Origin of the sequence: Aeromonas sp. s3 (genome assembly GCF_040907805.1) — a bacterium.
Taxonomy (GTDB): Bacteria; Pseudomonadota; Gammaproteobacteria; order Enterobacterales; family Aeromonadaceae; genus Aeromonas; species Aeromonas dhakensis.
Map to the genome: position 1 here is coordinate 54,960 of NZ_JBFOCQ010000027.1, position 55,614 is coordinate 110,573.

Consider the following 55,614-nt stretch of genomic DNA (forward strand, 5'->3'; position numbering starts at 1 on the left):
GCCAGGGATATTCGGCAGCCACCGGCCAGCCCACCAAGGGGAGAAAGGGGGCGGCAAACAGACCGGAGCAGAGGGAGACCAGCAGGACGCTGACGCGCCCCTCGGCCTGGTGCTTGGCCAGCGCATTCCAGAGCGCATGCAGCAGGGCTGCCAGCAGGATGGCGGCAAAGATGGTTGGGGTCACGACAGGGTTCCGATAGCAACAGGCCGCCTAGCATACCCGGTTTGCCCGGCCATGACAGAGAGCGGCCTCATAAGATGCCTGTTTTTCTCATCCGGCAGCCTGCTGCCGGCCTGGCCTCAGCGCAACCGGCGCTGCCAGTGAATGGCCAGCAGGATGAAGCTCACCCCGACCCAGAGGTTCCACGCCGGGATCTCGCCAAACAGCCAGACCCCCAGCAACACCACGAACATCAGGCCCGAGTACTCGGTCGCCGCGATGCGGTTGGCCTCCACCTGACGATAGGAATAGAAGCAGCTGGCGTGATAGAGCAGCTGCATGACGCCGCTGCCGCCGATCAGCACCAGCAGCCGCCAGTCCACCGGCTGCCACTGACCCACCGCCAGACCCGCGGTCAGCGGCATGGCCAGCAGGTTGGCCCAGAACAGGGTCGCCACCACCGAGATCCCGGCCGGCAACTTGCGTCCCGTGATGTTGAACAGCGCCAGGGTGAAGGCGGTCACCAGGGCGCCCAGCCCGGCCAGATGGAAATCCCCCGGCCGCAGCACGAACACCACCCCGAGCAGCCCCATGCCGCTCAGCAGCCAGACTCTGGGGTGGATCTTCTCCTTGAGCAGCCAGGCCGCCAGCGGCAGCGTCAGCAGCGGGGAGACATAGAAGATGGCGTTGGCCGTGGCCAGCGGCAGCTGGGTCAGAGCCAGCATCATGCCACCGCCGCCGAGCAGGCAGAGGTGGCCGCGCAGCAGGTGCCACTTCCAGGCACCCATCCCCCAGTCCGAGCGCGGCACCCGCAGCATGAAGGGCAGCAGCACCAGCAGGGTCAGCAGCTGGCGCAGGAACATGTATTGGAAGGGGCTGAAACCGGGGCCGATCAGCTTGACCAGCACGTCGGAGAAGGCCTGGGCCAGATTGCCCAGCACCAGGGTGATGATGGCGAAGGTTTGCAGGTCCAGTGCGAACCGCTTGCGCAACAACTCCATCAGCGACAACCGCTCGTGTGACGAACGCAAATAAAATGGCTCAACGGCTCAATCGCTGAATCTTGTTCTGTATTAATGGGGTAAAAGACCATTTTTAAAACCTATCCATCAACTGTTGCCGATTAATCACTCAGAGGGTACCCACTAACATGGCGCCAGGCACCCGTTTTCTTTACTACCTCAAGACATAATAATTTCATTGTTATGCCTAAAAGGCATTAAGAGGAGCTCATGCCGATATGGGGAATGTCATCTTCCAGATAGGGTTCACCCACGGCGGTGAAGCCGTGACGACCGTAGAAACCTTGCAGGTGTGCCTGGGCCCCGAGATAGATGCTGACCCCGGGCCACAGCCGCGCACACTCCTGCAACGCCTGCTGCATCAGCCGATGACCCAGACCATCGCCTCTCGCCTCGGGGGCAGTCACCACCCGACCGATCACCACCTGCTGCGCCTTGGCCACGCCGGGCGCCATCAGCCTGGCGTAGGCCACCAGAGCCCCATCCTGCCAGCCGAGCAGGTGCAGCACGTCGGGGCGCTTGTCAACGCCGTCCAGATCGAGAAAGACGCAGGTCTGCTCCACCACGAAGACCCGGGATCTCAGGGTGAGCAGTTCATAGAGTTCGTTGACGTCGAGTTGTTCGAAAGATTTGAGAGACCAGTTCATGGGGGTTCCTTGCTCATGATGAGAAGGGCAGCATAGCCAGCCGCACGCAGGCCGGCATTAACCTTTGTTAAGATCCTTCAGCCGTTTGCGAATGCGGCTCAGGCTGATGGGGGTGATGCCGAGATAGGCGGCGATCTGGTGATCGGGCACCCTGGCCTCCAGCGCGGGAAAACTGCGCAGAAAGTGCTGATAGCGGGCCTGCGGGCTCTCGGTCAGCAGCAGCAGCTCCTTCTCCTCCTTGATGCGCAGCTGCACCGCCAGCAGATGCTGATACCAGGCGGGCCAGCAGGAGAGCGTGCGCAGATCGGCCAGATTGAACAGCAAGAGCCGACAGGGCTCCAGCGCCTCCACGCTGTAGCGGGCCGGCTCGCCACTGAGCAAGTGGTGGAAGTCGAGGAACTCATCCCCCTCCCAGTAGAACTCCTTGATGTACTCGCGGCCGTCTGCCAGCACCACCTTGGCCCGCAGCAGCCCCTGCTCCACCATCACCAGCAGATCGGGTCGATCGCCGGCATGCCAGAGGCAGGCACGGGGGCTCAGGGTCAGCGGCCGGGCAAAAGAGAGGAGGCGCGTGGCCTCCTGCTCATCCGTGACCCGATCCCGGCAAAATGGGGGTCTGTCCATTCAGCTCGCCTCAGGCACGACGCTGGCGCACGGCTTCGAACAGACAGACGCCAGTCGCCACCGAGACGTTGAGGCTGGATACCGCCCCCGCCATCGGGATGCTCACCAGCTCGTCGCAGTGCTCGCGGGTGAGGCGACGCATACCCTTGCCCTCTGCGCCCATCACCAGCGCCATGGGGCCGGTCAGCTTGGCCTGATAGAGGTCGTGATCCGCCTCACCGGCGGTGCCGACCAGCCAGACGCCACGCTCCTGCAGCTCGCGCAGGCTGCGAGCCAGGTTGGTGACCTGAATGAGCGGCACCACTTCGGCGGCGCCACAGGCGACCTTGCGCACGATAGGGGTCAGCCCGGTGGCCTTGTCGCGCGGCACGATCACCGCATGCACCCCGGCCGCATCGGCGCTGCGCAGGCAGGCACCCAGGTTGTGCGGATCGGTCACCCCGTCCAGCACCAGTAGGAAGGGCTGAGTCTGTTGCTCGGCCAGCTTGTCCAGCAGGCTGGCCAGATCGTGCTCGGCCAACTTGGGCGCCTCCTTCAGCCGGGCCATGATGCCCTGGTGATTGTTGCCCTCCGCCTTGTCGTCGAGCGTCTTGCGGTTCACGCTCTGCACCTTGAGGCCGAGCGCATCCAGCTCCGCCAGCAGGGGCTGCAGCCGCTCATCGTCGCGGCCCTTGAGGGCCCACACTTCGATGAAACGCTCCGGCTCGCGCTCAAGAAGGGCGGCCACGGCGTGGATGCCGTAAATCAGTTCACTGCTCATGTTCAAGATCCGTGGTGTCGGGTCGCACCCAGTGCGCCCCAAAGAAAAATGGCCCTACCGGCAGCCTGACCACCATGATGCTGGCGTCGTCACCGGTCGCTAAATGATGGCGCATCATACCAGAGACTCCGGTCCCTAGGGAGTTCAGCCAAACGCCTTCGCCTGTGCCAAGCATCCCAATCCCTGTGGGATTGCTACTATGCGGGGGTTCGCCCGCCCTATGGGCTGCGGCGAGTGACTTCTTGCTGGCCCAAGAAGTCACCAAGAAGGCCTTCCCCCGCCAATCCGACCGCAGCGCGGTTTCCCTCGGGTCAAGCACAAGGTAGGACGGACCGCCGCAGATGGGGCATCCATGCCCAACTGCGGCTGCGCCATCATCCCTGATGGCGATCCTGACCTTGCGCCCTCCCCTCGGCGGATCACAGGGGGAGCCAATACCCTGCCCCTCTGATGCACTTGCTGATACCTGAAACTCACCGTATTGGCGCACTACGCACAAAGCCCCCTCATGCCAATTAATTTGTTGATCCTGCTCAGGAAATCATTACTCCCCTCTTTCCTCCCCGGCGGCACTCGCTACCATAGCCGTTTGGCAACCGTCTCGTCGGAGTCACCCATGAACCAGGCCAGCGAAACCACGCAGGTAAACAGCAGCAGACTGGAGGCTGAAATTCAGGGGCTGTTGCCTTGCCTGATGGAATGGATAAGCGAGTGGCGCGATCACTGAACATGATGACGGCCTTATATTCATTTCTGAGCGGTTCATGCCGCTGTGGCTTGGCCGCGCCGTCCATGAGCAACCCATGCACTGTTTTTTTACACAGTCGTAATGATGGCGCAAAAAAGGAAGTCAAGCGAATACGCTAGGCACTAGAAGCAAGAGGGTAATGTGATGATTTAATGATAATTTTTACTTGGCGGCGATAAAGATGTTACGGAGTTATATGGAATGCTCTGCTAACGGATTAGTACCGCCTTCCATCTAATCACTGTTAGAGCTATCAGGAGCATCAATGAAAGCCATCATCAGCAAGTGTGAAAGAGAAGATTTCAACTACCTATCGGAGGTTCTTGATAGCTACCTTTCTTTCACCGATGACAAAAGAAGAAAGGAATTGCTCGCCGTGAGCGACAGCCACGTTCAATCGCGAGCACAACTAATTGAATTGATGGATAAGCAAATCAAATACTACGGATCATCTGATATTGCTTATCTAAAAAGAGCTATTTTTGGAGATGATGGTGGTGTAGATGCGAAGGAAATCGTGGAAGATGTTTGCTCAAAGTTAAAAGTAAGTATTAAGCTTGGCGGATCAACTGAGTCTAGGTTAGAGCGTATGGTTAATGCCGTCGTTGAGAAAGAGCTACTTAGTAAAACTCCAGAAGAACTTGCCGCTGCCTTCAAAAGCATGGGGGTTGGTGACGTTGATAGAGACCTCATCCTTGAGCACCTTAAGAACAATGGCAAAGTGGCTGTACTCCCGATTCTTGTACAAGTTCTCGGTCCAAAAATTACTTTGGGAATCATTGAGACAATCATTGTTAGCCTGATCGCTCAGATCATCGGGCGTGAGGCTGCCAAACAACTTGTCAAGGAACTAATGAAGAGAAACCCTTGGATCAATGCTCTTGGCCCTGTTCTCTGGGCTCTATCAGGTGCATGGCTTGCGTTTGACTTGCAAGGACCTGCATACAGAAAAACTGTCCCAATCTGCCTGTATCTCGGCATTGTTGCTTTACGTGACGGGGAAGAAGATTCCAAGGGATAGCTCTAACAATTCATTCAAGCGTTAGGTATATTAGGAGAAAGCAATGAGTTTTTGGGAAAGTATTCTGGCCAGTATCGCGAAGAAGTTTGATTCGATATTAAATCGTCCGTTTGAGAACAAATTTACCTGGTCTCTATTCGCGCTCGGCAGCATGCTAGTTACTGGATCTTCTTTATATGGCTTTGTAACGAAGGGCAAAGCCGAGCTAAAAAGCCAAGACTACAATTTTGTCCTTGAGTTTGTATCTGGACCAGAAATAATCCCTACATTAATAGGGACCATTCTTGTAGGCTTCTCTATTGCTATTTTTTGGAAAACAAAGATTTCTAGCAAGCCCGAAAATGATAAGTCTGATTTCGACAAGATCGTCGAGTCGGGAATTGAGAAACATCCAGACTATATTATTGAGAAAGCATTCAAAAAAGAATTTAAATACCTAACTAAGGTTTCAACTATCAAGTTTATTCTTACGATGAATGACTCTTACAGTAAATTTCTTGATTACAAGAAAGCTCTCTCTCATTTGATCATTGAAAATGGACGGTTTTTATTTAAACACCCCAAAAGGCTTAACCTTATTAGTGGCTTAGCCGTAACAATATATTTTCTCTTTGCATTCATAACTTTAGGTTCAATTCAGCTAGTGATATTAGCTATTAAAGCTGAAAACTTGCTTGGAGTATCTGTTTTTTCTATTTTGGTCTTCTCTATGGCGGCCATCACAGTTACAAGTTTAAATACTTACGGTGAAACGGCAGCTGCTAGACGGCTAGTGCAAAATGCCTAACAAAGCGTTGCTACGGACAATTTGCTCGCTAGTGCTCCCCAATTTCCGCAGAACACGGCGTTAAGGGAGCACATGAAAAAGTTTCTGAAAAATGGGACACTCACCTGTCTGAGCGCCTCGTAGCGGCCAATAGAGTGGCATCGCACAGGGAGTATGCCCCTCACCACAGGCACGGAGCTTGGCCGAGCTCCGCCGAAGGGCTGAGCCCCTCCCCTTTTCTATGACCATAAAAAATCCGAACCCCGGTAACAGGGTTCGGATTTTTTTTCGTCGCTAGGACTATCAGGCGCTGGCGAAGATAACCCGGGGCCATCAGCCCCTTACGGCCTCAGCCCGGGTCGCTGGACCCAGGCCATGGCCGAAGGGCTTACCCCTTGGCCTTGTCGCGCGCTTTTTTGCTCGGTCGTCTGTTGCTGGGTTTGGCACGGCCGCCCTTGGCGGATTTGCCGTGGTCCTTGCCCTCTTTCTCTTTGCGTTTGTCGTGGCGCTCGGCGCTCTTGGCCTTCTCCTTCTTGATCTCGGCCATCTTGCGCACCGCCTGCTTGGCGTTCTTGCCGGTGATCTTGAGGGGCTCTTCCACCATCACGAAGTCGATCTTGCGATCGTCCAGGTTCACGCCCATCACCTTGACCCGCACCTTGTCACCCAGACGGTAGCGGCGGCGGAAGTTCTCGCCGATCAGCTGCTGGTGCAGCGGGTCGAACTGGTAGTAGTCGTTGGTGAGGGTGCTGACGTGCACCAGACCGTCGATGTGGATCTCGGCCAGACGCACAAAGAAGCCAAAGCCGGTGACGCTGGCGATGACGCCGTCAAACTCGTCACCCACGTGGTCCAGCATGTACTCGCACTTGAGCCAGTCGGCCACGTCGCGGGTGGCGTCATCGGCGCGGCGCTCGGTCATGGAGCAGTGCTCGCCCATGGGATCCACTTCTTCCAGCTGGTAGTGGTAGCCACCGCTCGGGGTCCACTTGTGACGCAGGTTGCCCTGCTGCTCCTTGGCGGTCTGATACTTGATCGCCCGGTGCAGGATGAGGTCGGGGTAACGACGGATCGGCGAGGTGAAGTGAGCGTAGGATTTCAGCGCCAGACCGAAGTGGCCGATGTTGTCGGCCTGATAGATGGCCTGACGCATGGAGCGCAGCAACATGGTGGAGAGCAGCTCTGCATCCGGGCGCCCTTCGAACTTGGCGGCCAGGTCGGCAAAGTCTTTCGGCTCGGGCTCGAGGCCCCCCTTGAGCTCCAGGCCCAGCTCGGCCAGGAAGTCACGGAAGCCGGTCAGGCGCTCTTCGCCCGGACGGTCGTGCACCCGGAACAGGGCAGCGGCCTCGTTCTTCTCGATGTAACGGGCAGCGGCCACGTTCGCCTGGATCATGCACTCTTCGATGATCTTGTGGGCGTCGTTGCGCACCAGCGGCACGATGCGGTCGATCTTGCGCTGGGCGTTGAAGATGAAGCGGGTCTCTTCGCTCTCGAACTCCACCGCACCGCGCTGATGGCGGGCATGCTTGAGCGCCTTGTAGAGGTTGTTGAGCTCCTCGATGTGGCCCACCAGCGGCTCGTACTGCTGGCGCAGCTTGGGATCGCCATCCAGGATCGCCGCCACCTTGGTGTAGGTCATGCGGGCGTGGGAGTTCATCACCGCTTCGTAGAACTTGTAGCCGGACATGCGGCCGGCGGCGGAGATGGTCATCTCGCACACCATGCAGAGTCGGTCAACCTGTGGGTTGAGTGAGCAGAGGCCGTTGGAGAGCACCTCTGGCAGCATGGGCACCACGAATTCGGGGAAGTAGACGGAGTTGCCGCGCTGGTAGGCCTCGGTGTCGAGGGCGGTGCCCGGCTTCACATAGGCTGAGACGTCGGCAATGGCGACCCACAGGCGCCAGCCGCCACCGCGCTTGGCTTCACAGAAGACGGCGTCATCGAAGTCGCGGGCATCTTCCCCGTCGATGGTGACCAGCGGCAGGGCACGCAGGTCGATGCGACCCTCTTTGGCCTTCTCCGGCACCTGTTCGCCGAGACCAGCAACCTCTTTGGTCACCTCCTCGGGCCAGGTGTGCGGGATGCCGTGGGTACGCAGGGCAATCTCGATCTCCATGCCGGGTGCCATGTTCTCACCCAGCACTTCCAGCACGGTGCCGACCGCATTGAAGCGGGCGGTGGCGCGCTGGTTGATGCGCACAACCACCACCTGGCTCTGGCGAGCCCCCTTGTTCTCCCCTTCCGGGATGATGATGTCCTGGCCGATGCGGCTGTCGTCGGGTACCACGAAACCGACGCCGTTCTCGACGAAATAGCGACCGACGATGTCCGCCTCGCGGGCCTTGAGCAAACGCACCAGACGCGCCTCCTGGCGACCCTTGCGGTCGATCTCGGTGGGCTGCACCAGGGCGTAGTCGCCGTGCATCAGGCGCTGCATCTCGCGGTTGTTCAGGAACAGATCCGGGCCACCACCCTCGGGACGCAGGAAACCGAAGCCATCCTTGTGGCCGAGCACATAGCCTTTGACCAGATTCAGGCGATCCGGCAGGGCGTAACACTGGTTGCGGGTGAAGACCAGTTGACCGTCGCGCTCCATGGCGCGCAGACGACGACGCAAGGCTTCCAGCGGCTCTTCTTCGGTCAGCTTGAGGACCTTGGCCAACTCTTCACGGGACATGGGCTTTTCATGGCCCTTGATGAGGTCGAGGATCAGCTCGCGACTGGCGATCGGATTCTCGTATTTTTCGGCCTCGCGTTCGAGGAAAGGATCTTTTTGAGACATAAGCAGGCCTTAGGGTAGGTGGTAACGGCGACATTATATCGGAGGGGGGGGCGAATGGCATCCATCGACTGCCTTTTGGCCAATCTCTCTGTCATACTATGCACAGTTTGCAGTCATGATGAGACATGGAACTCATGAGCAAGGATTCGTTCGCCCAGTCCGCCGCCTATCTCAAGCAGGCGGTTCCCCTGATGATCAAGTATCAAATCCCCACCACGCCGGATAATTACACCCTTTGGTATAACTATGTGGCGGCCAGCATGCCCGAGCTCAATCAGGCCATCGATCAGGCCATCAAGCTGCAGGGCACCTGCTCTCTCACCACCTGCGAACGTCTCTATCACCAGCACCTCGCCGCCCAGGATGAGCAGCAGATGGAGGCGATGAAGCTCAACCTGGCCGCCATGGCCAACGAGCTCGGCCACACCATGCAGGATGCCATCTCGGATACCGGCATGTTCCAGGAGATGCTCGACAAGAGTTTCGACCGGCTGAGCCTCATCGATGACGAGGGGCTGAGCCTGGAAGACACCATGGGGATCCTGCGGGATCTGGTGCGCGAATCGCGGGACGTGCGCATGTCGACCATGCACTTTCGCAACCAGCTCAGCAGCGCCGAGAAGGAGATCAAGGAGCTGCGCGAGGCGCTCAACGAGACCCGCAAGCTGGCCAACGAGGATGCCCTCACCAGCCTGCTCAACCGGCGCGCCTTCGATCTGGAGATAGACAGCCTGCTGCGCAGCAAGCAGCCCTTCTCGCTGATCCTCGCCGATATCGACCGCTTCAAGAGTTTCAACGACGAATATGGCCACCTGCTGGGAGACCAGGTGCTGCGCGCCTTCAGCAAGCGACTGCGGGAAACCTGCAAGGAGGGCGTCACCGCCTACCGCCTCGGCGGCGAGGAGTTTGCCCTGCTGCTCCCCATGCGCAACCTGGCGCTGAGCCGCCAGATGGCGGAGAGCCTGCGCCGGGCCATCGAGAAAATGTCGATCCTGGATCGCAAGTCGGGCCGGCGCATCGACCACATCACCGCCTCGTTTGGCGTTGGCGAGTACAATGGTCAGGAGACGGGCGACAGCCTGGTCGAGCGCACCGACAAGCTGCTCTACAAGGCCAAGGAGCTGGGCCGCAACCGGGTGATGCCGCTGCCATCCTGAACTCGCCAAACGCAAAAAGGCCGGTCACTGACCGGCCTTTTTCATGTTTGCCATCCCGGGTTCAGAGGCTTTTCAGCTTCTCTTCCGGCAGGGCCAGCTCGTCATTGCGGTTGACGCCGATACCGCGCTCCAGCACGTGGCGGGCGATGGCATGGGCCTCTTCCAGCGAGTGCATGCTGTAGGTACCGCACTGATATTCGTTCAGCTCGGGGATCTTGCCCTGCTCCTGCACGGTCAGCACGTCGCTCATGGCGGCCTGCCAGGCGGCGCCAACCCGTGCCTCGTCCGGTGCACCGATCAGGCTCATGTAGAAGCCGGTGCGGCAGCCCATGGGAGAGATGTCGATGATCTCCACCCCGTTGCCGTTCAGGTGGTCACGCATGAAACCGGCAAACAGGTGCTCGAGGGTGTGGATGCCGCGCTCGGAGAGGATCTCCTGGTTCGGCACGCAGAAGCGCAGGTCGAACACGGTAATGGTGTCCTTGTTCGGGGTCTGCATGGTCTTGGCCACACGTACCGCCGGCGCAGCCATGCGGGTGTGGTCAACGGTAAAACTGTCCAATAACGGCATTTCTGACTCCTGATTTGGTTACCAGAACCAGCCCCCGCTGGAGAGCTGATCCTTGCATTGTCGATACTGGGCGCCGTAGCGCTGGGCGCGAGCCTCCACCTTGCGGGATGTCTTCATCAGCCATCCCTTGCTGCGGTAGCTGCCACGCCGATAGCCACCCCACCCTTCGTGATAGTTGAGATACTGGCCATACGCATCCCACTTGGAGGTGCCGTTCAGCCGCTGGGCCTTGTGAGTGTACCAGCCCATGAAGTCGATGGCGTCGGCAAAGTCATCGCGATCGCTCCAGCTGTTGCCGGTCTCCCGCTGATAATCGGCCCAGGTTTCATCTTTGACCTGGGCATAGCCGTAGGCGGAGCTGGCCCGCCCGGTCGGGATGAAGAGGAAATACTGCATCGGCGGCTGGGCATCGTGCACGAAGGAGGACTCCTGATACATCATGGCCATCACCACCTGCACAGGCGTTCCCCACTTCTCGTTCATCTTGAGCGCCGCCTCGTGCCAGTCCGGCTTCTCGCGAAAGATCTGGCACAGGTTTTCCGGCTGGGCCGGCGGCCGGGTACTGCAGGCGGTCAGACCGGCCAGCAGGCCGGCCACCGCAACGAGGCGCATCCAGGGCATCAGCGGGCTCGAGTCTCCATTCGTTGGCTCATCACAAGGCTCGGCCATCCGTCAGATGGCGTCTTCGTTCTCTTCGCCGGTACGGATGCGGATGACCCGCTCCACCTCGCAGACGAAGATTTTGCCGTCACCAATCTTGCCGGTACGGGCGGTGTTCTGGATCGCTTCCAGGCAGGCATCGAGATCCTCGTCCTGCACTACCAGCTCCACCTTCACCTTGGGCAGGAAGTCGACCATGTACTCGGCGCCGCGATAGAGCTCGGTGTGGCCCTTCTGGCGGCCGAAGCCCTTGACCTCGGATACCGTCATGCCGTTGATGCCGATTTCGGCCAGGGCCTCGCGCACATCGTCCAGCTTGAACGGTTTGATGATGGCTTCAATCTTCTTCATGGTGACTCCTTACCAGTTCTGTTTGCCAAACCCGGACGTGATGGGGTAACGGCGATCCTTACCAAAGTTGCGGGCCGTGATGCGGGGCCCGACCGCCGCCTGACGGCGCTTGTATTCGTTGAGATCCACGAGGCGGATCACCTTGCGCACCACCGCCTCCTCGAAGCCTTCCGCCACCATGTCAGCCACGGAGGCATCTTCTTCCACATAGCGCTTGAGGATGGCATCCAGGATGTCATAGGGGGGCAGGCTGTCCTGATCCACCTGGTCCGGTGCCAATTCTGCCGAAGGAGGACGGTCGATAACCCGCAGCGGGATCACATAATCGACGGAATTGCGGTATTCGCACAGCTTGAAGACCAGCGTCTTGGGAACGTCCTTGAGCACGTCGAAACCGCCGGCCATGTCGCCGTACAGGGTGGCATAGCCCACCGCCATCTCGCTCTTGTTGCCGGTGGTCAGCACGATGCGACGACGCTTGTTGGAGAGCGCCATCAACAGCACACCACGGCAGCGAGCCTGCAGGTTCTCTTCGGTGGTGTCGCGGGCGGTCCCTTCAAACAGCGGCGCCAGCTGGGCCATAAAGCCTTCGAACATTGGCTCGATGGAAATGATGTTGAACTCCACCCCCATCCGTTCGGCCTGCTCCTTGGCATCTTCCACGCTCATCTGGGCGGTGTAGCGGAATGGCATCATCACCGCCTGCACCTTGTCGGCGCCGATGGCATCGGCCGCGATGGCCAAGGTCAGCGCCGAGTCGATGCCGCCGGAGAGGCCCAGCACGGCGCCGTGGAAGCCATTCTTGGTGACGTAGTCGCGCACCGCCAGTACCAGTGCCTGATAGGTCTCGGCCAAGGGTTCCAGTGGTGCGGCGGGTTCCCGCTCCTTCACCGGCTGACCATCGGCAAAGCGCACCAGCGCCAGCTCTTCGGCAAAGGGGGCCAGCTTGTGAGTCAGCTCGCCCTGGCTGTTGAACACCTTGGAGCAGCCGTCGAAGATCAGCTCGTCCTGACCGCATACCTGGTTGAGGTAGATGAGCGGCAGACCAGTCTGATCGCAGCGCTCGGCCATCAGCTCGCGGCGGATCCAGGGTTTTTCCTGATCGTAGGGCGAGGCATTGATGGTGAGCAGCAGCTCAGCGCCAGCGGCCTTGGCGGCCAGCGCCGGCCCCGGCTGCCAGAGGTCTTCGCAGATGAGCAAGCCCAGCTGATGACCACGGAAGGGGACCACGCAGGTCTCGGTTGCCGCGGTGAAGTAGCGCTTCTCGTCGAAGACCCCGTAGTTGGGCAGATCCTGCTTGAAGTAGCGTGCAACCAGTTGCCCCTGCTCATAGAGGGAAGCGGCGTTGTAGAGCGCTTCCCCTTCACGCCAGGGGTGACCCACCAGAATGGCGCAAGCCCCCTGCCATGCCGCGATGCGGGTCAGCGCGGCCTCCACCCGGACCATCAGGTCGGCGCGCAGCAGCAGATCTTCCGGCGGGTAGCCGGTCAGGGCCAGTTCGGAGCAGACCAGCAGATCGGCGCCTTGCCGGTCAGCTTCGGCGGCTGCCGCCAGCACCTTGTCACAGTTATCTTCGATGGCGCCTACCGTCAGATTCAACTGGGCAAGCATCAGAGAGAGGGCTTTTGCCATGGCGATGCATCTTGAATTCGAAAATGATGGGGAATGATAAAGAAAAGGCGCTGGCTGTGCCAGCGCCCAAGACTCAGGGGGTACAAGTCAGGTTCGCTGCATTGCTGACTCCGTTGTCCACCAGCAGGCCACAGGGCCCGGTGATCACCTGACCGCTGGCGGGCGGTGTCATGGCGATGCTCAACGACGCCGGCTTCAGCAGATAGGTGGTGTTGCCCTGGGCACTGTAGGAGAAACTCACCACCAGGCTGCTGTTTTGCGCCGCCGTGCAGACATAGGTGGCCGGCTGGTTGTTGGCCTGGGGCTTGTCGATGCGGCAGGTGGCCCCCGTGGTGGTGGTGGTCACGCTCAACCCGTTGAAGGTGTTCTTGTTGCATGAAACAGGATCCGTATTGTTACCGTTACCTTTTTCCAGACATTCGATCCGTCCCGATACCGTGATGGTCGGCACCGTCTGGGAACTGGTATCGATCTCCACCGGCATGCTGGCGCTCTTGGCTTCACTCTGATCCACTGGCGAGATGAGCGAGGCGGTGATCCCCGAGTTGCCTTGATAGGCGGTCACCTTGATCGACGCGCTCTGCAACACGTTGGAGGCATCCTTGGTGCTCTTCTTGGCCGACAGGTAGCCGCGACTGTAGCTGCCGAAGTAGTAGTTGTTGAGATCGACCACCGTCTTGACCGTCTCGTTGGTCACCCCTACATAGTCGGAGACACTGCCGGTCAGCTGGCCACTCAAGGGCACCAGACTCCACTCGGCCAGCATGGTCAGGTTGATATCCTGGAATGGCACCCTGGCCAGCAGATCCTGCGAGGTCAGGTCGAGTGCGGCCAGATAGGTGGGCGAGAGCACATCCACATAGATGCCGCGCGCGATCAGCTGGGCCGTGCCCGTGCTCATGGTGACCTTGGTCGTGGTGTCTCCCCCCGCCGCCGCGTTGGCAGGCAACCAGTCGGCAAACTCGGTGATGGTCGGTGGCGTGGCTGTGGGGTTCGCTGTCCAGTTGAGGGTGTTCTTCTGCCAGGTGATATAGGTGATGACCACGTACTTGATGTAATTCTGGTAGCTGGTCTGATTGGCCGTCTTGGCGAGGAAGTCGGCGCTGGCCACCACCACCTTGATCAGGTTCCACTCGGGCAGAGGGCGATAATAGCCATCGAGCCGGACAAAGCGGCAGGCATCCACATAGTCGCCACTGTTGACCGAGGTGAGCGAGCTGTTATAGCGCTGCCTGTTGGTGTGCAGCGGGGAGTAGAACTGATCAAAGCTGCTGCCACTGCCATCGAAGTGGTTCTTGCAGCAACTGGTGCAGAGGGTGGGTTGATCCTTGACGCTGCTGTTGAGGATGCCGGTCTGCTTGGTGACCTGGGAGCCCACGCTCCAGTAGAGCAGATTGCTGTCGGTCAGGATCGCCTGGCCCGGCAGGTAGGCATTGACGCTCGAGCCGTAACTGCAAGAGCAGGAGACCGAGGCCAGATCCTGCAGCACCTGCTGGGTGTTGCCACCGTTGTCGGGCTTGTAGGTGACCGTCTCGAACTGCACCAGCTTGCCGACGGTGCCATCCTTGGAGGTCACCGTCGGCAGCGGTTTGCTGGTCTCCTGCTTGCGCCCTTCCTGATCGATCTGGATGGAGATGACGTCCGGCGCCACCCCCGGGGTATAGACCACCTGGGGAGGTTCGCGACTGGTATCGAGCCCGCCATTCAACTGGTTCTGGGCCAGTGACTCTGCCGGTGACACTGCACCGGCCAATAACAGCGAGATCGGATTCCCGTCATTGTCGCTCCAGCTGACGGTCACGTTGACCACCTTGCGACCCGGGTAGGACTGCAGGTATCCCGCCGGGGCCGTCGTCTGCCAGGTCGCACCATTCCAGTACTGGTTGTTGACGGTCCAGCTCAGGGTATAGGTCCCGCCGCCGTCGGCGGGGGTGACGGTACTGGTGCCCGCCGCAATGCTGTTATAGGCCGTGAGCGGAGAGACGGCACTCACCACGCCGTTGAAGGTGCGAAAATCATCGAGTTTCGACTCGGCCAGCCGCATCGCCACCTCATAGCGCCGCCCGTCCTGGGAAGCCCCGAGGATCCCGCGCGACATGGCCACCAGCCCGGCCACCCCCACCCCGAGCAGAACCAGGGTGATCAAGATCTCCAACAGCCCGAATCCCTTGTGCGGTTTCATGTTCGCTCCTACCAGTCCCGCCAGCTACCGGGCACTAGGTTAATGATCTGAAATGCGGCTCCATTCTCGATATTGCTCAGCACCGCCTGGTCGTACTTGGCGTCGAAGGTCCCGTTGGCGGTCTTGCCCAGTTGGTAGTTGGCAACCACAGCGCCATTGACGATGGCCCCCCCCTTCAGGCTGATATCGTTGGTAGCCGTGGCGGGTGTAGAGGAGTAGGCGAACACCAGCCCATAGAGGGTGGCGTTGCCGTTGACCATCAGATCCCCGTTGCGCACGATAAGTACCACAGGTGCGGCAACCGAACCGATCGAACCGCCCGGCTTGCAGTCCCCATCGACGATGATGAGTCCACGGGAGGCGGTCGACAACGAATCGCAATTGGTCAGCATCTGCACTGCCCGCGACTCCAGATTGGCCCATCCTGTTGCATCGTCATTCTCGTTGAACAGATACCAGACCAGGTCGCTTGGGAAGGCGGTATCGTTGTCCTTGATGTCCGACTGTTTGTCCCCCTTCTGGCTGATGTAGGCACTGCACCCTCCACTGTAATCCCCTTGATGGCAGGTCTGACCGGAGCCATTGGTCAGATCCACATTACCGTTGGTCCAGATGGAGAGCGGCACGCCAGGCCCGCCCCCGTTGGGATTGGCCACCACGGTAAAGTTGCCGGAAACGGCCATGCCGCCAGCAACCGTCAGAGGAGCAGCCGGGGTGCCCGCCAATACGCTGACCTTGATGGTCTTTATCTCCACATCGGCATTGGCAGTACTGTCAACCAGGGTAGCCTGGGCACGCACCCTGACCGGCGTCACACTCACCCCGCCCACGGTCACGGCTGTGTCGTCCAGCGCAAACAGGGTATAGGTACCGGCCGACACATTGACCGACACGCCACTGCTGGCGCTACGCCAACTTGCGTCCTGTGCCAAGCGGCCGACCCCGTCGGATAAACCCAGTTCGGCCAGGGCCAGTGCCTGTCGATACTGCACTTCGTTGAGGCTGACACGGCGATCAGAGACCATCAGCTTGCCCACCAGCAGCGAGATGCTCAGCAACATCACAGTAAGCAGCAAGGTAACGGTGAAGGTGGTAAAACCAAGATGACGTTGCATGACATCAATACCCGTCGTTGCGCAGCTTGATATCACGCTGCAGGGTGAGTTTGAGCGCGGTGTTGGCCTTGAACTGGCCCGATATGTTCAGCCGCACCGTCCGTGCACCTGACGAGACGCTGCCACTCAACAGCGAGAAGGTGAGATCCGTAATTTCGATGGTATTGTCGGTACTCAGCAGGCTGCCGGTGCTGCAACTGGTGCCAAGCTGCACCCCTTTGTCGGCACTGTCGTAGCTGTAGATATAGGTTTCATCAGCCCCAAGAGCGCCGTTGTTATCATCATCGTATTTCAACCGGATGCAGCGATAAATCTTGGAGCCAGTGACCGTCTCATTCATCAGATCGCTGCTGGTATCGAAATAGAAAGGAGATCTGGCTCCCGATGCCGCGCCGAGAAAGGCTGTCGCCCCCTGATCATAACCGGTGCGCTGCACGTCACGGGCGATCATGTCGGTGACGCTCTGCAGCTCCTGATTGAGGCGGCTCACCTGCATGGAGGTTTGATTGACCCTGAGGATGGTGGCGAACAAGGATGTCACCGCGGCGACCAGCAGCAGGCCTGCCACCATGGCAACCATCAGCTCCACCACGTTGAATCCCCTTGGTGCTCTCAACATGCAGGCACCCCACTGACATTGCTGACACCGCAGGTACGCACACGTCCGACATTGTTGGTCTTGACCTGCATGGAGTAGGTACCGGATGAGATGGCAATATTCCCCGCCGTCAGGGAGGACCTTCTGGGAGAGATACTCAGGGGTCTGATGTTGCTGGCCGATTCACTGTAGCTGGCGACCAGGCTGATACCGGGATATTCACTGGCATCGCCCCCCTTGCGCCCCTCAATACTGGAGCAGTGATCGCTGCAACTGTTGCAACTGCCATCGATAAAAATGCGGTAACACCAATTGCTGGTGCCGCTGTTGAAGATGATGAATTGCAGGGTGCGGTTACGCTTGATCGCCTCGGACTTCAGCAACATCACATCCGTGTACACCGCCTGGGTGGCGGCCTTGACCATCTGCTCCTGGCGCAGGGATTGATAACTGGGAATCGCAACGGTCAGCAGCAGAGCGACCAGAGACAGGGCGACCATCAGCTCTATCAGGGTAAAACCGGCGGATCTGCCCTTTCTGCCTTCCATCGTTCAAGACTCCTTTCTTTTTGCACATGCCAGTAGAGCACACCGTCAGTACTATCCTATAGTATCAACCTGTTTCACGAAGCATGCCGCCCCATGAAAGCCAAACAGTCCGGAATCACGCTGCTGGAACTGCTCGTTGCAGTAGCCATCGTCGCCATCATTGCATCCATCGCCTACCCCAGTTTCAGCGACGGTTTGCGCAAATCCCGTCGAGCCGAGGCGTTCAAGGGCCTGCTCAGCATGCAGTTGAAACAGGAAGAGTTCAGAGTCTCCAACACCAGCTACGGCACGACCCCGTCCCAGGTGGGCAACCCCACCAGCAGCTACTACGACTTCACCATCTCCGGGGCTACCGCAACCACCTATACCCTGATCGCCACCAGCAAGGGAGCGCAGGTGGGTGACAAGAGCGGCAGCACCGCCTGCGATACCCTCACCCTCAACAAGGCTGACATCAAGACTCCTGCCGCCTGCTGGTAACGCATTACCAGCACTCGGCGGCCGTCATGCTGGCCATCGACACCCCCTGCTGTCCCCCCTGATCCAGGGTCAGCAAGCCGCAGGGGTCGCCGTTCATCACTCCGGTCGGGATCGCCGTCAGGGTATAGCGGGCGCCGCTGGCATTGAGCGCCAGATTGTAATAGGCAGCCCCGCCATCCCTGGGCAAGGTGGCCAGTCCGGCTGAGGCCAGGTTGCCACCATCATAGTTGCCATCGGCGGTAAACTGCCGCTCCATGTATTGCGCCGCCTCGAGCAGCGCCGCCTTGGCCTCGGCCCGCTTGGCCGACGCCATGTAGCTGTTGTAGCTGGGGTAGGCAATCAGGGTCAGAATCGCCATCACGGCTACCGCAATCATCAGCTCCAGCAGGGAAAATCCACGCGCCATCTCCACCTCTACTCCAGTTGCAACCAGGACTGGCGACCCCCAAGGTCACCCGCCCCCTCTTCCAGCGTGACCGAGATATTGCCGCTGGAACCGCTGATGTACTTGCGCTCCATGTCGGCATCCTCCACCACGCTCGGCGTCGTGGTGAGCTCGTCAAACTGCTTGCCGCTGACCGGCACCTTGATGTCGTTGCCGCTGCCGTCCTTGATCCCCACATAGTCGTCATCGTTGACGGCCCCATCGCCATTGACGTCGAACACCGAGTAGCTCAGACGCGCCCCCGAGACAGGATCCAGCTCCATCAGCCAGGAGCGTCCACCAAAGTCACAAGCATCCGCCGAGGGGATCAGGGTATTGAAGATCAGCCGTTTGTTGCGGTAGAGCATCTCCGAAACGGCTCTCTCCCCTACCCCCTTGCTCAACGCAGGGGACTTCAGTACCAGATACCACCCTTTCTGACTGGTGTAGTTGACCGCCGTGTTGGAGACCACCCTCACGTTGAACTTGATGGTGGTGCCATTGGCGGAGTATTCGTGAGTGATGCTCTGCTGCTGCAACTGGCTGGCGAGCACGGTCGCCCCCGCATCCCAAATGCCGTAGACGGCCTCCAGCCTGGGGGTTGCCGGCAACAGCTTGTCGTCATTGGTGAAATAGCTGCCGGTTCCCATCAGCACCATGATGCCCCCCTTGGGATGGCGGATGGCCAGCGGGCGCATGGTGATGGGCTGGCGAGTGCTGGCAGAACAGGTCCCGTTGCACGCTTGAAACAGCGGTTTTGGCTTGTTGCCGGTCTTGAAGGCGCTCCCCCACTGGGCGCTGTTGTTGTCGGTCAGGTCGAATTTCCACAGATTGCCCTGCAGATCGCCGGCATAGACATAGTCCGCCACCCGATCGCCGTCCTCGTCTACCGGCAGGAGGGATGAGAGGCCATTGGGTTCGCTGGCCGAGCCCACCTGGGTATCGATTTCCTTGATCACGGCGCCGGTCGCCAGATCCAGCACAAACAGCCGGGCGGTCTGGCTGGTGCTGTTGTAGCCGTTGGCCACCAGCGCCACCCATTTGTTGCCGGACTTCACCCGGACCAGGGTCGGCGCAGCCAGCGCTACCCCCATCTCGGCGTTGGTAAACTCCCACAACATCTTGTCGGCGGTGAAGTTGTCGGGGGCCGTTACGTCGATGGCAAAGACCGCCTTGCCTCCGGCGCCGGTCGACCCCAGCAGCACGGTTTTCCAGCTGCTGCCAAGATAGGCATCCCCCACTTTGGGCGTACCGTCCACATAGTAGCGGTGGCTGTAATCCGGCTTGGTCAGCAGGCTCAGATCCCCCAGCAGGCTGGCCGGGATGTAGCCCAGCGTCTCCACCCCATTGGCGACCCGAAAACCGTGTAGCATGCCGTCGTTGGCCCCCACGTAGAGCATGGGTGTGCGGCGACTGATGGCCGTCGAGCCGAGGAAACTCTGGTAGCCCTCCCGCTCGGCCTGGGTCAGGCCGGTGGCGCTGCCATAGCCGTAATCCCGGTTGCCGACATAGACGGGATCCGAGTTGATGATGTCCCCCAGCAGGTCGCTGCGGCTGCGAAACAGGCCGCCATTGTTCTGCTCACGGCTGCGATCGCCGCGCAAGTAGGCGACCCGGTTTTCCCCCTGGTTATCACCGGCGAGGTTGAACAGGGCGCGATTGGTGGCGTTAAGATCGGCCCAGGTGAAGGGAATGCCGACCCCGTTCTGGCGAGTGAAGAGGCTGCGGGCGGTATGGGCAGGGATCTGGGTTGCGGCATCCCAGGCCATGTTGCCCAGCGAGCCGTCGCTGTTGAGCGGAATGGAGATGAGCTGCCCGGACCAGTCACCACTGTTGTAGCGGGCCTGATAGATGTGGGTATTGCTGTCCAGCCGGGTGGCGTTTGCGGTCACCGAACTGGCGGAGCTGTTGCGTGCCGCAATCTGGGCCAGGGTACTGCTCAGGGCCGCGGCAAAGACGTCGGGGTCACCCGCGCTGAAGAAGCTGCCCTTGCTGTTGAGCGCCGCGTGCCACAGGTCATCTATCTTGTACTCCGGAATGTAGGTCGCGTTCTTGTACTCCTTGTCATCCGGATCATGGGGATTGGGCCAGCTGTTCGGGATGCCGTTGGCCGGATTGAGCGACCCATTGACCCCGAGCCCCACGGTAAAGTTGACCAGATGCTGCCAGTTGGCGGGATCTACCGTGCTGGTCGGCACCTTGTCGGCCAGATCGGCACGCAGGTCTGTTTTCCAGTACTTGTAGGCCACGTCGGCCAGGGTATTGCTGTAGCCATCCTTGTCCAGATCCCCCACCGAGGGGGTATCCCCGTTCCAGTAGCCATCGGTCATCAGGATGTTGTAGCTCTGCCGGCAGGTGAGGTGGGGCAAGGTGCTGCCGGCGCTGGCCGCCCAGGGGCCATTGTTGTCGGTGCGGGAGAAATACTCCCCCACATCCTTCAGGCTGGTGCGCAGCGGCGTGCCGGCGGCCGGAATGTCACGGCTGTAGAGGTCGCTGAAAAAGGCGCTGCGATCGGTGCCGGAGAAGGGCGCCACCCCGCGGATCACGCTGCCGCTGGCATTGATGGTGGCAAACCCCACCCGCAGGGCCTGTCCCTGACTGGCGAAGGCACGACCGACCCCGGCCCGGGCAGCCAGGATCCGGGAGCGATAGTAGGTGTACCAGTTGGCGAAGTTCTGAATCTCCTCCTCATAGGTACAGACAGGAGCACTCTTGCAGTCGCTGCGATTGGGACGCCCGCCATAGGTGCTGCCCGACTTTATCTCGACCCGGGTATAACTGCTCGCCCTCTTTACGTCACCGCTGCCCTTGTAGGCGAAATAGACGGCGGGCCAGAAGGTCTCGTCATCGTTGTAGTCGCTGGAGGAGAACCCGGTGTAGTAGCGCAACGACTTCGAGCGGTTGTTCTTGGTCAGGTCGCGACAGCCGGCGGCGATGTTGAAGGGGTTGTGCGGCGCGCAGCTGATGCTGGCATTCGCCATCAGGGTACCGTCCGCCTTGGCCCAGGGGCGGTAGCTCAGCAAGGGGTTGTAGTAGAGCTTGTTGTTGCTCGAGCGGGTGTAGGCGTTGCGATCGTTGTTGCTGGTGAAGGTCACGGTCCGGTTGTCATAGTCCTCGCTGCCATAGACGTTGTCGGCACGGGGATAGACGTAGCGAGCGCTGTTTTCGATCAAATCCTCCGGCATCAGCTCGAAGTGCATCGAGCCGGAGTCATCCAGACTGAACATGATGTTGGGTTCGGCCCGGGTGCCGAGATAGAGGGGAACCTGGGCGATGTCGAGCGCCGCCTGCACCTGGGTGCAGAGCAACAGGGCGCAAAATCCGTAGCCAGATGCACGCATGGTTCCCTCCTAGCGGCTGTAGGTCGATTGCAACAGCACCCGGCTCTCGTCCGAGAGGCCGAATCCCCGAGCCGTGATGCGATAAAGACGGCGCTCGCTGATGGGCTCGTCCACCGCCAGACTCTCGTTGCTGCTCTGGGTGTAGGGCAGCCGCTCGATGAAGTACTCTGGGGCCCGTCCCGCCAGCCCGCTATTGGCATAGGTACGCCAGGCCGTGGAGGGAGAAGCGGGATCCACCGCCACGCTGACGAACTCATAGAGGCCGGCGCTGTTGTCGTAGGGGCCTGAGTTGCCTGCCTCCAGATAGCGCTCGGCAGCGCGCAGTGCCGCCTCCGCCGCCTGCAGCGCCTGTTGCGACTCCTTCTGGTTGCCTGCCATCTTCTCCTGCAGCAGGGCGCTCTGCATGCTGGCCATCGCCAGCAGGCTCACTACCGCGAGAAAAATCAGGCTGATCACCAGTGCCATTCCCCCTTGTCGCCCCATCATGCCTCCCTCCTCATGGCAGCCGGTTGCGCAAGGCGACCGTGGTTTCGGCCACCCAGTACCAGTGGCTGTCGGTTGCCTGGAAGGTCGCGCCGGCGAAGCTGATGGCCTGCGGATCCGACACCACATTGCCCTGGTTGCTGCGCATCAACAGCTGAACGCCGATCCCCAGCACATTGTCCCAGTTCGGGTTGCTGGCGGCACTCACGTAACGATCCGCCGCCCGATCCCGGTTCTGATCCTCACCGAAGGTCAGCTGGATGTCGGTGACCCCGTCCACCAGCGGCATGCCCGCCCCCAGCCCGCTCTTGCGATAGAGGGCATAGGGCGCGCCGGCCGAGGGACGGGCGATGTAATAGACCCGGGTTTCCATTCGGCTCAATACCGAACCGGCGCCGAAGCGCTCTTCGACCGGGCTGCTGGCCCCGCCCCAGGAGCTGACGGCATTGCCCGGGGTGTATTTGTTGTCGTTGGAGTGGCCGATGTTGACCTCGCTGCCCCCCCCCACCACCTGGGTCTGGGTGATCTGGAAGATCCGCGCCTTCTGGCAGTCGGAGACCATGACGATGTCCCCCTCGCACAGGTCGCTGTAGCCCTGTTTGCCAGTGCCGCAGTAGTTGGCCTTGCTGGAGAGTTGCTGCACGAACAGCTGGGCCGCACTGTTGTTGCGGGTCACCGGCACACCGCTGCCGGTAGGCCCCTGCACCAGCAGCACGTCGGTTCCCGGCTTGGGTTTGGGCTCTGCCGAGGTAAACAGGGCCGACAACGGCGCAGGCAGCGTCGCCGTGACATTGTCATAGCCGCGCAGATAGACGGTGAAGTTGTAGGGCAGTGCCGTCGCCCCGTTGAGGGTATTGGTGATGTTGACCCCCTGCTTGCTGAGGCAGCCCTGGTAACCCACCATCCGCAGCTCTTGTTGCAGCAGGTTGACGGCAAACCGGCTGTCCTCCTGCACCCGGGCGATGGCCTCACCGGTCAGGTAGGTTTTGTGGTTGCCAAGCAGCACCTGAATGATGATCCCGACCGTTAGCAGCGACAGCAGCAGGGCGATCATCACCTCCACCAGACCGACACCGGCCTGGCGCAGCAAGGTGCGCCGCCCGTTCACAGATCCGTCCTCAGGGTCATGCTGCGCAGCGCAGGCTCGGTGGCCAGCCGGCTGGCATCCCACTGGATGGTGATGGTCGCCTGTCCGGCACTCACGGCAATGGCCCCGTCACCGCCGGGCAGGCCGCCGAGCGCCTGTTTCCAGTACTGCACATCCTGTATCGCCATCGAACTGCCGGAGACCGCCTCCCCCAGGCCGACGTTGTACTGGCCGAGCAGAGCCGCGCTGCGGTTGGCCCGCATCATGTCGGTGATCATGTAGGCAAACTGGGTCGCCTCGGTCCGGGTCAGGGCCGACTGATTGCTCTTGAGTGCCTGCAACTGCAGGGTCGCCATGCCGAGGATGCCGATCGACAGCACCAGCACGGCGATCATGATTTCAAGCAGCGAGACGCCTTGCTGGTGTTTCATATGCAGCTGGTCTCCGTGATTGAAGGGCGGCCGGCCGGGGTGATCGTGATGTCGCGCGATGCCTCCTGCGCGCAGTCGGGCGGCTGCAGGGAAAACACCAGCGCCGCCTGGGCGCGACCATCGAGAAAACCATTGCCACTGAAACGTACCAGCGACGTATTGCTGACCAGGGTGCCGGCCCCCATGTCGGGAAAGAGTCGCAGCAACTCGCCGTTGTCCAGGGTGCCGTTGCCGTTGCTGTCGACCCAGATCTGCCAACCTGATTCCCAGTGGTTCTGGGTCAGATTGCTGGTGGAGGCGGAGAGGGTGACCGCCGTATTGCGGCGAATGGCTTCGGAGCGGGCAAGGTTGATGGCGGCCACGAAGTTGTTGGCCTGGCTGGTCAACGTCATGTTGCGCATTATCGCGCTGAAGGAGGGGACTCCCAGCGTCAGCAGGATAGAGACGAGCGCAATGGTGACCATCAGCTCGATGAGGCTAAAACCTGAACGCAAAAACATCCTGTTTCGCTCTGATTTTGTCGGGGGGCCGGCTGCACATCCATCTGCCATCAAGCCGGTGATAAGTTCATCAGCAGTCTAGGCCGCGAACCTTCGCTTGCAATTCAATCTACTCAAATCTTGGACATACATCATCAAATTTCGCTGCGATCTCACGGCAAAGCGGCCAACAAGAGCCATAAGAATCACCCATGAAAAAGCCACCTCGCTGGAGGTGGCTCAATCAGAGACGGTGTAGTCCCGCAGGGGACGCATCGCTCACAGGATGCGCAGTTCCGGCGGCACTTCAAACACCACGTTCTCTTCACGACCGGGGTGTTCGGCCACCACCTTGCCGCCCAGCTCGCGCAGACGGGTGATGACGGACTGCACCAGCACCTCGGGGGCGGAGGCACCGGCGGTGACACCGATCGCCTTGACTCCCGCCAGCCAACCGGCCTCGATCATGGAAGCGTCGTCGATGAGGTAGGCCTTGGCGCCCACCTTCTCGGCCAGCTCCCGCAGGCGGTTGGAGTTGGAGGAGTTGCGCGATCCCACCACCAGCATGGCGTCCACCAGCCCGGCCATCTCCCGCACCGCATCCTGGCGGTTCTGGGTGGCGTAGCAGATGTCATCCTTGCGCGGCCCCTGGATCTTGGGGAAGTGCGCCCGCAACGCATCGATCACGTCCGAGGTCTCGTCCACGCTGAGGGTGGTCTGGGTGACGAAGCAGAGATCGTCCGGGTTCTTCACCTTGAGCCTGGCCACGTCTGCCGGCGTCTCCACCAGATACATGCCGCCCTCGCGATTCTCGTACTGCCCCATGGTGCCGATCACCTCGGGATGACCGGCATGACCGATGAGCACGGCTTCGGAGCCCTTGCGACTGGCGCGATGGACCTCCATGTGCACCTTGGTCACCAGCGGACAGGTGGCATCGAACACCTTGAGCGCGCGGGACTTGGCCATCTCGCGCACCGCCTTGGAGACGCCGTGGGCGGAGAAGATGACGATGCTGTCGTCCGGCACCTCATCCAGCTCCTCGACGAAGACGGCGCCCGCCTCCTTGAGCTTGTTCACCACGTAGCGGTTGTGCACCACTTCATGGCGGACATAGATGGGAGCACCAAACTTCTCCAGCGCGCTCTCGACGATGCTGATGGCGCGGTCGACACCGGCACAGAAGCCGCGGGGATTTGCGAGCAGGATATCCATCAGTGCACCTTCTCCTCGTCATCAACCCCCAGGATCTCCACCTCGAAGGTGACGGTGTGGCCGGCCAGGGGGTGGTTGAAATCGACCGTCACCGACATACCTGCCACCGCCCGGACGATACCCGGCAGCTCGCTGCCGTTGGGCTGGTCGAACAGTATGATGGTGCCGACTTTCGGCTCCACATCGGCACCGAACTTGGCGCGGTCGAGATGGTAGATGTTGTCGGGGTTGGAGAGGCCAAAGGCCTCTTCCGGCGCCAGGGTGAAGCTCTTGCTCTCCCCTTCGCGCAGCCCCAGCAGGCACTGCTCGAAGCTTGGCGTCAGGCTGCCGTCTCCCATCCGCAGACGGGCCGGCTTGCCATGCAGCGCCGTGCTGTCGGCCACCGAGCCGTCTTCCAGCTTGATGGCAAAATGGAACAGTACGCTGCTGTCCGCAGCAATCAGCTGGCTCATGAGTTCGCGTCCTGTTTTTTCTCGCCACGCAAGCCGTCCAGCACGATCATGGCGGCACCGATGAAGATGAAGCTGTCGGCCAGGTTGAACGCCGGCCAATGGGCGCGTTGCCAGTAGAAGTCGAGGAAGTCGACCACATGGCCCAGCACCAGCCGGTCAAACACGTTGCCGAGCGCCCCGCCGATGATCAGGCTGTAGGCGATGCCGCTCCAGCGCTGGGTGACCGACTGCTTGCGCAGCCAGTGGATCAGCAGGCCGCAGATGGCGAACGCCAGTACGGCGAAGAACCAGCGCTGCCAGCCCCCCTGATCCGCCAGGAAGCTGAAAGCCGCCCCCTTGTTGTAGACGTGGACCAGGTTGAAGAAGGGGGTGATCTCCACCCCCGGGTAGCCAAATGGCAGCAGCTTGACCACGGCGAGCTTGCTCGCCTGGTCCAGTACAAAGGCCAGCACTGCCAGCCACAGCCAACGCAGGCCGCTTTTATGGTGAGTCATGTTCATCAGGCAAATTGACGAGTTTCGCCGTCACCCTCGACGTTGGTGACGCAGCGGCCACAGATCTCTTCGTGACCCGCGATGGTGCCCACGTCTTCCACATGGTGCCAGCAGCGGTCGCACTTGGCGGCGGCAGACTGGGCCACGCTCAGCCACAGGTCATCACGCTCGGTTGCCACGGCCTCAGCCGGTGCGGCATCGACGCTGACCACCTTGGCCTTGGAGGTGAGCAGCACGAAGCGCAGCTCATCGGCCAGGGCGTTCAGACGCACCGCCAGCTCAGGCTTGGCGAACAGGGTCAGTTCGGCCTGCAGAGAACCGCCGATGCGCTTCTCGCCACGGGCCACTTCCAGCGCCTTGTTCACTTCACCGCGCACGGTGAGGATCTCGGCCCAGAACTCGTCGTTCAGCACTTCGCCCGCTTCCAGCCCGAACAGGCCGTCGTACCACTCCTCGGTGAACACGAACTCGCCGCGCTCGCCCGGCAGCAGGGCCCAGATCTCGTCGGCAGTGAAGCTCATGATGGGCGCCATCCAGCGCACCATGGCCTCGGCGATGTGATAGAGGGCGGTCTGGCAGGAGCGACGGGCCAGGCTGTCGGCCTTGGCGGTGTACTGACGATCCTTGATGACGTCCAGATAGAAGGAGCCCATCTCGATGGAGCAGAACTGCATCAGCTTCTGGGTCACGCCGTGGAAGTTGTACTCGTCGAACGCCGCCACGATCTCGGCCTGTACCGCCTTGGCACGGCCCACGGCCCAGCGATCCACCACCACCATGTCGGCCGGTGCCACCATGTCGGTCGCCGGATTGAAGCCGTTCAGGTTGGCCAGCAGGAAGCGGGCGGTGTTGCGGATACGGCGATAGGCATCGGCGGAGCGCTTGAGGATCTCGTCGGAGACGGTCATCTCGCCGGTGTAGTCGGTGCTGGCGACCCACAGACGCAGGATGTCGGCACCCAGCTTGTTCATCACGTCCTGCGGGCTCACCACGTTGCCGATGGACTTGGACATCTTGCGGCCCTGACCGTCCACGGTGAAGCCGTGAGTCAGCACCTGGTTGTAGGGGGCCTTGTCCTTCATGGCGACGCCGATCATCAGGGAGGACATGAACCAGCCACGGTGCTGGTCAGAGCCTTCCAGATACATGTCGGCCGGCTTGCCGTTGAACTCGGGACGGGCGTCGACCACGGAGGCGTGGGTAGAACCGGAGTCAAACCAGACGTCCAGGGTATCGGGCACCTTCTCGTAGTTGTCGGCATCCGCGCCCAGCAGCTCGGCCTTGTCCAGATCCCACCAGGCCTGGATGCCGGACTGTTCGACCCGCTTGGCCACCTCTTCCATCAGGCGCACGGAATCCGGGTGCAGTGCCTGGGTATCCTTGTGGACGAACAGGGAGATGGGCACGCCCCAGGTACGCTGACGGGAAATACACCAGTCAGGACGGTTCTCGACCATCGCCTGGATGCGGTTTTTACCCCAGGCCGGGACCCAGCCGCTCTGGCCGTGCTGGGCAATGCCCTCTTTCTCGATGCGCTCGATCTCTTCCAGCGCACGCTTGCGCAGACCCTTCTGCTCCATGCTGATGAACCACTGCGGGGTGGCACGGAAGATGATCGGGGTCTTGTGACGCCAGCAGTGTGGATAGGAGTGGTTGAACACCTTGTGGTGCAGCAGGGCGCCACGCTCGGTCAGCACCTCGACAACGGCCGCATTGGCCTTGAACACGTGCTGGCCGGCAAACAGTTCGGTATCCGGCAGATAGACGCCGTTGCTGCCAACCGGGTTGGCCACTTCCAGACCGTACTTCTGACCGACCACGAAGTCTTCCTGACCGTGGCCAGGGGCGGTGTGGACGGCGCCGGTACCGGCGTCCAGGGTGACGTGATCACCCAGTACCACAGGCACGTCGAAGCTGTAGAAGGGGTGGTTGAAGCGCAGCAGCTCGAGCGCCGCGCCCTTGGCGTAGCCCAGGTTGTGGAAGTGCTCGATGCCGGCGCGATCCATCACGTCCTTCACCAGCTCGGCGGCCAGGATCAGACGCTCGGGATTGTCACCCTCGACCTGCACCAGCGCATAGTCGAGATCGGCGTGCATGGCGATGGCGCGGTTGGCCGGCAGGGTCCACGGGGTGGTGGTCCAGATCACGGCAGAGAGGGGCCCCTTGCCGGTGTGGCCTTCGGCGCAGTCAAACTTGGCGGCAACGGCAGCCTCGTCGACGGCCTTGAAGCGCACGTCGATGGAGGGGGAGTTCTTGTCGTAGTACTCCACCTCGGCTTCAGCCAGGGCGGAGCCGCAATCGGTACACCAGTGCACCGGCTTGGAGCCTTTGTGCAGGTGGCCGTTTTCAACGATCTTGGCCATGGAGCGGATGATGTTGGCTTCGGTGCCAAAATCCATGGTCAGGTAGGGGTGTTCCCAGTCACCCAGCACGCCCAGACGGATGAAGTCGGTCTTCTGCGCTTCGATCTGGGTCTTGGCGTATTTGCGGCACTCGGCACGGAACTCGGCGGCGGAAACCTTCTCGCCCGGCTTGCCGACCATGCCTTCCACTTTCAGCTCAATGGGCAGACCGTGGCAGTCCCAGCCCGGCACGTAGGGGGAGTCGAAGCCGGAGAGGCCCTTGGACTTGATGATGATGTCTTTGAGGATCTTGTTGACCGAGTGACCGATGTGAATGCTGCCGTTCGCATAGGGGGGGCCATCGTGCAGAATGAACGAAGGCTTGCCCGCTTTGGCGCGGCGAATGGCGCCGTAAAGATCCTGATCGTACCAACGTTTCAGCATGTTGGGTTCGCGCTTGGCCAGATCGCCACGCATCGGAAACTCGGTTTCCGGAAGATTCAGGGTGTGTTTATAGTCGCTCATCAGTCCTGGGTTCCCTTCTTTTCTAAAAGAGTGCTGGGTAAATGAAATTGTGGCAGCCCGAACCAGGCTCGGGCCGCCAGGGCATCTCGTTCGATCTGCTCTTTCAAGGCGGTGAAAGAGGCAAACTTCTGCTCTTCGCGCAGCTTGTGGCGAAGCAGCACCTTGACCTGTTGACCATAAAGGTCGCCAGAAAAATCAAATAGATGTACTTCCAATCTGGCTTGTGTACCGCTCAAGGTCGGCCGTACACCCACATTGGCGACACCGGGGAAGGTCTTGCCGGAACATATCACTTCCACCGCGAACACGCCACCGACCGGGATCACCTGACGCTTGAGGGCCAGATTGGCGGTGGGAAAACCTATGGTGCGGCCCAGCTTTTCACCGTGGGCCACTCGACCGCTGATGGTGTAGGGACGGCCGAGCATCAGCTCCACCTCCGCCATCCGGCCAGCCGCGAGGGCCTCGCGCACCAGCGTGCTACTCACCCGCTGACGGGACAACTGGAAGCTCTGGGTGCTGATCACCTCGAAGCCGAAGCGCCGGCCGGCCTCCTCCAGCAGGTGGAAGTCCCCTTCCCGCCCCTTGCCGAAGCGAAAATCGTCGCCGACCACCAGATAGTGCACGCCGAGTTTCTCCACCAGCAACAGCTCGATGAAGGTGGTGGCGGACTGCTCGGCAAAGCGGTGGTTGAAGAGCACGCAGAGCATGCGATCGATCTGCATCCCCTTGAGCGCCTCGTACTTCTCCCGCAGGCGGCTGAGGCGGGCCGGCGCCGCGGCCCCGGCAAACAGCTCCAGCGGCTGGGGTTCGAACAGCATGACGCAGGCCGGCAGGCCGAGCTGGGCGGCCTTTTCCTGCAAGCGAGCCAGCACGGCATGATGACCCTGATGGACCCCATCAAAGTTGCCAATGGTCAATACACACCCCCGGTGACGGGGCTTGATATTGTGAATACCGCGGATAAGCTCCATCAGTGCCTTGTGCTTTGCTGCTATGAAAATCGCCGGATTATATATCAGGCGGCACGCCGGGTCAGCCCTGTTGCTGACCCGATTTCAGCCGCTCCGCCCCGACAACAGGTTCAGGTGGGGCTATCTCGCCGCAGGGGCTGACTCAGTCGTCCCGCCCCGCTCTCAGATCTCTTGGCCGGATCCCAAGCGCCAGCAGGACACCGGCATAGATGGCGCCCCCCACGACCAGCAGCATGGCCAGCTGCATGGACGCCTTGCTCATGTGCCAGGCGCCCCACCGGGCCAGATCCGGCGAGAGGTACAAGAGCACGCCCCCCATCAGCAGGCTGGCGGTCAGCAGCTTGAGACAGAATACCCCGGTGTGACGGGACGGGCGGTAGACGCTCTGCTGATGGAGCCCCCTGAACAGCAAAGCCGCGTTCAGCGTGCCCGAGCAGGCGGTCGAGAGGGCCAGCCCCACGTAGCCGAGCGGATAGATGAAGAGCAGGTTGCAGACCATGTTGGCCGCCATCGAGATCATCCCGATCCGCACCGGCGTGCGGGTATCCTGGCGGGCGTAGTAGCCCGGTGCCAGCACCTTGATCAGCATCAGCGACAGCAAACCCGTGGTGGAGGCCAGCAAACTGGCACTCGACATGCTCACCTCGTGCAGACCGAACTCGCCGCGCATGAACAGCACCCGCAGGATGGGCTCGCGCAGCACGGCGATGCCCACCATGGCCGGCAGGCCGAGCAGCATCACCATCCGCACCCCCCAGTCCATGGTGCGGGAGAAGTCGGCCGGGTCGGCATCCACGTGCTTCTTGGCCAACGCCGGCAGAATGACGGTGCTGATGGCGACGCCGAACATGCCGAGCGGGAACTCCAGCAGCCGATCCGAGTAATAGAGGTAGCTGATGGCACCGGTCGCCAGGAAGGAGGCGAGCATGGTGTTGACCAGCAGGTTGATCTGGCTGACCGAGACCCCGAACAGGGCCGGGATCATCAGGGTGCGGATCTTCACCACACCCGGGTGATGCCAACCCCACTTGGGCCACACCAGCATGTTGAGCTGGCGCAGGAAAGGGAACTGGAACAGGAACTGCACCAGACCGCCGAGGAAAACACCGATGGCCAGCGCCAGCTCGGGATTGTCGAGCCAGGGAGAAATCCACCAGGCGGCGGCAATCATGGTGATGTTGAGGAAGATGGGGGTAAAGGAGGAGACCCCGAAGCGGCCGAAGGTGTTGAGAATGGCCCCCGCCATAGCGGTGAAGGTGATGAACCAGAGGTAGGGGAAGGTGATCTTGAGCATCAGGCTCGCCATCTCGAACTTCTCGGCCGCCGGCCCGCCGTGCAGCCAGTCCCAGAACCAGCCCCAGCCAAACAGGGCGGTCAGCACGCCTGACCCCAGCACCCCAAGCAGGGTGACCACGGTCACTATCCCGCCGAGAGTCCCCGCTACCGCAGCCAGCAACTCGCGCACTTCGCTCTCGTCGCCCTTTTTCTTGTACTCCGTCATCACGGGAACAAAGGCCTGGTTGAAGGCACCTTCGGCGAACAGGCGGCGCAGAAAGTTGGGAATGCGGTTGGCAAAGAAGAAGACGTCTGCGGCCACCCCGGCGCCAAGCAGATTGGCGATGACCACATCGCGAACCAAGCCCATCACGCGGGACGCCAACGTCATTCCGGACACTATCATGCCGGATTTGATCAATTTCTTACTCAAGACGAGGCCTCTGGAACTGTCGGAATGAAAAGAATGCTGATAGAATCGGCCGACAGTTTAACCGTCTCCCACCTGACACACCACCGGGGGGCGGTGTTTATTTGCACAAATCATTTGACAATATGTGGTTGAGAAGGCATATTTCCGGGCCTTTTCAATACACTCGCTAAGACAGTTTTAGGAGTTTTACCTTGGCTAACATCAAATCTGCTAAGAAGCGCGCTCTTCAGTCAGAGAAACGTCGTCAGCACAACGCCAGCCGTCGTTCCATGACCCGTACCTACCTGAAGAAAGTCATCGCTGCCATCGCCTCCGGCGACAAGGCTGCTGCGACTGCCGCTTTCGCTGTTGCTCAGCCGATCATGGATCGTATGGCGACCAAAGGCCTGATCCACAAGAACAAAGCTGCTCGTCACAAGAGCCGCCTGTCTGCCCAGATCAAAGCTATGGCTTAATCAGCGTCTGCTGATAAAGCTGAAAAAACCGGCCTTTGTGCCGGTTTTTTATTTCTGTTCGCTGCAGTACAACTTGTGCAGCAACCCTATCATCTCGCGCACCTCGTAGCTGCGCAGCGAATAGTAGACCGTCTGGGCCTCCTTGCGCGTCTCCACCAGTTCATCCCGCCGCAGCACGGCCAAGTGTTGTGACAACGCCGACTGACTCAGACCAAGCCGCTCGTTGAGCTCCCCCACCGACAGCTCCCGCTCCAGCAGCTGACACAGGATAAACAGCCGCCGTTCATTGGCCAGCGCCTTGAGCAGTGCCACCGCCCGGCTCGCATTGGCCTCCATCTCTTCCAGTTGCATCTCATTCCCTCTCGTTCGAGGCAAGAATCATACTCTGTGGCCCGTCAATTTAAAATGACAGGGTTGCCGGTTGAATCATGGCAAAGTCCTCCTGGCCGGCAAACAGGAAGGAGAAATCACTCTCGCACACCCGTTTTACCGCCGGGTGCTGGATCATCCGCTCGGCGAAGATGACGTAGTACTCCTCCATCAGATCCTGAGTCTCGCCCAGCAGCATCACCCCCTCCCCTTCCAGGATCTCCTCCCGATAGATGGTGGGGGCCATGAAGATGCCCTGGTTGAAGAAGCCAAACGCCTTCATCAGGGCCGCATCGTCAAACTCGCCGAGAATGCTGGGGGAGACCCCCTGCTGCTCGAACCACTGGGTCAGCTGGCGACCCATGGCGGTACGCCGACCGGGGATCAGCAGCTTGCGCTCCTCCAGACAGGCGGGAAACGGCAGCAATGGCAGCGGCGCCTTGCAGAAGAAGCTGACCCCGCAACCACCAAGCCGCTTGGAGAGCAGGCCGGCGTGCTGACTGGAGTCCACCGGGCAGTCGGAGAGGATCATGTCGAGCTTGTGTTCGCTCAGCTGCTCCAGCAACAACTCGTGGGTCGATTCGAAGCAGCGCAGGTGGATGGAGCCATCATTGGGGATGACGGAGAGCAGCACCCGGCTGGCGAGGCGTTTGGAGAGAGCGTCGGCGATGCCGACGTCGAACAGGATCTGGCTCTCCTTGCGGTAGTTGACGATATCCAGCATCTCGTAGGAGAGGCTGAACATCTTGTCGGCATAACGGAACACCAGCTGGCCCAGCTCGGTCGCCTCCAGGGAGCGACCCTTTCTTATCAGCAATTTGCCACCGAGGCGCTGCTCCAGCAGCTTGATCTGGCCGGTGACGGTCTGCGGGGTCAAAAAGAGGGCTTCCGCCGCTTGCGTGACGGAGCCCTTCTTCTGGGTCATCCAAAAATAATAGAGATGGTTGTAGTTAAGGTGTGACATCCGATGGGGTTCCCGCCTGGCGCGGGCTCCGGTAGCAGCTGAGTTCAGCCGCCAGAATGTCATACATGTCGCTGATCGAGTCAACCTTGTTCGCGCCGAACTGCTCCTGCAGGTGGGCCTTGAGGCTGACCGGATCCGGCATCCGCTCCCCGCAGTAGCGCTTGTTGGACTGCTTGACCCGCTCGCCGGCTCGGCTGCTCAACGCCCGCTCGGCAAAGGTCTCGCCAAACTGCGCCTTGGCCTGCTTGTCCCCCAGCAGCAGGGCGCTGTCGACCACGCCGCTGAGGTAAGCCGAGCAGCTGGCCGAGGCTGCATCCTGCTGGCAATCCTGCAGACTGCCGGCCCAGGCCGCCTGGCTCAGCGCCAGCATGGCCAACCATCCTACTCTTTTCATAACCCCTCCGTGCTTTGATCGGCCTCCCGGTTCGGGAGCGCCATGCGCAGGGCGAGATAACCGACGATCGCCGCCAGGGTGGATCCCACCAGGATCCCGAGGCGAGAGTAGCTGCCGTAATCCAATCCGCCGTGCTCGAAGGCCAGCGAGGCGATGAACATCGACATGGTAAAGCCGATGCCGCACAGAATGCTGACCGCAAAGATCTGTCTGAAATTGACCCCGGGTGGCAGTTGGGCAATGCCCAGCTTGACCGACAGCCAGCTGATGGTGAACACCCCGAGCGGCTTGCCGATGAACAGCCCCAGCATGATGCCCATGGGCACCGGGCTCAGCAGGGAGGAGAGACCTATCCCCTCCAGCGACACCCCGGCGTTGGCAAAGGCGAACAGCGGCAGGATCAGGTAGGCGCTCCAGGGGTGCAGGGCATGCTCCAGATGCTTGAGCGGCGAGGCATAACGCTTGCCGTTGAGCGGGATCATAAAGCCCACCACCACGCCGGCCAGAGTCGCATGGACGCCCGACTTCAGCACCGCCACCCAGAGCACCAGCCCGACCAGCATGTAAAGGCTGATCCGATCCTCGCCGCGGCGATTCATCCACAGCAGGGTCAGGGTCGCCAGGATGCCGATCGCCAGCGCCGTCAGCGACAACTGCTGGGTGTAAAACAGCGCGATGATGATGATGACCCCCAGGTCATCCATGATGGCCAGCGCCAGCAGGAACACCTTGAGGCTGACCGGCACCCGCTTGCCGAGCAGCGCCATCACCCCAAGGGCGAAGGCGATGTCGGTGGCGGCGGGAATGGCCCAGCCGGCACGCGCCACTTCGTCCGAGTAATTAAAGAAGGCATAGATCAGGGCCGGCGCCAGCATGCCACCCACCGCCGCGATGGCCGGGAAGGTGGCCTGCACCCGGGAAGAGAGGGCCCCTTCCAGCATCTCGCGCTTCACCTCGAGACCGACCAGCAGGAAGAAGACAGCCATGAAGCCGTCGTTGATCCAGAGCAGCAGCGGCTTGTTGATGTCAAGGGCGGCAATGCGCACCTGCACCTGGGTATCGAGGAAAGCCTGATAACTGCCGGCCAGGCCGCTGTTGGCCAGGATCATGGCCAGCATGGCTGCCATGATCAGAATTATTCCGGAGGCGGCCTCCAGCTTGAGGAACTTCTTGATTACGTCGCTCATGGTTAAAATATCCACAGTCTTACTTTGATTTGAGTCTATATCCGATAACAATCCGTGAAAAATCGTTTCTTACTGCGAAATACAACGAAAAAACCGAAGGCAAAAATCAAACATGCCTGCTATAAGCAGGTTTTCTCTCGGGCGGATATCACTCGAAACTCCCCCATAAGAATGAATATTCTGTGGCTTTTATGCATAAAAAAGGCGCCTCATGGGCGCCTTTCACATCAGATGGCGACGGGCGCCTTGATGCCGGGATGGGGGTCGTAACCCTCGATCTCGAAATCCTCGAACTGGTAGTCGAAGATGGAGTCCGGCTTGCGTTTGATCAGCAGGGTCGGCAGCGGGCGCGGCTCGCGGGAGAGCTGCAGCGCGGTCTGCTCCATGTGGTTGGAGTAGAGGTGCACGTCACCACCGGTCCAGACGAAGTCCCCCACCTCCAGGTCGCACTGCTGGGCCATCATGTGGGTCAGCAAAGCATAGCTGGCGATGTTGAACGGCAGGCCGAGGAAGACGTCACAACTGCGCTGATAGAGCTGGCAGGAGAGTTTGCCGTCCGCCACGTAGAACTGGAAAAAGGCGTGGCAGGGGGCCAGCGCCATCTTGTCCAGCTCGCCCACATTCCAGGCAGAGACGATGATGCGACGGGAATCCGGGTTGTGCTTGATGTCGTCCACCGCCTTCTGGATCTGGTCGATGACAGACCCGTCAGCCGCCGGCCAGGAGCGCCACTGGGCACCGTAGACCGGGCCCAGATCGCCGTTCTCGTCGGCCCACTCGTCCCAGATGCTGACGCCATTCTCTTTCAGATAGGCGGTATTGGTGTCGCCGTTGAGGAACCAGAGCAGCTCGTGAATGATGGAGCGCAGGTGGCACTTCTTGGTGGTCACCAGCGGGAAGCCTTCGGCCAGGTTGAAGCGCATCTGATGGCCGAACAGGGAGACGGTGCCGGTGCCGGTACGGTCGGACTTGACGGTCCCCTCATTCAGGATCTTCTGCATCAAGTCGAGATAGGCTCTCATTATTTTGCCTCCTTCACGGCGTTGCCGAACAGCTGCGGGCGCTTGTAGGCGGCCCAGATCATCAGGGCACCGATGAGGATCATCGGAGTAGAGAGGATCTGGCCCATGCTTATCTCGTTGAAGTAGAGCCCCAGCTGGCTGTCAGGCTGGCGTACGAATTCCACCAGGAAGCGGAACAGGCCGTAGAACAGCAGGAACATGCCGGAGATAGCGCCGCGCGGCGGGTTCTTGCGCCAGAACAGGTTGAGGATGATAAACAGTACCACCCCTTCCAGGGCGAACTGGTAGAGCTGGGAGGGGTGGCGCGGCTCGGGGCCCGCCTCCGGGAAGATGATGGCCCAGGGCACATCGGTGACCCGACCCCACAGCTCGCCGTTGAGGAAGTTGCCGATGCGGCCGACGCCGAGGCCAAACGGAATGAGTGGTGCCACGAAATCGGCCACGGTAAAGAAGTGGCGCTTGGTCTTGTGGGCAAACCAGACCATGGCGGTGATGACCCCGATCAGGCCGCCGTGGAACGACATGCCACCGGTCCAGATCTTGAACAGGTAGAGGGGATCGGCCAGGAACATGTCGAAGTTGTAGAACAGCACGTAACCGACCCGACCACCCAGGATCACCCCGAGGAAGCCGTAAAACAGCAGGTCGGACACCTCGTTGCGGGTCCAGCCGCTGTTCGGCGCATCGGCGCGACGCCCCGCCAGCCACATGGCAAAAGCGAAGCCAAACAGGTACATGAGACCATACCAGCGTACCGATAGTGGTCCCAAACTGAATGCTACGGGATCAATCTGCGAGAAAACCCAATATCCATCGTGCTGCATAAGCGGCCCCAGTCATAAGAAAAGCCGCATTTTCCGATCATTCGTCAGCAGGGACAAGGCATGATTATCAATCAATCTGTTTCGCTTTGTGACCGGCGCGCAGCAAACCGCCCAGACCGTGCTCTTCCAGATAGCGGGCAAACAGGCCGCGCAGCACATGGGGATTGTCGTGTTTGAGGCCGTCGGTCAGCAGCACAGTCAGCTCGCTCAGGTTGGCCTGGCGCAGTACATACTTGATGCGGGCGATGTTGTGGGTGTTCATGCTGAAGCGACGATAACCCATGGCCAGCAGCAGCAACACCCCGACCGGATCACCGGCCAGCTCGCCACAGACCGAGACCGGTTTGTGGTAGCGATGGGAGGCATCGACCAGCAGCTGCAGGGCACGGATCACCGCCGGATGGAAGGCGTCGTAGATGTTGGCGACCCGGGCGTTGTTGCGATCCACCGCCAGCAGGTACTGGGTCAGGTCGTTGCTACCCACCGACCAGAAGTCGATGAGCGGGGCCATTTCGGGCAGGATGTAGAGAGCGGAAGGCACCTCGATCATCACCCCGAGGCTCGGGTAGCGGATCACCGCCTCACGGCTGGCCGCCTCTTCCGACACTTCGCGCCAGGCCTGATCCAGCAGGCGGCGGGAAGCCTTGATTTCGCTGACGCTGCTGATCATCGGCAGCATGATGGCCAGATTGTCCAGTCCTTCGCTGGCCCGCAGCATCGCCTTGAGCTGCACCAGGAACAGTTCGGGGTGATCCAGGGTGAGCCGGATCCCCCGCCAGCCAAGGAAGGGATTTTCCTCGACGATGGGGAAATAGGGCAACTGCTTGTCACCCCCCACATCCAGGGTCCGCATGCAGACCGGCCGGTTGCGATAGGTCTCCAGAATGCCGCGATAGCGGGCGGTCTGCTCCCACTCGGAGGGGAAGCTGTCCTGCAGCATGAAGGGGATCTCGGTGCGATAGAGGCCGACCCCGTCCGCCAGCTGATTGAGAGAGATCTCGGTATCGGCACTGAGGCCGGCGTTGAGCAACAGAGAGACAGGCACGCCATCGGCGGTCTCGGAGGGCTGGTTGTCGACGCTGCGCACCAGGGTATCGAGCGCCCGCTCCTCGCTCAGCAGCTGACGATACTCGGTCAGGATCACCTGATTGGGCTCGATGAAGAGATCGCCGCTGTAACCGTCGACCACCAACATGCGACCACCGATGTCGCCGAGCGGCAGATCCACCCCCATGATGGCCGCCACCCCCATGGCGCGGGCCAGGATGGCGGCGTGGGAGTTGGTGCCCCCCTTGAGGGACACCACCCCGGTCAGGAACTCGCGGGGCACCTCGGCGAGGATGGTAGCCGTCACCTCGTCGGCGACCAGCACCACAGGCTCGCCGATGGCGATGTGCTCGGGCTCGTTTTGCACCAGCCGGCTGATGAGCCGCTGAGCGATGTCCTTCACATCGGTGGAGCGCTCCTGCAGATAGGGATCCTTCATCCCCTTGAACTGCTCGATGAGACGATCGCTGATGAGCTTGACCGCCGAGACCGCCGTCCAGTGCTCCTTGCTCACCTTGTTGCGGATCGGCTTGATGTAGCCGGGATCGTCCAGCAGATGCAGATAGATGTCGAAGATGGCCACCGAGTCCTGGCTGTAGCTCTCGCGAAAACGCAGGGCCAGGCTCTCCAGATCGTGGCGCACCTCTTCCACCGCCACGTTCAGCCGCGCCAGCTGGCTGGCGTGATCCTCATCCTTGCGCGGGGTGATGGAGCGCAGCTCCTTGCGTGGCCGCCACACCCAGGCCTTGGCCATGGCGATGCCGCTGGCCCCGGCAATGCCGCGCAGCGGCTTGCTCCAGTCGGTCTTCTGCAGCCACCCCTTGGCCTGAGCCTGGGCGATGCGCGCCGCCAGCTGGGCCGCCAGGGTGACCATGAAGGACTCCTCCCCCTCATCGAAGAGACGGCTCTCCTTCTGCTGCACCACCAGAATGCCCACCACCTGGCGCTGATGCATGATGGGGGCGCCGAGGAAGGAGCGAAACGCCTCTTCGGCCACATCGGGCAGGAATTTGAAACTGGGGTGGGAGGGGGCATCAGCCAGGTTGATCAGCTCTTCACGCTGACCCACCAGGCCGACGATACCCTGCTCGAACGGCAGGGTGGCCTTGCCCACCGCCGACTCGGCCAGACCATCGGTCGCAGCCAGCCGGTAGCGGCGCATTTCAGGTTCGGAGACGTAAACGGAACAGCAGTCCACCGACATGGCCAGCCGGGTCTGGCTGACCAATGCCTGCAAGGCCAGCTCGAGGGTATTGGCTTCGGCCATGCTTTCGACGATGCGTCTGAGTTCCGTTAACAACTAATCTGTGCTCCTTAGCGGGCGCGATTACGCCGCCCATCCTTCTTGTTGACCTGCACTGCCGGCACCGGCATCGCCAGCGGGGCAAACTCCTTCATCACCCGTCGATAGACTTCCCGCTTGAAGGAAACCACCTGACGCACCGGGTACCAGAAGCTGACCCAACGCCAGTCATCAAACTCTGGATGACCATGACAACCGAACTGGATCCTGGACTCCCTGCCCGGATCCAGCTGCAGCAGGAACCATTTTTGTTTTTGGCCAATACAGACCGGTGAACTGTCCCAACGAACGAGGCGTTTTGGCAAGCGATACTTCAACCAGTTGCGACTGGTCGCCATGATGGTCACATCCTCGGGCTTGAGGCCTATCTCCTCATACAGCTCACGATACATGGCCTGCTCTGGCGTCTCACCGTCATCAACTCCTCCCTGCGGAAACTGCCAGGAGTGCTGCCCATAACGCTTGGCCCACAATACTTGTCCGTCACGGTTACAGATCACGATTCCGACATTGGGACGAAACCCGTCGCCATCTATCACGTGATCACCTTATAAAGGCTGAATCTATAAGGGGATTGTTCCACATTCACCTCGTGGCAGCAAACAAGGACTGCAATCCCCCATTCATGAATAACTTTCGATTTCAAGCAAACTTATAAACAAATTAAAGGATCAGAACCCGCAAGTTGCCCACCCAGACTGTGCATAAGCCTGTGAGCAAGCGGGTATATACAGTAGTTTTATTTATCTGCTCCAAACTGCCCCACAGCATACAGGATGTGATAGAAAACAAAATATGTATTTAAATACATGGTGTTAAACAAAGAATGCTGGATCAAGATCCATGTCTTTTACCGCCGGCGATCCGGGATCCGGATTGTGAACAAGTTCGACTGTTCAAAGATCCACCACGGCTATTTTATCCACAGGAGTGGCACACTATCTGCCCCGATATCGCCGCAAAAATCGGTGCCGTTTCACATTTTTTTGTAACAACAGGGTGACTATTCCTACTTTTAAGCAGTTATCCAAGATTTCTGTGGATAACTGTGTGAAACAGCGCGAGCAAACCCTTGGACAACTATTTCAAGGCAGGATCCAGCGTTACGCCCATCGATAAATTGGAGACAAATTCCTTTTAAATCATTAAGATAAACACTTACACACAAAACAGCCCCCCCTGTGCATACCCCTGCCAGGATCGGTTATAAAAACAGCGATCCTCAGGGAGGATCAGAGTTGCTAGAATAATCCCTCTTTGCAGGAGTCACTCATGCCCGCCAACCCCCGCTCCGAACAGGAACTGCTGGCCCGCGCCTACGCCATGGCCGGCTTCACCCTGGCCCAGCTGGCCGCCACGGCCGACATCGCCGTGCCGGCGGATCTGCGTCGGGACAAGGGCTGGGTCGGCCAGCTGATCGAGTGGCAGCTGGGAGCGAGCGCCGGCAGCAAGCCGGAGCAGGACTTCCCGGATCTCGGCATCGAGCTCAAGACGATCCCCATCGATCCTCAGGGCAAGCCGCTGGAAACCACCTTCGTCTGCGTGGCACCGCTGATCGGTGTCAGCGGCCAGCGCTGGGAGGAGTCCAACGTGCGCAACAAGCTCTCCCGCGTGCTCTGGATCCCGGTGGAGGGCAGCCGAGAGATCCCCATCGGCGAGCGCCGGATCGGCATGCCGCTGCTGTGGAGCCCGAATGAAGAGGAGGAGATGCTGCTGCGCCAGGACTGGGAAGAGCTGATGGACATGATAGTGCTGGGAGAGGTGGAGCAGATCAGTGCCCGCCACGGCCAGGTGCTGCAACTGCGTCCCAAGGCGGCCAACAACAAGGCGCTGACCCGGGCCATCGGCCGCAATGGCCAGCCGATCCTGACCCTGCCGCGCGGCTTTTACCTCAAGATAGGTTTCACCCACGGCCTGCTGCAGCGCCACTTTGCCCTGCCCGCTTGATCTCTGTTATCAACATCCTTGTCATAAAGTGATATAAAAATAGACAGTCGCTATTTTTCGCAATCAGGACAAGGAGGCGTCATGCCGATCAACAAGCAATTTCTCAAGTCTCGCCCCGAGGTCAAGGTGACCTTTGCCGTGGAAAGAGAGGCCGCGGGGGAAGCCGAGCAGGTGTTGTTGCTGGGAGAGTTCAGCCAGTGGCAACCCATCGAGCTCAAGCGGATGAAGAGCGGTGAGTTCAAGACCACCCTCAACCTGCCGACCGATGGCCCCAGTCATTTCGAATACTGCTATCAGCTGGTTCAGCCGAACGGGGAGACCCGCTACGACAACGACTGGGCGGCGGATGACTACGTACCCGGCCCCTTTGGGCGAGACAACTCAGTGGTGCGGGTCAGCCAGCCAGGTTGAGCCGGCACACCCGAAAGTGGATACAAAAAAGGCTCGCCATTGGCGAGCCTTTTCACTACCTGTCGAGCATTTCGCCGACATATCGACACCAATTCGAATCGAATTAGTTGAGCTTCTCTTTGATACGAGCAGCTTTACCGGACAGGTTGCGCAGGTAGTACAGTTTGGCGCGGCGAACATCACCACGACGCTTCAGTTCTACACTGTGGATCAGCGGAGAGTGAGTCTGGAATACACGCTCAACACCTTCGCCGTTGGAGATCTTGCGAACGGTGAAAGCAGAGTGCAGACCGCGGTTACGCTTGGCAATCACGATGCCTTCGAAAGCCTGCAGACGCTCTTTACCACCTTCTTTAACACGGACTTGAACACGTACGGTGTCGCCCTGGGCAAAAGCCGGGATGTCGGTACGCATTTGCTCTTGTTCAAGCTGCTGAATAATCTTGCTCATTGTCTTTCCTTACCTAGGATAAACTGAAAACTCTACTTAACGCTGTCACGCACTTCGCGGACATACTCGGCAAGAAGTGATTCTTGCTCGTCAGTCAGAGCTAGGTTGTTAATAAGTTCCGGCCTTCTTTGCCAGGTTCGTCCGAGCGATTGCTTGAGACGCCAGCGTCGAATCACTTCGTGATTGCCGCTTGTCAGCGCCTCGGGCACCGCCAGCCCATCCAACACCTCCGGCCGAGTATAGTGGGGATGATCCAGCAAGCCATCCGTGAAGGAGTCCTGCTCGGCACTGGCCTGATCACCCAAGACCCCTGGGACCAGACGCGAAACCGCATCGATCAGGGTCATGGCAGGCAACTCGCCACCACTTAACACGTAATCCCCGATAGACCACTCTTCGTCGACTTCGGTTTGTATCACGCGTTCATCGATACCTTCGTATCGACCGGCTACCAGAATCAGTTTCTGATTCGTCGCCAACTCGGTCACGCCCGCTTGAGTCAGCTTGCGTCCCTGAGGGGAGAGATAGATGACTTTCGCCCCGTCTCCCGCCGCTTGCTTGGCTGCATGAATCGCGTCACGCAGCGGCTGAACCATCATTAGCATGCCGGGCCCACCACCATAAGGACGATCATCGACCGTACGGTGTTTGTCGTGGGTAAAGTCCCGGGGGTTCCAGCACTCAATCTGCAGCAGGCCACTCTTGACGGCCCGACCCGTTACCCCGTGCTCGGTAATGGCTCGGAACATTTCAGGGAAGAGGCTAATCACCCCAATCCACATAAGAAACCTCCGGCACCCGTGTTAGCGCGGGAAACTAGAAACCAGGATCCCAATCAACTTCGATTGTTCGAGCAGTCAGATCAATATTCTTGATCACCTGCTCTTCCAGGAACGGAATCAACCGCTCCTTCGCACCAAAGGCATCTTTTACATTGGCCTCAACCACCAACACATCGTTGGAGCCGGTTTCCATCAATTCGGTCACCTTGCCCATGTCATATCCCTTGGTGGTCACTACCGAGCAACCAATCAGGTCACGCCAGTAGAACTCGCCCTCAGGCAACGCAGGCAACAGATCGGCGGCTACGCCAATCTCGACATTGGTCAATGCCAGGGCATCCTCGCGCACGTCGATACCATCGAGTTTGCAGATCAGACCCTTGTTGTGACGCTTCCAGGATGAAACCTGAATTTCACGCCACACCCCGTTCTGATTGATCAGCCAGGGGTTGTAATCGAAAATCGCTTCGGCAACATCGGTGAAGGAGTTCACTTTAAGCCAGCCCTTGATGCCGTAAACGGTACCCAGGGTGCCCAGAACTACAGGTTTTTCCACCTTAACTCCTTACCGTTTGGCTGATTAAGCAGCTTTGGCAGCGTCTTTGATCAGCTTGGCAACGCGGTCAGAAACAGCGGCACCAGTAGCAACCCAATGCTCGATACGAGCCAGGTCCAGGTTCAGCTTTTCAGCGTTACCAGAAGCAACCGGGTTGAAGAAACCAACGCGCTCGATGAAACGACCGTCGCGGGCGTTACGGCTGTCAGCAACTACTACCTGGTAGAACGGACGCTTTTTCGCGCCACCACGTTGTAAACGAATGGTTACCATATCGTCCTCATTAACATCTAATGAACAAGGCCCGCAAACACGCGGACCCTAGCTTAAAATAAGCCGCATAATTCTACTTGGATTCGTAATAATTGCAACCAAGCCAGCCATTTTTTGCGCAGAGCCGCAATGAAAAGGGTCTGCCGCTGGCAGACCCTCACTCGCTACGTCAGCCCGAATAATCAGAACGGACCGCGGCCGCCACCGAAGCCGGGAGGCAGCATGTTCTTCATCTGGCTCATCATCTTGCGCATGCCACCCTTGCCGGACATCTTCTTCATCATCCGCTGCATCTCGGTGAACTGCTTGAGCAGCTTGTTGACGTCCTGCACCTGCATGCCGGAACCCGCGGCGATACGGCGCTTGCGAGAGCCCTTGATAAGATCGGGATGGGCACGCTCCTTGGGAGTCATGGAGCTGATGATGGCCTCCATCCGCACGGTGAGCTTGTCATCCATCTGATCCTTGACGTTGTCAGGCAGGCCGGACATGCCCGGCAGCTTGTCGAGCATCCCCATCATGCCGCCCATGTTGCGCATCTGGGCCAGTTGCTCGCGGAAGTCTTCCAGATCGAAGCCCTTGCCACTCTTGACCTTGCTGGCCAGCTTGGCTGCCTTCTCTTTATCGACGGTACGCTCCACCTCCTCGATGAGAGAGAGCACATCGCCCATGCCGAGGATGCGGGAGGCGAGACGATCCGGGTGGAACGGCTCAAGCGCGTCGGTCTTCTCGCCCATACCGATGAACTTGACCGGCTTGCCGGTGATGTGGCGCACCGACAGGGCGGCGCCGCCGCGGGCATCGCCGTCCGCCTTGGTGAGGATCACGCCGGTGAGCGGCAGCGCCTCGTTGAACGCCTTGGCGGTGTTGGCGGCATCCTGACCGGTCATGGCGTCGACCACGAACAGGGTCTCCACCGGCTTGATGGTGGCATGAAGGTGTTTGATCTCCTCCATCATCTCGCCATCGACGTGCAGACGACCGGCGGTATCGACGATCACCACGTCATAGAACTTCTTGCGTGCCTGATCGATGGCCGCGTTGGCGATGTCCACCGGCTTCTGGCTGGCATCGCTCGGGAAGAAGTCGACGCCGATGTCGCCGGCCAGGGTCTCCAGCTGCTTGATGGCCGCCGGGCGGTAGACGTCCGCACTGACCACCAGCACCTTCTTCTTGTTGCGCTCCTTGAGCAGCTTGGCCAGCTTGCCGACCGTGGTGGTCTTACCGGCACCCTGCAGACCCGCCATCAGGATGATGGCCGGCGGCTGGGCCGCCAGATTGAGCTGCTCGTTGGCCTCCCCCATCACGGAGACCAGTTCGCCGTGCACAATCTTGATGAAGGCCTGGCCCGGGCTCAGGGACTTGGCCACTTCCTGGCCCACCGCCCGCTCCTTGACGCGCGCGACGAAGTCACGCACCACCGGCAGGGCGACGTCCGCCTCGAGCAGCGCCATGCGAACTTCGCGCAAGGTATCCTTGATGTTCTCTTCAGTCAGGCGGCCACGGCCGCTGACGTTGCGCAGGGTGCGCGAGAGTCGTTCAGTCAAATTCTCAAACATGACGCATTCCGGTTCTTGGCGTAACAAATGGGAGGCATTATACCTCACTCGCACGATGAGGACGATTATTCGCCGCACTCGGCTGCGGCCAGCCCTGTGCGGCTGACCCAACATGCTGCCTATATATGGGCAGATCGGCGGCAGCACAACTGGCGAGCACATCTTGTGCAAGGTATACTGCCCTTCCTATTCCCAATCGCTTGCTCGACAACGACCCGGTTATGATCGTGATCTCTGTTCTGGCCCTGGCGTTCTATCTGCTGGCCATCATCGCCTCTCTGCACCTGCTGCTCAGTGCCAAACCAGTGGGACAAGCCCCCCTGTTTGCCTGCATCGGACTGGCCCTGATCGCCCATGGCGCCGCCCTCTCCGGCGAGGTGCTGGTAACCCACTCAGGGCAGAATCTGAGCATGCTCAACGTGGCCTCGCTGGTCAGTCTCATCATCAGCTGCTTCATGACCTGCGTCACCCGCCGCTTCAACGGCTGGATCCTGCTGCCGGTGGTCTACAGCTTCTCGGCCCTGTTGCTGGCCGCCAGCGCCCTCATTCCCGGTCGCTACATCACCCACCTGGAGGCCCATCCCCAGCTGCTGCTGCATATCGGCCTCGCGCTGATGGCCTACTCGGTATTGATGATCGCCTGCCTGTTTGCGCTGCAGCTCGCCTGTCTGGACCGGCAACTGAAGACGCGCAAGATCAGCCAGCTGCCGGCCATGCCGCCCCTGATGACGGTCGAGAAGCGGCTGTTCCAACTCATCTCGGCCGGCGTCCTGTTGCTGACCCTCTCCATTGCCTCCGGCCTCTTCTTCCTCGAAGACATGTTCGCCCAGGGCAAATCCCACAAGGCCATCCTCTCGATCCTGGCCTGGTGCGTCTACGTGCTGCTGCTGTGGGGCCACCATACCCGTGGCTGGCGCGGTCGCAAGGTGATCACCCTGAGCCTGATCGGCAGCTTCATTCTGACCCTGGCCTACTTCGGCAGCCGCTTCGTCAAAGAAGTGCTGCTGAGCTGAACGCCCACTACTTCTTCATCACCCAGTCCCACAGGAGCCCTTCTTGGACAGTATCTCAACGAGTACATTGCTGATTGTTCTCGTTATCTTGATCCTCATGTCTGCCTTCTTCTCAAGTTCTGAAACCGGCATGATGTCGCTCAACCGCTACAAGCTGCGGCATCTGGCCCAGACCAAGCACAAGGCTGCCCGTCGGGTGGAGAAACTGCTCTCCCGACCAGACCGCCTGCTGGGGCTGATCCTGATCGGCAACAACCTGGTCAACATCCTGGCGTCAGCCATCGCCACCATCGTCTGTATTCGTCTGTTCGGGGATCTGGGTGTGGCCATCGCCACTTTCGGCCTGACCCTGATCGTGCTGGTGTTTGGTGAAGTGACTCCCAAGACCCTGGCGGCCATGTTCCCGGAGAAAGTCGCCTATCCCGCCTCCTGGGTGCTCAAGGGGCTGATGGTGCCGCTTGCCCCCTTCGTCTGGATGATCAATGGCATCACCAGCGGCCTGCTCAAACTGCTGAAGATCAATCCGAACAAGGATGACTCCCTCAATACCGAAGAGCTGCGCACCATCGTCAACGAGGCGGGCAGTCTGATCCCCCAGCGCCATCAGGAGATGCTGCTCAGCATCCTGGATCTGGACAAGATGACGGTGGAGCACATCATGGTGCCGCGCAGCGAGATCTACGCCATCGACATCAACGATGACTGGAAGACCATACTGCGCCAGCTGGCCCACTGCGCCCACACCAAGATCCTGCTCTATCGCGACAACATCGACGACGTGGTCGGCTTTCTGCACGCCCGCGACGCGCTGCGCCTGATGGCCAAGGATCAGTTCAACAAGTCGAGCCTGCTGCGGGAAGTGGACGAGATTTACTTCATTCCGGAAGGGACGCCCCTCAACGTGCAACTGGCCAAGTTCCAGCGCAACAAGGAGCGGATCGGCCTCATCGTCGACGAGTATGGCGACATTCAGGGGCTGATCACCCTGGACGACATCCTGGAAGAGATAGTGGGCGACTTCACCACCTCCATGACCCCGGCGCCCAGCGACGAGATCCATCCCCAGCCGGATGGCTCCTTCCTGGTGGAGGGCTCGGCCAGCATCCGCGAGCTCAACAAGGAGATGAACTGGCAACTGCCCATCGACGGGCCCCGTACCCTCAACGGCGTCATCCTCGAATATCTGGAGGAGATCCCCCAGCCCAACATCAGCCTGCGGCTGGCCGGCTACCCCATCGAGATCCTGGAAGTGGAGAACAACATGGTGAAGATGGCGCGGATCATGCCGGCGTTGTACCGAAACGAGTCGGGACTGGAAGATTGAAAAAAGGCTGCCGATGGCAGCCTTTTTCTATTGCGTCATTGGCCGTTGCCCGGCTCACTCATCTTCGTCACCAGGCTCCAGCACCAGGGTCGGGATCAACTCGCCGAAGACCTGCTGCAGCTCGTCGCGATTGGCCAGCAGATCCTGCAGCGTGTAGCTGTCCATCACCGCCAGAAACGCATTCATCGCCTCTTTCAGGGCACTCTTCAGCAGACAGACAGAGACGATGTGGCAAGCCGGCGAGTTGCAGTCGATGCCGTCCAGGTTCCCTTCCAGCGCCCGGATCACCTGGCCGATGTTGATGCTCTCCGGCGCGCAGGCCATGCGAATGCCGCCATTCTTGCCGCGCTGGGACTGCAGGTAGCCCAGTTTCACCAGCTGGTTCACCACCTTCACCATGTGGTTGCGGGAGACGTCATACAAGGCGGAGACCTTGGCCACGCTAGACAATTCGCCCTCCGGCAGGGTCGCCAGATAGAGCAGGGCTCTCAATCCAAAATCGGTATAACTAGTTAGTCTCATAGTGCCTGTGTCGCATCACGCGGAAATTGATTATTGATTCAGATCAAATAAACATCTAGGATGCAGCTTATTAAGTGACATTCTAGATGTTCAATTAGCAAGGAACCCCTATGTTAGACCAAGCCACCATCGCCGTCATCAAAAGCACCATCCCTTTGCTCGAATCGGCGGGCCCCGCGCTCACCCAGCACTTCTACCAACGCATGTTCAGCCATAACCCGGAGCTGAAGGACATTTTCAACCTGGCGCACCAGCGCAGCGGCGGCCAGCCGTTGGCGCTGTTCAATGCAGTGGCGGCCTACGCCAAGAACATCGACAACCTGGGTGCACTGGCCGGTGCCGTGGAACGCATCGCCCACAAGCACACGGGTTTCCTGATCCAGCCAGAACAATATCACATTGTAGGTAGTCATCTCTTGGCCACGCTCAAAGAATTGGGTGGAAGTGCGGTCACCGACGAGGTGCTGGATGCCTGGGGCAAGGCGTATGGCGTGCTCGCCAGCATCTTCATCGGCCGCGAGAGCGAGATTTATCAGGAGAAGGCGAACGAGATCGGTGGCTGGCAAGGCCCCCGCCCCTTCCTGATCAAGGAGAAGCGGGTCGAGAGCGAGCTCATCACCTCCTTCCTGCTGGCGCCGGTGGATGGCAAGCCGGTGCTGGACTTCAAGCCGGGTCAGTATCTCAGCATCAAGCTGGTCCATCCCGAGCTCGAGTATCAGGAGATCCGCCAGTACTCCCTCTCCGATGCCCCCAACGGCCAGCACTACCGCATCAGCGTCAAGCGCGAGCCGCAGGGCCAGGTTTCCAACCTGCTGCACGATCATCTGCAGGCGGGCGATCAAGTGGAGCTGATGCCGCCCACCGGCGATTTCTACCTGAAAGCCGATAACCGTACCCCGGTGGTGCTGCTCTCGGCCGGTGTGGGTGTCACGCCGATGATGAGCATGCTCAACCAGCTGCTGGCGAACAGCCATCAGGCCGACATCACCTGGCTGCACGCCTGCGAACAGGGTGCCGTGCATGCCTTCAGGGAAGATATTCAGCAAAAATCCCGCCAGCACGCCAACCTGCTGAGCCGGGTCTGGTATCGGGAGCCGGAGGACTGTGACGTGCAAGGCAAAGACTACCATCATGCCGGCACCATGGATCTGAGTGCCGTGCAGGAGCGCATCACGCCGCAGGCCCACTACTACTTCTGTGGCCCTCTTGGCTTCATGCAGGCCGTCAAGCAGCAGCTGATCGCGACGGGCATTCCGGCCGGCCAGCTCCATTACGAAGTTTTTGGTCCCCACCAAGATCTGTAAGGCGGGCGGATCACTATAACTTGATGAGGGGCCAGTTTGTCACGGCACGGCGGCTGGCCCCTCCCGACCCACGGATGCAGATCCGTGGGTCATTTTTTGGGATCAGTGCATCGCCTTGGCACGGGCGATGGCATTGGCGGGCATGCGATTGCCGAGCCGGCTGAGCAGGCTCGCCGCCTTCTGGTGGGTGGCCTTATCACCGATGACGGCGCCGTGCAGCCAGTGATACGCCTCCTCGTAGTCCAGTGGGCTTCCCATGCCCTGCAACAGCATCTCCACCCACTCGATCTGCGCCCGCTGGAAACCCAGGCTGGCGGCCTCCCGCATCAGGGTCTCGGCCTTGAGCAGGTCCTTTTGCACCAGGGTGCCCTTCCAGTAGTAGCGACCCAGCTGCTCCAGCGCCGGCGCCAGCCCCTGGTTGGCCGCATCCCACATAAATTTCACCCCCAGCTCCGCATTGGGCTTGATGCAGACCCCCCAGGCCAGCATGTCCCCCCACAGAAACTGATAAGAGGGGATCTTCATCACCTCGGCCCGTACCTCGATATCCTGGGTAAGCTGACACCTGTCCTGCTTGACCTGCTGCAGGTGGCGGCCCTGTTCAATCCAGTTGAGCAGTTCGTCCTGACGATAGAGCGGCACCGCCTGCAGCGCGCCACTGTCCACGGTCAGGCCACTGGCCGGGGTGCTGGTCATGGGACGATTGTTCGGCGAACGGTCCCCCTCTGCAGCGACAGGCGCGGGTATGGGGGCTGCCGCTGGCGCAGTGGCGGGTGTTGCACTCCCTGCCGCTACCGGTGCAGCAGGGGGGGCTGGCGTTGCAGTGGTTGGCACGGCAGCCGGTGCGGGAGCCTCAGCAGAGGACGGGGCAGCCGCAGAGGACTGGGCGGCAACCTCCGGCTGCGCCGGCGCACTGGCCGACGGCGTGGCCCCGCTCGTCGCGGTGGCGGCAGAGGTGGAAGGCTCGGCCCCCTGCGCCTGGCCCGTCAGCAATGGGGGCGTCAGCAAACAGAGCAGGCCGACAAGGGTAATGGGTTTCATCATAAGGATCTCCTGCAGCACCCTGTTATCGGCAGCCGGCGACATCCCCTTAGTCCGGCACCACCTGCCCATAACGACAAAGGGGAGCCGAAGCTCCCCTTGCTGTCCATCCGGACGCCTTACTTGACGAAGTCGACACCCAGCTGGATATCGGCTTTCAGGGTGGCCAGCATGCCATCCATCGCCTCTTGTTCGAAGGCGCTCAGCTTGCCGTAGTCCAGCACGGTTTCGACGCCGTTCTTGCCAAGCAGAATGGGCTGCGCGAAGAAGGTGGCGTGCTTGCCGTCGCCTTCCACGTAAGCGCACTCGATGACGTTGGCTTCACCCTGCAGACCCTTGATGAGCGACAGACCGAAACGGCAGGCAGCCTGGCCCATGGAGAGGGTAGCGGAACCGCCACCGGCCTTGGCTTCCACCACTTCGGTACCGGCGTTCTGGATACGCTTGGTCATGGCGGCCACTTCGTCGGCGGTGAAGGAAGCCCCTTCAATCTGGGAGAGCAGCGGCAGGATGGTCACGCCACTGTGGCCACCGATCACGTTGACGCGCACCTTGTCGACGTTCAGACCCTTGGCCTCGGCCACGAAGGTCTCGGCACGGATCACGTCCAGGGTGGTGACGCCGAACAGGCGACGCTTGTCATAGACACCGGCTTTCTTCAGCACTTCGGCGGCGATGGCGACCGTGGTGTTGACCGGGTTGGTGATGATGCCGATCAGCGCTTTCGGGCAGGAGGCGGCGCACTTTTCCACCAGATTCTTGACGATGCCGGCGTTGATGTTGAACAGGTCGGAACGATCCATGCCGGGCTTGCGCGCCACGCCGGCGGAGATCAGCACGACATCGGCGCCGACCAGAGCCGGGCTCGGGTCTTCACCGCAGAAACCTTTTACTTTCACGTCAGTCGGGATATGGCTCAGATCGACCGCCACGCCCGGGGTCACCGGAGCGATGTCATACAGGCTCAATTCGGAACCAGCAGGCAGACGGTTTTTCAACAGCAGAGCGAGGGCTTGGCCGATGCCACCGGCGGCACCCAGAACGGCAACTTTCATGATCAACTCCATGTTTAAGCGTAGGTTTAAGGTTGTTTCTTGTTGTGCGCCCAACCTTAAAGGATCCCCCCCTAAAAAACAATCTGATAACAGTTGTAATCACAGGTTCTGTGAGCCAATAAACAGGCGGCGAATAAAAATGGGGGAAAATGCAAAAAATTGGAGGGGAAGCACAGATTTCCTGCACTTCCCCTCACCATTAATAGGTAGATCTGCCGACTTCAGCCCTGGAAGGCCAACGCCCGGCGTTCACACCAACGAAAACCAATTGTTAACAATCCGTTCATGGTCAGGTAGAGGGCACCGGCCACGGTGAACACCGCCAGGGTGTCATAGGTCTGGGCATTGAGGCGCTGGGCCAGCCCCATCACATCCATGATGGTGATGGTACTGGCGAGCGAACTCCCCTTGAGCACCAGGATCACCTCGTTGGAATAGGCGGGTACCAGTCGCCGGGCGGCGTGGCGTACCTTCATCCACAGGGTCTGGCTGGCGGAGAAGCCGAGCGCGCGGCAGGCCTCTACCTCGCCGGCCGGGATGGCGTCGAGCGCCCCCTTGAACAGCCGGGTAGAGTAGGCGGCGGTATTGAAACCGAGCGCCAGCACGGCGCAGAACCAGGGCTGCTTGAGCAGCGGCCAGAGCGGCCCCTCTTTGAGCCAGGCAAACTGGCCCGGCCCGTAGTAGATGAGGAAGATCTGGATCAGCAGCGGCGTGCCGGTGAAGATCAGCACCCACAGCTGCACCAGCTGGGTCGCCACCGGGATGCGGCGCTCCAGCACCCAGGTCATGCCGGCCGCCATCAGCACGCCCAGCAGCAGACTGCCGGCGGTCAGTTGCAGGGTAATCGCCAGGCCACCCAGCAGGGTCATCAGGTAATCCTGCATGATCAGCCTCCGTAACGGCGGGTATAACGGGACGCCTGCTTCAAGCCGAACTCACTCACCAGGCTGATGGCCAGGTAGATGAGGGCCGCTGCGGCATACCAGGTGAAGGGTTGATAGGTACTGGCCGAGGCCATCTGGGCCTGGCGCATCATCTCGTTCACCCCGATGAGCGACACCAGTGCGGTGTCCTTGAGCAGCACCAGCCACTGGTTGCCGAGCCCTGGCAGGGCGTGACGCCAGGCCTGGGGCAGCACGATGCGAAAGAAGATGTGACGCTTGCCAAGGCCGAGCGCCAGCGCCGCCAGCCGCTGCCCGGCGGGCACCGCATTGAGGGCGGCTCGCAGGGTCTGGGTGGCGTAGCTGGCAAACAGCAGGGAGAGCGCCAGCACGCCGCAGGCGAACGGGCTGAACTCCACGTACTCGCCGGTGATGAGGAACAGCACCTGGGTCGAGCCGAAGTAGATGAACAGCACCACCAGCAGCTCGGGCAACCCGCGAATAAGCGTGGTGAGGGTGGCCACCGGCCACACCAGCCACCGCTGCTTGCTCAGCTCGGCGGCGCTGAACGCCAGTGCCAGCACCATGCCCCCGACCAGGGAGGCCAGGGCCAGCCCGAGGGTCATCCAGGCTGCATCCAACAACAGGCTCAACATGGCTTAGTGCGCGAAATATTTGTCGTAGATCTTCTGATAGGTGCCGTTGGCCTTGATGTCGGCCAGCCCCTTGTTCAGCTGGGTCAGCAGTTCCTGATTGCCCTTGGCCACCGCGATGCCAAAACCGGTACCGAAGTACTTGGCGTCAGTCACCGGCGTGCCGATCACGGCATACTCCTTGTGCTGCTTGAGCCAGTCGGCGGCGACCGCGGTATCGGCAAACACACCGTCGGTGCGACCGTTCATCATGTCGAGGAAGGCACTCTGGTAGCTGGCATAAGGCACGGTCAGCAACCCCTTGCTCACCCAGTTGTCCACCAGATAGGACTGGTGGGAGCTGCCGTTCTGCACGCCGACTGTCTTGTCCACCAGATCTTCCGGCCCCTTGAAGTCACCCTTCTTGGTCACGAACACGGCGGAGTTCTGGTAATAGATGTCGGAGAAGTCGACCTGGGCGGCCCGCTCCGGGGTCACGTCCATGGCGGCGATGGCGGCGTCGTAGCGACGGAATTTCAAGCTGGGGATCAGGCTGTCAAAAGCCTGGTTGTGGAAGCTGCACTCCAGCTTGGCCTGTTCACAGATGGCGCGGGCCAGGTCGATGTCAAACCCCTGGAACTCGTTCTTGTCGTCCAGGTATTCGAACGGTGCGTAGGTGGCCTCGGTGGCGAACTTGATCTCTTTCGCCAGCACCTGGGTGCTCAGCAGGCCCATGGCCGCGATCAGCAACAGACTCTTTTTCATGACAGCTTCCTTATCGATTTGAATATCAATGCATCAAGAATTCGGCAAACCGGCTGGTTTGCGGGGCTTGGAAAATGGCGGCGGAGCCCGCTTCGATGATCCGCCCCTTCTCCAGATAGATCACCTGGCTGGCCACCTTGCGGGCGAACTCCACCTCGTGGGTCACCACCACCTGGGTAATGCCGGTCTGGCCCAGGTTGCGGATGATCTCCGCCACTTCCTTGGTGATCTCGGGGTCGAGGGCCGCGGTCGGCTCGTCAAACAGCAACACCTGGGGATCCATCATCAGGGTGCGGGCGATGGCCACCCGCTGCTGCTGACCACCGGAGAGACGCGCCGGCCAGGCGTCGCGCTTGTCGGCCAGCTGCAGCTGGGCCAGCAGATAGCCCCCCTTCTCCATGGCCGCCGCCTTGCTCATGCCGAGTAGCTTGACGGGCGCCTCGATGAGATTCTCCATCACGGTGAGATGGGGCCACAGGTTGTACTGCTGGAACACCATGCCCACCTTGCGCCGCAGCGCCTGGGTCTGGCGGTTGAACTCGGCGGTGGAGAGGCTGGAGGGGAAAGAAAATTCACTTTCACCGATGCGCAGGACACCGGCATCCGGGGTGTCCAGCAGGTTCATCATGCGCAGCAGAGAGCTCTTGCCGGCACCGCTCGGACCCAGCAGCACCAGGGTTTCACCGGGCGCGGTCCGAAAGCTGACCTGTTGCAGTACCGGCACCTTGTGCCAGGATTTTTCGATACCGATTAATTCAATACCCATACAGCCCAATTGAATAAGTTTTCAAAATTTCGTCCTGATTCTAACGCTGGCATGGGTGGATGCAAGCTATATTTGAATCAATATGCAGAACAAGCGCCGCTTCCTTGCAAAAATAGGCATATGAATGCAAAATGGGCACGCTGTTCATATCTGCCGCCTGAGCGTGACAGGCAGCCAAACCTCCTCATTCGTGAGTCCAAGATGAAGCATAACGACAAGCAAGAAAAACTGGCCAAGGCCTTTAAAGCCTTGCTGAAAGAAGAACGATTTGGCTCCCAGGCAGAGATAGTGACTGCCCTGCAAGAGATGGGCTTCGAAAACATCAACCAGTCCAAGGTATCGCGCATGCTGAGCCGCTTCGGCGCCGTTCGCACCCGCAATGCCAAGATGGAAATGGTTTACTGCCTGCCGGTGGAACTGGGCGTGCCCACCACCTCCAGCCCGCTCAAGAATCTGGTGCTGGATGTCGACCACAACGGTGCCCTGGTGGTGATCCACACCAGCCCGGGTGCGGCCCAGCTGATCGCCCGCCTGCTCGACTCCCTCGGCAAGGCCGAAGGGATCCTCGGCACCATCGCCGGTGACGACACCATTTTCATCACCCCGACCAGCGACACCGACATCGAGGAGCTCTACCTCTCCGCCCTCGAGTTGTTCGAACAGACGCCGTAAGGGAGGCAACCGCCCCGTGGCGGTTGCACCAGAACGCAAAATCCCGGCCAAGGCCGGGATTTTTGTTATCTGCTGGTCGGGCTTATTTGCCCTGCCCTACCAGAAAATCTTCTGAAGGGGCGAAGAAGGCCGCGCCGGTCACCGCACTGGTGAAGCGCAGCAGGTGATCGAAGTGACTGCCCTCCCCCTTGTACATGCTGGCCAGCATGGCGTTGAAGTGCAGCGGGGTACGACAGCAGGAGATAAAGTAGAGCCCCTGCTCGGTCATGGAGCCCCAGGGCATGCTCTGGCGCAGGATCTCCATGGACTCCCCCTT

At 60.3% G+C, this 55,614-nt stretch carries 58 protein-coding genes (2 of these 58 running past the window's edge); 11 read left to right on the forward strand and 47 right to left on the reverse strand.

Annotated features, from left to right (window positions below; translation table 11 throughout):
• From AB5Y98_RS13195 to rlmB, 5 genes are all read right to left on the reverse strand, one after another.
• Positions 1 to 184, reverse strand: partial view of an EamA family transporter gene (locus AB5Y98_RS13195; protein ID WP_368232052.1) — the 5' portion only. It extends 653 nt beyond the left edge of the window; 184 of the gene's 837 nt are visible here — the first part of the coding sequence; it begins with the start codon at positions 182 to 184; its stop codon lies off the left edge, out of view.
• A gap of 116 nt (positions 185 to 300) precedes the next feature.
• Entirely contained in the window at positions 301 to 1,161 is an 861-nt protein-coding gene (locus AB5Y98_RS13200; RefSeq protein ID WP_368232190.1) for a DMT family transporter, read from the reverse strand.
• 218 nt (positions 1,162 to 1,379) lie between these two features.
• Entirely contained in the window at positions 1,380 to 1,829 is a 450-nt protein-coding gene (locus tag AB5Y98_RS13205) for a GNAT family N-acetyltransferase (protein ID WP_011704664.1), read from the reverse strand.
• 57 nt (positions 1,830 to 1,886) lie between these two features.
• Positions 1,887 to 2,453 carry a Crp/Fnr family transcriptional regulator gene (locus AB5Y98_RS13210; protein WP_211028011.1) on the reverse strand — a complete coding sequence of 189 codons (567 nt, stop codon included), beginning with the start codon at positions 2,451 to 2,453 and terminating at the stop codon, positions 1,887 to 1,889.
• A 10-nt stretch (positions 2,454 to 2,463) separates the two neighbouring features.
• The gene (rlmB, locus tag AB5Y98_RS13215; protein WP_017780253.1) at positions 2,464 to 3,213 is read right to left on the reverse strand and encodes a 23S rRNA (guanosine(2251)-2'-O)-methyltransferase RlmB; all 750 of its coding nucleotides are present in this window, start codon (positions 3,211 to 3,213) and stop codon (positions 2,464 to 2,466) included.
• Between the two features lie 1,013 nt (positions 3,214 to 4,226).
• Here rlmB and AB5Y98_RS13220 point away from each other — a divergent pair.
• Together AB5Y98_RS13220 and AB5Y98_RS13225 are read left to right on the forward strand one after the other, a co-directional pair.
• Positions 4,227 to 4,982 (forward strand): hypothetical protein, encoded by a 756-nt coding sequence (locus AB5Y98_RS13220; protein ID WP_268037985.1) that lies wholly within the window; start codon positions 4,227 to 4,229, stop codon positions 4,980 to 4,982.
• A 43-nt stretch (positions 4,983 to 5,025) separates the two neighbouring features.
• On the forward strand, positions 5,026 to 5,769 hold the full coding sequence (locus AB5Y98_RS13225; RefSeq protein ID WP_368232053.1) for a hypothetical protein: 744 nt from the start codon (positions 5,026 to 5,028) through the stop codon (positions 5,767 to 5,769).
• A gap of 367 nt (positions 5,770 to 6,136) precedes the next feature.
• Here AB5Y98_RS13225 and rnr read toward each other — a convergent pair whose 3' ends face one another.
• Entirely contained in the window at positions 6,137 to 8,530 is a 2,394-nt protein-coding gene (gene rnr / locus AB5Y98_RS13230) for a ribonuclease R (RefSeq protein WP_005308855.1), read from the reverse strand.
• Between the two features lie 134 nt (positions 8,531 to 8,664).
• Between rnr and AB5Y98_RS13235 the strand changes: the two genes are divergently transcribed.
• Complete coding sequence (locus AB5Y98_RS13235; RefSeq protein WP_024942009.1) at positions 8,665 to 9,687, forward strand: GGDEF domain-containing protein; 1,023 nt, start codon at positions 8,665 to 8,667, stop codon at positions 9,685 to 9,687.
• A 61-nt stretch (positions 9,688 to 9,748) separates the two neighbouring features.
• Here AB5Y98_RS13235 and luxS read toward each other — a convergent pair whose 3' ends face one another.
• The 8 genes from luxS to AB5Y98_RS13275 form a co-directional block, all read right to left on the reverse strand.
• Positions 9,749 to 10,258 carry an S-ribosylhomocysteine lyase gene (gene luxS / locus AB5Y98_RS13240; RefSeq protein ID WP_011704660.1) on the reverse strand — a complete coding sequence of 170 codons (510 nt, stop codon included), beginning with the start codon at positions 10,256 to 10,258 and terminating at the stop codon, positions 9,749 to 9,751.
• A gap of 18 nt (positions 10,259 to 10,276) precedes the next feature.
• Positions 10,277 to 10,870, reverse strand: coding sequence for a transglycosylase SLT domain-containing protein (locus tag AB5Y98_RS13245; protein WP_275056027.1), 594 nt, complete (start codon positions 10,868 to 10,870; stop codon positions 10,277 to 10,279).
• Between the two features lie 60 nt (positions 10,871 to 10,930).
• The gene (gene glnB, locus AB5Y98_RS13250; RefSeq protein ID WP_005308848.1) at positions 10,931 to 11,269 is read right to left on the reverse strand and encodes a nitrogen regulatory protein P-II; all 339 of its coding nucleotides are present in this window, start codon (positions 11,267 to 11,269) and stop codon (positions 10,931 to 10,933) included.
• Between the two features lie 9 nt (positions 11,270 to 11,278).
• Entirely contained in the window at positions 11,279 to 12,901 is a 1,623-nt protein-coding gene (locus AB5Y98_RS13255) for an NAD+ synthase (protein WP_368232054.1), read from the reverse strand.
• 73 nt (positions 12,902 to 12,974) lie between these two features.
• Entirely contained in the window at positions 12,975 to 15,083 is a 2,109-nt protein-coding gene (locus tag AB5Y98_RS13260; protein WP_368232055.1) for a prepilin-type N-terminal cleavage/methylation domain-containing protein, read from the reverse strand.
• A gap of 8 nt (positions 15,084 to 15,091) precedes the next feature.
• Positions 15,092 to 16,198 carry a hypothetical protein gene (locus AB5Y98_RS13265; RefSeq protein WP_368232056.1) on the reverse strand — a complete coding sequence of 369 codons (1,107 nt, stop codon included), beginning with the start codon at positions 16,196 to 16,198 and terminating at the stop codon, positions 15,092 to 15,094.
• Positions 16,199 to 16,202: 4 nt separating this feature from the next.
• Positions 16,203 to 16,790: a PilW family protein gene (locus tag AB5Y98_RS13270; RefSeq protein ID WP_054544076.1), complete on the reverse strand. Its 588-nt coding sequence runs from the start codon at positions 16,788 to 16,790 to the stop codon at positions 16,203 to 16,205.
• A 20-nt stretch (positions 16,791 to 16,810) separates the two neighbouring features.
• Positions 16,811 to 17,344, reverse strand: a complete 534-nt coding sequence (locus AB5Y98_RS13275; protein ID WP_019839935.1) for a GspH/FimT family pseudopilin — start codon at positions 17,342 to 17,344, stop codon at positions 16,811 to 16,813.
• 93 nt (positions 17,345 to 17,437) lie between these two features.
• Here AB5Y98_RS13275 and AB5Y98_RS13280 point away from each other — a divergent pair, with 93 nt between their 5' ends.
• Positions 17,438 to 17,824, forward strand: a complete 387-nt coding sequence (locus AB5Y98_RS13280) for a type IV pilin protein (protein ID WP_005308836.1) — start codon at positions 17,438 to 17,440, stop codon at positions 17,822 to 17,824.
• A gap of 4 nt (positions 17,825 to 17,828) precedes the next feature.
• Here AB5Y98_RS13280 and tppA read toward each other — a convergent pair whose 3' ends face one another.
• The 12 genes from tppA to murJ all read right to left on the reverse strand — a co-directional run bounded on the left by tppA (position 17,829) and on the right by murJ (position 31,779).
• Positions 17,829 to 18,230 carry a type IVa pilus pseudopilin TppA gene (tppA, locus tag AB5Y98_RS13285; RefSeq protein ID WP_010635132.1) on the reverse strand — a complete coding sequence of 134 codons (402 nt, stop codon included), beginning with the start codon at positions 18,228 to 18,230 and terminating at the stop codon, positions 17,829 to 17,831.
• An 8-nt stretch (positions 18,231 to 18,238) separates the two neighbouring features.
• Positions 18,239 to 21,589, reverse strand: coding sequence for a pilus assembly protein (locus tag AB5Y98_RS13290; protein WP_368232058.1), 3,351 nt, complete (start codon positions 21,587 to 21,589; stop codon positions 18,239 to 18,241).
• Between the two features lie 9 nt (positions 21,590 to 21,598).
• A complete protein-coding gene (locus AB5Y98_RS13295; protein ID WP_005308830.1) occupies positions 21,599 to 22,075 on the reverse strand; it encodes a PilX N-terminal domain-containing pilus assembly protein in 477 nt (158 codons plus the stop codon).
• Between the two features lie 10 nt (positions 22,076 to 22,085).
• Entirely contained in the window at positions 22,086 to 23,180 is a 1,095-nt protein-coding gene (locus AB5Y98_RS13300) for a PilW family protein (protein WP_043169251.1), read from the reverse strand.
• Positions 23,177 to 23,590, reverse strand: coding sequence for a type IVa pilus pseudopilin TppB (gene tppB, locus AB5Y98_RS13305; RefSeq protein WP_005308826.1), 414 nt, complete (start codon positions 23,588 to 23,590; stop codon positions 23,177 to 23,179). Before tppB ends, AB5Y98_RS13300 begins: the two co-directional genes overlap by 4 nt.
• Entirely contained in the window at positions 23,587 to 24,090 is a 504-nt protein-coding gene (gene tppE, locus AB5Y98_RS13310) for a type IVa pilus pseudopilin TppE (protein ID WP_005308824.1), read from the reverse strand. Before tppE ends, tppB begins: the two co-directional genes overlap by 4 nt.
• 258 nt (positions 24,091 to 24,348) lie before the next feature.
• Positions 24,349 to 25,284 (reverse strand): 4-hydroxy-3-methylbut-2-enyl diphosphate reductase, encoded by a 936-nt coding sequence (ispH, locus tag AB5Y98_RS13315; protein WP_005308820.1) that lies wholly within the window; start codon positions 25,282 to 25,284, stop codon positions 24,349 to 24,351.
• Entirely contained in the window at positions 25,284 to 25,736 is a 453-nt protein-coding gene (fkpB, locus tag AB5Y98_RS13320; protein WP_005308818.1) for an FKBP-type peptidyl-prolyl cis-trans isomerase, read from the reverse strand. Before fkpB ends, ispH begins: the two co-directional genes overlap by 1 nt.
• Positions 25,733 to 26,236, reverse strand: coding sequence for a signal peptidase II (lspA, locus tag AB5Y98_RS13325; protein WP_065018302.1), 504 nt, complete (start codon positions 26,234 to 26,236; stop codon positions 25,733 to 25,735). Before lspA ends, fkpB begins: the two co-directional genes overlap by 4 nt.
• Complete coding sequence (ileS, locus tag AB5Y98_RS13330; protein ID WP_017780265.1) at positions 26,236 to 29,097, reverse strand: isoleucine--tRNA ligase; 2,862 nt, start codon at positions 29,095 to 29,097, stop codon at positions 26,236 to 26,238. Before ileS ends, lspA begins: the two co-directional genes overlap by 1 nt.
• Positions 29,097 to 30,071 (reverse strand): bifunctional riboflavin kinase/FAD synthetase, encoded by a 975-nt coding sequence (gene ribF / locus AB5Y98_RS13335; protein WP_368232061.1) that lies wholly within the window; start codon positions 30,069 to 30,071, stop codon positions 29,097 to 29,099. The genes ileS and ribF overlap by 1 nt, the downstream gene beginning before the upstream one ends.
• Before the next feature lie 142 nt (positions 30,072 to 30,213).
• Complete coding sequence (gene murJ, locus AB5Y98_RS13340; protein WP_368232062.1) at positions 30,214 to 31,779, reverse strand: murein biosynthesis integral membrane protein MurJ; 1,566 nt, start codon at positions 31,777 to 31,779, stop codon at positions 30,214 to 30,216.
• Between the two features lie 191 nt (positions 31,780 to 31,970).
• Between murJ and rpsT the strand changes: the two genes are divergently transcribed.
• The gene (rpsT, locus tag AB5Y98_RS13345) at positions 31,971 to 32,234 is read left to right on the forward strand and encodes a 30S ribosomal protein S20 (RefSeq protein WP_005308808.1); all 264 of its coding nucleotides are present in this window, start codon (positions 31,971 to 31,973) and stop codon (positions 32,232 to 32,234) included.
• A gap of 48 nt (positions 32,235 to 32,282) precedes the next feature.
• Here rpsT and AB5Y98_RS13350 read toward each other — a convergent pair whose 3' ends face one another.
• The 8 genes from AB5Y98_RS13350 to rppH form a co-directional block, all read right to left on the reverse strand.
• Positions 32,283 to 32,585: a metalloregulator ArsR/SmtB family transcription factor gene (locus AB5Y98_RS13350; protein ID WP_005308804.1), complete on the reverse strand. Its 303-nt coding sequence runs from the start codon at positions 32,583 to 32,585 to the stop codon at positions 32,283 to 32,285.
• A gap of 49 nt (positions 32,586 to 32,634) precedes the next feature.
• A complete protein-coding gene (gene nhaR / locus AB5Y98_RS13355) occupies positions 32,635 to 33,567 on the reverse strand; it encodes a transcriptional activator NhaR (RefSeq protein ID WP_024942022.1) in 933 nt (310 codons plus the stop codon).
• Entirely contained in the window at positions 33,554 to 33,937 is a 384-nt protein-coding gene (locus tag AB5Y98_RS13360; protein ID WP_005308716.1) for a hypothetical protein, read from the reverse strand. The genes nhaR and AB5Y98_RS13360 overlap by 14 nt, the downstream gene beginning before the upstream one ends.
• A 20-nt stretch (positions 33,938 to 33,957) precedes the next feature.
• Entirely contained in the window at positions 33,958 to 35,148 is a 1,191-nt protein-coding gene (gene nhaA / locus AB5Y98_RS13365) for a Na+/H+ antiporter NhaA (RefSeq protein ID WP_010635142.1), read from the reverse strand.
• A gap of 227 nt (positions 35,149 to 35,375) precedes the next feature.
• Entirely contained in the window at positions 35,376 to 36,170 is a 795-nt protein-coding gene (thyA, locus tag AB5Y98_RS13370) for a thymidylate synthase (protein WP_368232063.1), read from the reverse strand.
• Positions 36,170 to 36,994 carry a prolipoprotein diacylglyceryl transferase gene (gene lgt, locus AB5Y98_RS13375; RefSeq protein ID WP_214454298.1) on the reverse strand — a complete coding sequence of 275 codons (825 nt, stop codon included), beginning with the start codon at positions 36,992 to 36,994 and terminating at the stop codon, positions 36,170 to 36,172. Before lgt ends, thyA begins: the two co-directional genes overlap by 1 nt.
• 67 nt (positions 36,995 to 37,061) lie before the next feature.
• Positions 37,062 to 39,341: a phosphoenolpyruvate--protein phosphotransferase gene (gene ptsP / locus AB5Y98_RS13380; protein ID WP_017780269.1), complete on the reverse strand. Its 2,280-nt coding sequence runs from the start codon at positions 39,339 to 39,341 to the stop codon at positions 37,062 to 37,064.
• A gap of 14 nt (positions 39,342 to 39,355) precedes the next feature.
• Positions 39,356 to 39,883 carry an RNA pyrophosphohydrolase gene (rppH, locus tag AB5Y98_RS13385; protein WP_005308708.1) on the reverse strand — a complete coding sequence of 176 codons (528 nt, stop codon included), beginning with the start codon at positions 39,881 to 39,883 and terminating at the stop codon, positions 39,356 to 39,358.
• Between the two features lie 733 nt (positions 39,884 to 40,616).
• Here rppH and mutH point away from each other — a divergent pair.
• Both mutH and AB5Y98_RS13395 read left to right on the forward strand, forming a co-directional pair.
• A complete protein-coding gene (mutH, locus tag AB5Y98_RS13390; RefSeq protein ID WP_368232064.1) occupies positions 40,617 to 41,291 on the forward strand; it encodes a DNA mismatch repair endonuclease MutH in 675 nt (224 codons plus the stop codon).
• An 81-nt stretch (positions 41,292 to 41,372) separates the two neighbouring features.
• A complete protein-coding gene (locus tag AB5Y98_RS13395) occupies positions 41,373 to 41,702 on the forward strand; it encodes an isoamylase early set domain-containing protein (protein ID WP_005308703.1) in 330 nt (109 codons plus the stop codon).
• A 103-nt stretch (positions 41,703 to 41,805) separates the two neighbouring features.
• Here AB5Y98_RS13395 and rplS read toward each other — a convergent pair whose 3' ends face one another.
• The 5 genes from rplS to ffh all read right to left on the reverse strand — a co-directional run bounded on the left by rplS (position 41,806) and on the right by ffh (position 45,323).
• Positions 41,806 to 42,153, reverse strand: coding sequence for a 50S ribosomal protein L19 (rplS, locus tag AB5Y98_RS13400; protein ID WP_005308701.1), 348 nt, complete (start codon positions 42,151 to 42,153; stop codon positions 41,806 to 41,808).
• Between the two features lie 32 nt (positions 42,154 to 42,185).
• Positions 42,186 to 42,935, reverse strand: a complete 750-nt coding sequence (gene trmD, locus AB5Y98_RS13405; protein WP_005308699.1) for a tRNA (guanosine(37)-N1)-methyltransferase TrmD — start codon at positions 42,933 to 42,935, stop codon at positions 42,186 to 42,188.
• A 34-nt stretch (positions 42,936 to 42,969) separates the two neighbouring features.
• The gene (rimM, locus tag AB5Y98_RS13410) at positions 42,970 to 43,491 is read right to left on the reverse strand and encodes a ribosome maturation factor RimM (RefSeq protein ID WP_005308697.1); all 522 of its coding nucleotides are present in this window, start codon (positions 43,489 to 43,491) and stop codon (positions 42,970 to 42,972) included.
• Positions 43,492 to 43,515: 24 nt separating this feature from the next.
• Complete coding sequence (gene rpsP / locus AB5Y98_RS13415; RefSeq protein ID WP_005308695.1) at positions 43,516 to 43,764, reverse strand: 30S ribosomal protein S16; 249 nt, start codon at positions 43,762 to 43,764, stop codon at positions 43,516 to 43,518.
• Positions 43,765 to 43,946: 182 nt separating this feature from the next.
• Complete coding sequence (gene ffh / locus AB5Y98_RS13420) at positions 43,947 to 45,323, reverse strand: signal recognition particle protein (RefSeq protein ID WP_005308693.1); 1,377 nt, start codon at positions 45,321 to 45,323, stop codon at positions 43,947 to 43,949.
• A 221-nt stretch (positions 45,324 to 45,544) separates the two neighbouring features.
• Here ffh and ccsA point away from each other — a divergent pair, with 221 nt between their 5' ends.
• Positions 45,545 to 46,336, forward strand: coding sequence for an inner membrane protein YpjD (gene ccsA, locus AB5Y98_RS13425; RefSeq protein WP_005308690.1), 792 nt, complete (start codon positions 45,545 to 45,547; stop codon positions 46,334 to 46,336).
• 43 nt (positions 46,337 to 46,379) lie between these two features.
• On the forward strand, positions 46,380 to 47,660 hold the full coding sequence (locus tag AB5Y98_RS13430; protein WP_005308688.1) for an HlyC/CorC family transporter: 1,281 nt from the start codon (positions 46,380 to 46,382) through the stop codon (positions 47,658 to 47,660).
• A gap of 54 nt (positions 47,661 to 47,714) precedes the next feature.
• On the opposite strand, the gene AB5Y98_RS13435 is transcribed toward AB5Y98_RS13430, so the two are convergent.
• A complete protein-coding gene (locus tag AB5Y98_RS13435) occupies positions 47,715 to 48,182 on the reverse strand; it encodes an Rrf2 family transcriptional regulator (RefSeq protein WP_005308686.1) in 468 nt (155 codons plus the stop codon).
• Between the two features lie 110 nt (positions 48,183 to 48,292).
• Between AB5Y98_RS13435 and hmpA the strand changes: the two genes are divergently transcribed.
• Positions 48,293 to 49,486 carry an NO-inducible flavohemoprotein gene (gene hmpA, locus AB5Y98_RS13440; protein ID WP_368232065.1) on the forward strand — a complete coding sequence of 398 codons (1,194 nt, stop codon included), beginning with the start codon at positions 48,293 to 48,295 and terminating at the stop codon, positions 49,484 to 49,486.
• Positions 49,487 to 49,588: 102 nt separating this feature from the next.
• On the opposite strand, the gene AB5Y98_RS13445 is transcribed toward hmpA, so the two are convergent.
• From AB5Y98_RS13445 to AB5Y98_RS13470, 6 genes are all read right to left on the reverse strand, one after another.
• The gene (locus tag AB5Y98_RS13445; protein ID WP_010635149.1) at positions 49,589 to 50,182 is read right to left on the reverse strand and encodes a tetratricopeptide repeat protein; all 594 of its coding nucleotides are present in this window, start codon (positions 50,180 to 50,182) and stop codon (positions 49,589 to 49,591) included.
• Positions 50,183 to 50,646: 464 nt separating this feature from the next.
• Positions 50,647 to 51,582: a malate dehydrogenase gene (gene mdh, locus AB5Y98_RS13450; protein ID WP_005308680.1), complete on the reverse strand. Its 936-nt coding sequence runs from the start codon at positions 51,580 to 51,582 to the stop codon at positions 50,647 to 50,649.
• A 221-nt stretch (positions 51,583 to 51,803) separates the two neighbouring features.
• Complete coding sequence (artM, locus tag AB5Y98_RS13455; RefSeq protein WP_201989699.1) at positions 51,804 to 52,466, reverse strand: arginine ABC transporter permease ArtM; 663 nt, start codon at positions 52,464 to 52,466, stop codon at positions 51,804 to 51,806.
• Positions 52,467 to 52,468: 2 nt separating this feature from the next.
• Complete coding sequence (gene artQ / locus AB5Y98_RS13460) at positions 52,469 to 53,119, reverse strand: arginine ABC transporter permease ArtQ (RefSeq protein WP_017787497.1); 651 nt, start codon at positions 53,117 to 53,119, stop codon at positions 52,469 to 52,471.
• Positions 53,120 to 53,122: 3 nt separating this feature from the next.
• Positions 53,123 to 53,860 carry a transporter substrate-binding domain-containing protein gene (locus AB5Y98_RS13465; protein WP_042051429.1) on the reverse strand — a complete coding sequence of 246 codons (738 nt, stop codon included), beginning with the start codon at positions 53,858 to 53,860 and terminating at the stop codon, positions 53,123 to 53,125.
• 25 nt (positions 53,861 to 53,885) lie between these two features.
• Positions 53,886 to 54,626 carry an ATP-binding cassette domain-containing protein gene (locus tag AB5Y98_RS13470; RefSeq protein ID WP_005308671.1) on the reverse strand — a complete coding sequence of 247 codons (741 nt, stop codon included), beginning with the start codon at positions 54,624 to 54,626 and terminating at the stop codon, positions 53,886 to 53,888.
• A 201-nt stretch (positions 54,627 to 54,827) separates the two neighbouring features.
• On the opposite strand from AB5Y98_RS13470, the gene argR reads away from it, so the two are divergent.
• On the forward strand, positions 54,828 to 55,298 hold the full coding sequence (argR, locus tag AB5Y98_RS13475) for a transcriptional regulator ArgR (RefSeq protein WP_005308670.1): 471 nt from the start codon (positions 54,828 to 54,830) through the stop codon (positions 55,296 to 55,298).
• An 82-nt stretch (positions 55,299 to 55,380) separates the two neighbouring features.
• On the opposite strand, the gene AB5Y98_RS13480 is transcribed toward argR, so the two are convergent.
• Positions 55,381 to 55,614 carry the end of a Dyp-type peroxidase gene (locus AB5Y98_RS13480; RefSeq protein ID WP_368232067.1) on the reverse strand. It continues 672 nt past the right edge of the window, so 234 of the gene's 906 nt are visible here — the last part of the coding sequence; its start codon lies off the right edge, out of view; its stop codon occupies positions 55,381 to 55,383.

Bases quoted from the DNA above. Each gene is read 5' to 3' on its own strand.
- AB5Y98_RS13260 (WP_368232055.1), bottom strand. From the start codon at position 15,083: ATGAAACCGCACAAGGGATTCGGGCTGTTGGAGATCTTGATCACCCTG.
- tppA (WP_010635132.1), bottom strand. From the start codon at position 18,230: ATGGCGCGTGGATTTTCCCTGCTGGAGCTGATGATTGCGGTAGCCGTG.
- AB5Y98_RS13470 (WP_005308671.1), bottom strand. From the start codon at position 54,626: ATGGGTATTGAATTAATCGGTATCGAAAAATCCTGGCACAAGGTGCCG.
- AB5Y98_RS13200 (WP_368232190.1), bottom strand. From the start codon at position 1,161: ATGGAGTTGTTGCGCAAGCGGTTCGCACTGGACCTGCAAACCTTCGCC.
- AB5Y98_RS13220 (WP_268037985.1), top strand. From the start codon at position 4,227: ATGAAAGCCATCATCAGCAAGTGTGAAAGAGAAGATTTCAACTACCTA.
- ffh (WP_005308693.1), bottom strand. From the start codon at position 45,323: ATGTTTGAGAATTTGACTGAACGACTCTCGCGCACCCTGCGCAACGTC.
- glnB (WP_005308848.1), bottom strand. From the start codon at position 11,269: ATGAAGAAGATTGAAGCCATCATCAAACCGTTCAAGCTGGACGATGTG.
- ispH (WP_005308820.1), bottom strand. From the start codon at position 25,284: ATGGATATCCTGCTCGCAAATCCCCGCGGCTTCTGTGCCGGTGTCGAC.
- AB5Y98_RS13265 (WP_368232056.1), bottom strand. From the start codon at position 16,198: ATGCAACGTCATCTTGGTTTTACCACCTTCACCGTTACCTTGCTGCTT.
- AB5Y98_RS13290 (WP_368232058.1), bottom strand. From the start codon at position 21,589: ATGCGTGCATCTGGCTACGGATTTTGCGCCCTGTTGCTCTGCACCCAG.
- fkpB (WP_005308818.1), bottom strand. From the start codon at position 25,736: ATGAGCCAGCTGATTGCTGCGGACAGCAGCGTACTGTTCCATTTTGCC.
- AB5Y98_RS13205 (WP_011704664.1), bottom strand. From the start codon at position 1,829: ATGAACTGGTCTCTCAAATCTTTCGAACAACTCGACGTCAACGAACTC.
- luxS (WP_011704660.1), bottom strand. From the start codon at position 10,258: ATGCCGTTATTGGACAGTTTTACCGTTGACCACACCCGCATGGCTGCG.
- tppE (WP_005308824.1), bottom strand. From the start codon at position 24,090: ATGTTTTTGCGTTCAGGTTTTAGCCTCATCGAGCTGATGGTCACCATT.
- AB5Y98_RS13435 (WP_005308686.1), bottom strand. From the start codon at position 48,182: ATGAGACTAACTAGTTATACCGATTTTGGATTGAGAGCCCTGCTCTAT.
- AB5Y98_RS13280 (WP_005308836.1), top strand. From the start codon at position 17,438: ATGAAAGCCAAACAGTCCGGAATCACGCTGCTGGAACTGCTCGTTGCA.
- artM (WP_201989699.1), bottom strand. From the start codon at position 52,466: ATGCAGGATTACCTGATGACCCTGCTGGGTGGCCTGGCGATTACCCTG.
- mutH (WP_368232064.1), top strand. From the start codon at position 40,617: ATGCCCGCCAACCCCCGCTCCGAACAGGAACTGCTGGCCCGCGCCTAC.
- lgt (WP_214454298.1), bottom strand. From the start codon at position 36,994: ATGCAGCACGATGGATATTGGGTTTTCTCGCAGATTGATCCCGTAGCA.
- ccsA (WP_005308690.1), top strand. From the start codon at position 45,545: ATGATCGTGATCTCTGTTCTGGCCCTGGCGTTCTATCTGCTGGCCATC.
- AB5Y98_RS13465 (WP_042051429.1), bottom strand. From the start codon at position 53,860: ATGAAAAAGAGTCTGTTGCTGATCGCGGCCATGGGCCTGCTGAGCACC.
- ileS (WP_017780265.1), bottom strand. From the start codon at position 29,097: ATGAGCGACTATAAACACACCCTGAATCTTCCGGAAACCGAGTTTCCG.
- tppB (WP_005308826.1), bottom strand. From the start codon at position 23,590: ATGAAACACCAGCAAGGCGTCTCGCTGCTTGAAATCATGATCGCCGTG.
- hmpA (WP_368232065.1), top strand. From the start codon at position 48,293: ATGTTAGACCAAGCCACCATCGCCGTCATCAAAAGCACCATCCCTTTG.
- rlmB (WP_017780253.1), bottom strand. From the start codon at position 3,213: ATGAGCAGTGAACTGATTTACGGCATCCACGCCGTGGCCGCCCTTCTT.
- rpsP (WP_005308695.1), bottom strand. From the start codon at position 43,764: ATGGTAACCATTCGTTTACAACGTGGTGGCGCGAAAAAGCGTCCGTTC.
- rnr (WP_005308855.1), bottom strand. From the start codon at position 8,530: ATGTCTCAAAAAGATCCTTTCCTCGAACGCGAGGCCGAAAAATACGAG.
- AB5Y98_RS13275 (WP_019839935.1), bottom strand. From the start codon at position 17,344: ATGGAAGGCAGAAAGGGCAGATCCGCCGGTTTTACCCTGATAGAGCTG.
- AB5Y98_RS13235 (WP_024942009.1), top strand. From the start codon at position 8,665: ATGAGCAAGGATTCGTTCGCCCAGTCCGCCGCCTATCTCAAGCAGGCG.
- AB5Y98_RS13255 (WP_368232054.1), bottom strand. From the start codon at position 12,901: ATGGCAAAAGCCCTCTCTCTGATGCTTGCCCAGTTGAATCTGACGGTA.
- trmD (WP_005308699.1), bottom strand. From the start codon at position 42,935: ATGTGGATTGGGGTGATTAGCCTCTTCCCTGAAATGTTCCGAGCCATT.
- lspA (WP_065018302.1), bottom strand. From the start codon at position 26,236: ATGAACATGACTCACCATAAAAGCGGCCTGCGTTGGCTGTGGCTGGCA.
- ribF (WP_368232061.1), bottom strand. From the start codon at position 30,071: ATGGAGCTTATCCGCGGTATTCACAATATCAAGCCCCGTCACCGGGGG.
- AB5Y98_RS13210 (WP_211028011.1), bottom strand. From the start codon at position 2,453: ATGGACAGACCCCCATTTTGCCGGGATCGGGTCACGGATGAGCAGGAG.
- AB5Y98_RS13395 (WP_005308703.1), top strand. From the start codon at position 41,373: ATGCCGATCAACAAGCAATTTCTCAAGTCTCGCCCCGAGGTCAAGGTG.
- artQ (WP_017787497.1), bottom strand. From the start codon at position 53,119: ATGTTGAGCCTGTTGTTGGATGCAGCCTGGATGACCCTCGGGCTGGCC.
- AB5Y98_RS13295 (WP_005308830.1), bottom strand. From the start codon at position 22,075: ATGATGGGGCGACAAGGGGGAATGGCACTGGTGATCAGCCTGATTTTT.
- AB5Y98_RS13350 (WP_005308804.1), bottom strand. From the start codon at position 32,585: ATGCAACTGGAAGAGATGGAGGCCAATGCGAGCCGGGCGGTGGCACTG.
- AB5Y98_RS13225 (WP_368232053.1), top strand. From the start codon at position 5,026: ATGAGTTTTTGGGAAAGTATTCTGGCCAGTATCGCGAAGAAGTTTGAT.
- argR (WP_005308670.1), top strand. From the start codon at position 54,828: ATGAAGCATAACGACAAGCAAGAAAAACTGGCCAAGGCCTTTAAAGCC.
- nhaR (WP_024942022.1), bottom strand. From the start codon at position 33,567: ATGTCACACCTTAACTACAACCATCTCTATTATTTTTGGATGACCCAG.
- AB5Y98_RS13445 (WP_010635149.1), bottom strand. From the start codon at position 50,182: ATGACCAGCACCCCGGCCAGTGGCCTGACCGTGGACAGTGGCGCGCTG.
- AB5Y98_RS13245 (WP_275056027.1), bottom strand. From the start codon at position 10,870: ATGCGCCTCGTTGCGGTGGCCGGCCTGCTGGCCGGTCTGACCGCCTGC.
- thyA (WP_368232063.1), bottom strand. From the start codon at position 36,170: ATGAGAGCCTATCTCGACTTGATGCAGAAGATCCTGAATGAGGGGACC.
- rplS (WP_005308701.1), bottom strand. From the start codon at position 42,153: ATGAGCAAGATTATTCAGCAGCTTGAACAAGAGCAAATGCGTACCGAC.
- AB5Y98_RS13360 (WP_005308716.1), bottom strand. From the start codon at position 33,937: ATGCTGGCGCTGAGCCAGGCGGCCTGGGCCGGCAGTCTGCAGGATTGC.
- mdh (WP_005308680.1), bottom strand. From the start codon at position 51,582: ATGAAAGTTGCCGTTCTGGGTGCCGCCGGTGGCATCGGCCAAGCCCTC.
- nhaA (WP_010635142.1), bottom strand. From the start codon at position 35,148: ATGAGCGACGTAATCAAGAAGTTCCTCAAGCTGGAGGCCGCCTCCGGA.